The 57671-nt window shown below is 60.1% G+C and carries 49 protein-coding genes and 2 pseudogenes (1 of these 51 running past the window's edge); 21 read left to right on the top strand and 30 right to left on the bottom strand.

Annotated elements, in window-relative coordinates; genetic code table 11:
• Positions 1–443: the 5' portion of a FadR/GntR family transcriptional regulator gene (locus tag BS627_RS14480; RefSeq protein ID WP_077983889.1), read on the bottom strand. Its footprint begins 277 nt before the window's first position; only the first 443 of its 720 coding nucleotides appear in the window; the start codon lies at positions 441–443; its stop codon lies beyond the left edge, outside the window.
• 300 nt (positions 444–743) lie between these two features.
• Here BS627_RS14480 and BS627_RS14475 point away from each other — a divergent pair, with 300 nt between their 5' ends.
• The 12 genes from BS627_RS14475 (at position 744) to BS627_RS14420 (ending at position 16810) form a co-directional block, all read left to right on the top strand.
• Complete coding sequence (locus BS627_RS14475) at positions 744–2693, top strand: ABC transporter substrate-binding protein (RefSeq protein ID WP_077983888.1); 1950 nt, start codon at positions 744–746, stop codon at positions 2691–2693.
• Positions 2694–2814: 121 nt separating this feature from the next.
• The gene (locus BS627_RS14470; protein WP_077983887.1) at positions 2815–3801 is read left to right on the top strand and encodes an ABC transporter permease; all 987 of its coding nucleotides are present in this window, start codon (positions 2815–2817) and stop codon (positions 3799–3801) included.
• A 9-nt stretch (positions 3802–3810) separates the two neighbouring features.
• Positions 3811–4935, top strand: coding sequence for an ABC transporter permease (locus BS627_RS14465; protein WP_077983886.1), 1125 nt, complete (start codon positions 3811–3813; stop codon positions 4933–4935).
• Positions 4936–4943: 8 nt separating this feature from the next.
• Positions 4944–6668: an ABC transporter ATP-binding protein gene (locus BS627_RS14460; RefSeq protein ID WP_165691258.1), complete on the top strand. Its 1725-nt coding sequence runs from the start codon at positions 4944–4946 to the stop codon at positions 6666–6668.
• A gap of 44 nt (positions 6669–6712) precedes the next feature.
• Positions 6713–7900, top strand: coding sequence for a galactarate dehydratase (locus BS627_RS14455; RefSeq protein ID WP_077983884.1), 1188 nt, complete (start codon positions 6713–6715; stop codon positions 7898–7900).
• Entirely contained in the window at positions 7887–8753 is an 867-nt protein-coding gene (locus BS627_RS14450; RefSeq protein ID WP_077983883.1) for an aldose epimerase family protein, read from the top strand. Before BS627_RS14455 ends, BS627_RS14450 begins: the two co-directional genes overlap by 14 nt.
• A 176-nt stretch (positions 8754–8929) precedes the next feature.
• Complete coding sequence (locus BS627_RS14445; protein WP_077983882.1) at positions 8930–9703, top strand: FadR/GntR family transcriptional regulator; 774 nt, start codon at positions 8930–8932, stop codon at positions 9701–9703.
• Between the two features lie 75 nt (positions 9704–9778).
• Positions 9779–11287 carry an ABC transporter substrate-binding protein gene (locus BS627_RS14440; RefSeq protein ID WP_077983881.1) on the top strand — a complete coding sequence of 503 codons (1509 nt, stop codon included), beginning with the start codon at positions 9779–9781 and terminating at the stop codon, positions 11285–11287.
• 68 nt (positions 11288–11355) lie between these two features.
• On the top strand, positions 11356–12303 hold the full coding sequence (locus BS627_RS14435; RefSeq protein WP_077983880.1) for an ABC transporter permease: 948 nt from the start codon (positions 11356–11358) through the stop codon (positions 12301–12303).
• Between the two features lie 12 nt (positions 12304–12315).
• Positions 12316–13188: an ABC transporter permease gene (locus tag BS627_RS14430; protein WP_165691257.1), complete on the top strand. Its 873-nt coding sequence runs from the start codon at positions 12316–12318 to the stop codon at positions 13186–13188.
• Between the two features lie 21 nt (positions 13189–13209).
• The gene (locus BS627_RS14425) at positions 13210–14994 is read left to right on the top strand and encodes a gamma-glutamyltransferase family protein (RefSeq protein WP_077983879.1); all 1785 of its coding nucleotides are present in this window, start codon (positions 13210–13212) and stop codon (positions 14992–14994) included.
• A 4-nt stretch (positions 14995–14998) separates the two neighbouring features.
• Positions 14999–16810 (top strand): ABC transporter ATP-binding protein, encoded by a 1812-nt coding sequence (locus tag BS627_RS14420; protein ID WP_077983878.1) that lies wholly within the window; start codon positions 14999–15001, stop codon positions 16808–16810.
• 37 nt (positions 16811–16847) lie between these two features.
• On the opposite strand, the gene BS627_RS14415 is transcribed toward BS627_RS14420, so the two are convergent.
• Genes BS627_RS14415 through BS627_RS14390 form a run of 6 tightly spaced genes read right to left on the bottom strand, consistent with a single transcriptional unit; the run spans position 16848 to position 22391 of the window.
• Positions 16848–17654 carry an inositol monophosphatase family protein gene (locus tag BS627_RS14415; protein WP_077983877.1) on the bottom strand — a complete coding sequence of 269 codons (807 nt, stop codon included), beginning with the start codon at positions 17652–17654 and terminating at the stop codon, positions 16848–16850.
• The gene (locus BS627_RS14410; RefSeq protein WP_077983876.1) at positions 17651–18487 is read right to left on the bottom strand and encodes a glycerophosphodiester phosphodiesterase; all 837 of its coding nucleotides are present in this window, start codon (positions 18485–18487) and stop codon (positions 17651–17653) included. The genes BS627_RS14415 and BS627_RS14410 overlap by 4 nt, the downstream gene beginning before the upstream one ends.
• Before the next feature lies 1 nt (position 18488).
• Positions 18489–19523 carry an ABC transporter ATP-binding protein gene (locus BS627_RS14405; RefSeq protein WP_077983875.1) on the bottom strand — a complete coding sequence of 345 codons (1035 nt, stop codon included), beginning with the start codon at positions 19521–19523 and terminating at the stop codon, positions 18489–18491.
• Between the two features lie 9 nt (positions 19524–19532).
• On the bottom strand, positions 19533–20357 hold the full coding sequence (locus BS627_RS14400; protein ID WP_077983874.1) for an ABC transporter permease: 825 nt from the start codon (positions 20355–20357) through the stop codon (positions 19533–19535).
• A 1-nt stretch (position 20358) separates the two neighbouring features.
• Complete coding sequence (locus tag BS627_RS14395) at positions 20359–21207, bottom strand: ABC transporter permease (protein ID WP_245307129.1); 849 nt, start codon at positions 21205–21207, stop codon at positions 20359–20361.
• 32 nt (positions 21208–21239) lie between these two features.
• Positions 21240–22391: an extracellular solute-binding protein gene (locus BS627_RS14390; protein WP_077983872.1), complete on the bottom strand. Its 1152-nt coding sequence runs from the start codon at positions 22389–22391 to the stop codon at positions 21240–21242.
• A gap of 280 nt (positions 22392–22671) precedes the next feature.
• Here BS627_RS14390 and BS627_RS14385 point away from each other — a divergent pair, with 280 nt between their 5' ends.
• Positions 22672–22854: a hypothetical protein gene (locus BS627_RS14385; RefSeq protein WP_077983871.1), complete on the top strand. Its 183-nt coding sequence runs from the start codon at positions 22672–22674 to the stop codon at positions 22852–22854.
• A 61-nt stretch (positions 22855–22915) separates the two neighbouring features.
• Here the strand turns inward: BS627_RS14385 and BS627_RS14380 are convergent, their stop codons facing one another.
• Positions 22916–23119, bottom strand: a complete 204-nt coding sequence (locus BS627_RS14380) for a CsbD family protein (protein ID WP_077983870.1) — start codon at positions 23117–23119, stop codon at positions 22916–22918.
• Between the two features lie 182 nt (positions 23120–23301).
• Here BS627_RS14380 and BS627_RS14375 point away from each other — a divergent pair, with 182 nt between their 5' ends.
• From BS627_RS14375 to BS627_RS14360, 4 genes are all read left to right on the top strand, one after another.
• Positions 23302–23619 (top strand): GCG_CRPN prefix-to-repeats domain-containing protein, encoded by a 318-nt coding sequence (locus BS627_RS14375; protein WP_077983869.1) that lies wholly within the window; start codon positions 23302–23304, stop codon positions 23617–23619.
• A 114-nt stretch (positions 23620–23733) separates the two neighbouring features.
• Positions 23734–23967, top strand: a complete 234-nt coding sequence (locus tag BS627_RS14370) for a hypothetical protein (protein WP_077983868.1) — start codon at positions 23734–23736, stop codon at positions 23965–23967.
• A 262-nt stretch (positions 23968–24229) separates the two neighbouring features.
• A complete protein-coding gene (locus BS627_RS14365) occupies positions 24230–26032 on the top strand; it encodes an ABC transporter ATP-binding protein (RefSeq protein ID WP_077983867.1) in 1803 nt (600 codons plus the stop codon).
• A 181-nt stretch (positions 26033–26213) separates the two neighbouring features.
• Positions 26214–27821, top strand: a complete 1608-nt coding sequence (locus BS627_RS14360; RefSeq protein ID WP_077983866.1) for an ABC-F family ATP-binding cassette domain-containing protein — start codon at positions 26214–26216, stop codon at positions 27819–27821.
• Here the strand turns inward: BS627_RS14360 and BS627_RS14355 are convergent.
• Genes BS627_RS14355 through BS627_RS14340 form a run of 4 tightly spaced genes read right to left on the bottom strand, consistent with a single transcriptional unit; the run spans position 27815 to position 32422 of the window.
• Positions 27815–28765, bottom strand: a complete 951-nt coding sequence (locus BS627_RS14355) for a Csu type fimbrial protein (RefSeq protein WP_077983865.1) — start codon at positions 28763–28765, stop codon at positions 27815–27817. The genes BS627_RS14360 and BS627_RS14355 overlap by 7 nt on opposite strands.
• Entirely contained in the window at positions 28762–31212 is a 2451-nt protein-coding gene (locus BS627_RS14350) for a fimbria/pilus outer membrane usher protein (protein WP_077983864.1), read from the bottom strand. Before BS627_RS14350 ends, BS627_RS14355 begins: the two co-directional genes overlap by 4 nt.
• Positions 31184–31903, bottom strand: coding sequence for a fimbrial biogenesis chaperone (locus BS627_RS14345; protein WP_077983863.1), 720 nt, complete (start codon positions 31901–31903; stop codon positions 31184–31186). The genes BS627_RS14350 and BS627_RS14345 overlap by 29 nt, the downstream gene beginning before the upstream one ends.
• Positions 31904–31924: 21 nt before the next feature.
• A complete protein-coding gene (locus tag BS627_RS14340) occupies positions 31925–32422 on the bottom strand; it encodes a Csu type fimbrial protein (RefSeq protein ID WP_077983862.1) in 498 nt (165 codons plus the stop codon).
• 358 nt (positions 32423–32780) lie between these two features.
• Between BS627_RS14340 and BS627_RS14335 the strand changes: the two genes are divergently transcribed.
• Both BS627_RS14335 and catB read left to right on the top strand, forming a co-directional pair.
• Positions 32781–35570, top strand: coding sequence for a bifunctional aconitate hydratase 2/2-methylisocitrate dehydratase (locus tag BS627_RS14335; RefSeq protein WP_077983861.1), 2790 nt, complete (start codon positions 32781–32783; stop codon positions 35568–35570).
• A gap of 323 nt (positions 35571–35893) precedes the next feature.
• On the top strand, positions 35894–36529 hold the full coding sequence (catB, locus tag BS627_RS14330) for a type B chloramphenicol O-acetyltransferase (RefSeq protein ID WP_077983860.1): 636 nt from the start codon (positions 35894–35896) through the stop codon (positions 36527–36529).
• Between the two features lie 45 nt (positions 36530–36574).
• Here the strand turns inward: catB and BS627_RS14325 are convergent, their stop codons facing one another.
• The 4 genes from BS627_RS14325 to BS627_RS14310 all read right to left on the bottom strand — a co-directional run bounded on the left by BS627_RS14325 (position 36575) and on the right by BS627_RS14310 (position 42099).
• The gene (locus tag BS627_RS14325) at positions 36575–38377 is read right to left on the bottom strand and encodes an NAD(P)/FAD-dependent oxidoreductase (protein WP_077983859.1); all 1803 of its coding nucleotides are present in this window, start codon (positions 38375–38377) and stop codon (positions 36575–36577) included.
• A gap of 115 nt (positions 38378–38492) precedes the next feature.
• Complete coding sequence (locus BS627_RS14320; RefSeq protein ID WP_077983858.1) at positions 38493–39566, bottom strand: 2,3-butanediol dehydrogenase; 1074 nt, start codon at positions 39564–39566, stop codon at positions 38493–38495.
• A complete protein-coding gene (locus BS627_RS14315; RefSeq protein ID WP_245307125.1) occupies positions 39523–41610 on the bottom strand; it encodes a sigma-54-dependent Fis family transcriptional regulator in 2088 nt (695 codons plus the stop codon). The genes BS627_RS14320 and BS627_RS14315 overlap by 44 nt, the downstream gene beginning before the upstream one ends.
• Positions 41611–41754: 144 nt before the next feature.
• Positions 41755–42099 (bottom strand): tetratricopeptide repeat protein, encoded by a 345-nt coding sequence (locus tag BS627_RS14310; RefSeq protein WP_077983857.1) that lies wholly within the window; start codon positions 42097–42099, stop codon positions 41755–41757.
• A 256-nt stretch (positions 42100–42355) separates the two neighbouring features.
• Between BS627_RS14310 and BS627_RS14305 the strand changes: the two genes are divergently transcribed.
• Positions 42356–43684 (top strand): putative bifunctional diguanylate cyclase/phosphodiesterase, encoded by a 1329-nt coding sequence (locus BS627_RS14305; RefSeq protein WP_077983856.1) that lies wholly within the window; start codon positions 42356–42358, stop codon positions 43682–43684.
• On the opposite strand, the pseudogene BS627_RS14300 reads toward BS627_RS14305, so the two are convergent.
• From BS627_RS14300 to BS627_RS14245, 12 genes and pseudogenes are all read right to left on the bottom strand, one after another.
• Positions 43681–43920: pseudogene (locus BS627_RS14300) on the bottom strand (LacI family transcriptional regulator); the annotation flags it as partial. The gene BS627_RS14305 and the pseudogene BS627_RS14300 overlap by 4 nt on opposite strands.
• A 77-nt stretch (positions 43921–43997) precedes the next feature.
• Positions 43998–44777: an ectoine/hydroxyectoine ABC transporter ATP-binding protein EhuA gene (gene ehuA / locus BS627_RS14295; protein WP_077983855.1), complete on the bottom strand. Its 780-nt coding sequence runs from the start codon at positions 44775–44777 to the stop codon at positions 43998–44000.
• The gene (ehuD, locus tag BS627_RS14290) at positions 44774–45466 is read right to left on the bottom strand and encodes an ectoine/hydroxyectoine ABC transporter permease subunit EhuD (RefSeq protein WP_077983854.1); all 693 of its coding nucleotides are present in this window, start codon (positions 45464–45466) and stop codon (positions 44774–44776) included. Before ehuD ends, ehuA begins: the two co-directional genes overlap by 4 nt.
• A 12-nt stretch (positions 45467–45478) precedes the next feature.
• Complete coding sequence (gene ehuC / locus BS627_RS14285) at positions 45479–46144, bottom strand: ectoine/hydroxyectoine ABC transporter permease subunit EhuC (protein WP_077983853.1); 666 nt, start codon at positions 46142–46144, stop codon at positions 45479–45481.
• 60 nt (positions 46145–46204) lie between these two features.
• A complete protein-coding gene (gene ehuB, locus BS627_RS14280) occupies positions 46205–47056 on the bottom strand; it encodes an ectoine/hydroxyectoine ABC transporter substrate-binding protein EhuB (protein ID WP_077983852.1) in 852 nt (283 codons plus the stop codon).
• 61 nt (positions 47057–47117) lie between these two features.
• Positions 47118–48131 carry a N(2)-acetyl-L-2,4-diaminobutanoate deacetylase DoeB gene (gene doeB / locus BS627_RS14275; RefSeq protein WP_077983851.1) on the bottom strand — a complete coding sequence of 338 codons (1014 nt, stop codon included), beginning with the start codon at positions 48129–48131 and terminating at the stop codon, positions 47118–47120.
• 4 nt (positions 48132–48135) lie between these two features.
• Positions 48136–49314 carry an ectoine hydrolase DoeA gene (gene doeA, locus BS627_RS14270; protein WP_077983850.1) on the bottom strand — a complete coding sequence of 393 codons (1179 nt, stop codon included), beginning with the start codon at positions 49312–49314 and terminating at the stop codon, positions 48136–48138.
• Entirely contained in the window at positions 49311–50324 is a 1014-nt protein-coding gene (gene eutC, locus BS627_RS14265; RefSeq protein WP_077983849.1) for an ectoine utilization protein EutC, read from the bottom strand. Before eutC ends, doeA begins: the two co-directional genes overlap by 4 nt.
• Positions 50321–51340, bottom strand: coding sequence for a hydroxyectoine utilization dehydratase EutB (gene eutB / locus BS627_RS14260; RefSeq protein ID WP_165691256.1), 1020 nt, complete (start codon positions 51338–51340; stop codon positions 50321–50323). The genes eutC and eutB overlap by 4 nt, the downstream gene beginning before the upstream one ends.
• Before the next feature lie 68 nt (positions 51341–51408).
• Positions 51409–52857 (bottom strand): MocR-like ectoine utilization transcription factor EhuR, encoded by a 1449-nt coding sequence (gene ehuR / locus BS627_RS14255; RefSeq protein WP_077983848.1) that lies wholly within the window; start codon positions 52855–52857, stop codon positions 51409–51411.
• Positions 52858–53016: 159 nt separating this feature from the next.
• Complete coding sequence (locus tag BS627_RS14250) at positions 53017–54420, bottom strand: aspartate aminotransferase family protein (protein WP_077983964.1); 1404 nt, start codon at positions 54418–54420, stop codon at positions 53017–53019.
• 13 nt (positions 54421–54433) lie between these two features.
• On the bottom strand, positions 54434–55912 hold the full coding sequence (locus BS627_RS14245; RefSeq protein WP_077983847.1) for an NAD-dependent succinate-semialdehyde dehydrogenase: 1479 nt from the start codon (positions 55910–55912) through the stop codon (positions 54434–54436).
• Between the two features lie 121 nt (positions 55913–56033).
• Here BS627_RS14245 and BS627_RS14240 point away from each other — a divergent pair, with 121 nt between their 5' ends.
• On the top strand, positions 56034–56501 hold the full coding sequence (locus BS627_RS14240; RefSeq protein ID WP_077983963.1) for an Lrp/AsnC family transcriptional regulator: 468 nt from the start codon (positions 56034–56036) through the stop codon (positions 56499–56501).
• Positions 56502–56524: 23 nt separating this feature from the next.
• Here the strand turns inward: BS627_RS14240 and BS627_RS14235 are convergent, their stop codons facing one another.
• Positions 56525–57334: a cyclase family protein gene (locus tag BS627_RS14235; protein ID WP_089153254.1), complete on the bottom strand. Its 810-nt coding sequence runs from the start codon at positions 57332–57334 to the stop codon at positions 56525–56527.
• A 177-nt stretch (positions 57335–57511) separates the two neighbouring features.
• A pseudogene (locus BS627_RS24225) lies at positions 57512–57671 on the bottom strand (MFS transporter); the annotation flags it as partial.

Below are 57671 nucleotides of genomic sequence, written 5' to 3'. Positions count from 1 at the left end.
TCCGCGCCGAGATCGTTGCGCTCGAGACATTGTTCCAGCGCGGCAATCGCCTGCTCTATGCGGACCTTGTCCGTTGCCTGCCAATTGCGGGCCGCAAGCTCAGCCGCGGAAGCCTCCAATCCGGCCCTGAACTCAAAAAAACGCTGCACATCTGCCAGCGAGCCGACCGGCACCTGCTGCAAGACAGAAGAGTCCGGCTGCTGGCGTACATAGGAGCCGGATCCCTTTTGCGAAACGATAAGCCCGTCGTTCCGAAGCCGCTCCAGCGCTTCCCGCACAACCGGTCGCGACGCGCCAAACAGCGATGCCAGATTCTGTTCCGACGGCAACCGCTCGTTCACGGGAAACCGCCCGTCCGAAATCATGCCCACGATTTTTTCGTAGATGATGTCGCTCAGCCGAGTTTCGCCTCGAGCGGCGGCAGATGCAGTGTGATTGTCCATCAGCAGCCCTTCCGTTGCAAATCGCTGAAGTTAATGGGTTTCCTGCATTTCAATCGCAACAGAAATACCGGGTTTTTGTGAGCGAGGGGGCTGTCCTGACCGATTTTTCTTCAAGCCTGATCCTGTAAACCGGTCTACAAATAAAAAAGATGTAAAAATCTGTCAATACTTGTAATCATCTGAAAACGCCCATATGGTCTGCCCCTGCCGATGGAGGATCGGCGTGCTGGCTGGCCGGGAGGGCCGTCGCGGTTCGGTGAAAACCGTCTCGCTGCCGGTGATTTTTTGGGAGGATTGTCGATGCGCGATGGCGATACATTTTCACTGGGCGTAACGCGCCGAACCTTTTTGGCGGGTGTTGGCGGCGTGGCCGCGCTCTCCGTCATGGGGACCTCGGCGCGGGCTGCTGCCGGCAAGCAGGCGCCGGAACTAGAGGCGCTGGTAAAGGACGGCAAATTGCCGCCTTTGGCCGAACGTCTGCCGAAAAATCCGATGGTGGTGACGCCGCACGAGAAAATCGGCGCCTATGGCGGCACATTGCGTCGTGGCCTGCGCGGTTCATCGGACCATAACGGCATCCTGCGCATGGTCGGCAATCAGGGCCTTGTCCGCTGGAACATGGATTTTACCGAGGTTCTGCCGAACCTTGCGGTGAAATGGGAAGTCAACGACGATGCCTCGCAATTCACCTTCCATTTGCTGGAGGGCGCAAAATGGTCGGATGGCCACCCCTTCACAGCCGATGACGTGGTGTTCGCCATCGAGGACTGCATCAAGAACAAGGAGCTTTACAGCGCCACGCCGGCGCAGCTTTCCGTGGCCGGCAAGGCGGTCGATGTCGAAAAAGTCGATGATTTCACGGTAAAGTTCAAATTCGCAGCGCCGAATGCACTATATCTCGAAAATCTCGCCACGCCGCTCGGCCAGCATCCGACGCTGTTTCCCAAGCACTATTGCAGCAAGTTCCTGCCGAAATACAATACGTCGCTCGATGCCGATGTGAAGGCGGCGGGTGTCTCGAGCTGGACGGAACTGTTCCGGGCCAAATGCGGCGATATCGAAATTCCCTCCCGCTGGTCGAATGTCGACAAGCCGACGCTCGATCCATGGGTGGTGAAGGAGCCCTATTCCGGCGGTGCGACACGGGTGGTCATGACCCGCAACCCTTACTTCTGGCAGGTCGATACCGAAGGCAATCAGTTGCCCTATATCGATGAAATCAATTTCGGCATTTCGCAGGATGTCGAATCGCTGATGCTGAACGTGATTTCCGGCAAGATTGACATTCAGGAGCGCCATATCAGCGTTCTTGCCAACAAGCCGACCCTGTCACAGAACATGAAAAAAGGTGATTACCGGCTGCTGACCCTGGTGCCGTCTGCCGCGCAGCAGTGCCAGATCTATCTCAACATCACCCACAAAGACCCGGCAATGCGCAAGATGTTTGCCGACAAATCGTTCCGTCAGGCATTGTCCATCGCGCTCAACCGGCAAGAAATCATCGACATCGTCTATTTCGGCCAGAGCGAGGGTTATCAGGCCGGGCCGCGCCCGACACATCCCTGGTACAATGAAAAGCTGGCGCGACAATTCACCGAATATGATGCGGACAAGGCGAACGAGCTTCTCGACAAGGCCGGTTATGACAAGAAGAACGGCAACGGCATGCGGTTGCGACCTGACGGCCAGCCGATCTTCTTCTCGATCGATGTCATCCCGACGCTTTATCCCGATCTGGTCGATGCGCTGGAACTGGTGAAGGCGCAATGGGCGCAGATCGGCGTCGACATCAAGGTCAACACCATCGAACGTGCGCTCTATTATACACGCGGTGATGACAACGCCCATGATGCCGCCGTCTGGCCCGGCCCCGGAGGTCTCGATCCGATGCTTGATCCGCGCGATTTCTTCGCTTTCCATCCGCAGGGGTCGCGTTACGCAATCCCGTGGGCGCTCTGGTACACGTCGAATGGCCAGAAGGGCGAAGAGCCGCCGGAAAGCCAGAAGAAGCGCTTCAAGCTTTTCGACGAGGCCCGCTCGACGGCCGACCTTGCCAAACGCGGTCAGAAGATGAAGGAAATCTTCGATATCGCGGCGGAAGAGTTCGAGACGATCGGCCTCTGCCTTGCCGTTGGTGGTTTCGGCATCATCCGCAATAATCTGCGCAATGTGCCGGAAACGGAACCCGACAGCTGGAGCTGGCCCAATCCCGGCCCGGCGCTGCCGCAACAGTTCACCTTCACAAGCTGATACCGCCACATGGGCGTCGCTGCCGTAACGCGGCGACGCCTCTCAGGTTGTTTCGACCACGCGCATACCGTTTCCTTAGTGAAAGGCGGTGCGTATGGCACAATGTGATTGCGAGAGCGATATGCTGCTTTTTATCGTAAAACGCCTGCTGTGGATGATACCGTCCCTGTTTGCCGTCAGTTTCCTTGCCTTTGTCCTGATCCAGCTGCCGCCCGGCGACTATGTGACGACCTATATCGCCACACTGGCCGCCTCCAACGAGGTCATCGACCACAACACGGCGGCGCAGCTTCGCGAGCGCTTCGGCCTCGACGACCCGATGATCGTGCAATATCTCAAATGGATATGGGGCATCATCAGCCGCGGCGATTTCGGTATTTCGTTCGAGTGGCAGCAGCCGGTTTCGGGCCTTATCTGGGAACGCATGGCGCTTACGCTGGTTCTTGCCATCGCAAGCCTTCTTGCAACCTGGGCCATCGCGCTTCCGATCGGCGTCTTTTCCGCCGTGCGCAAATATTCGATTGGCGATTATCTCTTCACTGCCTTTTCTTTCTTCGGCCTCTCCATACCCTCGTTCCTGCTGGCGCTGGTGCTGATGTATGTGGCTGCGGTGGAGTTCGGGGCCGATGTCGGCGGGCTGTTTTCAGCCGAATATGAGACTGCCTCATGGAGCATCGCCAAGATGATAGACCTCATGGCCCATATCTGGCTGCCGGTCGCCATTCTTGCCGTGTCTTCCACCGCAAGCCTCATCCGCGTCATGCGCGCCAATATGCTGGATGAATTGCCCAAGCCATATGTCACCACCGCGCGGGCAAAAGGCTTGTCCGAGTTCAAACTGCTGACGAAATATCCGCTCAGAATTGCGCTTAACCCGTTCATTTCCACCATCGCATGGCTGTTGCCCAATCTTATTTCGGGCTCCGTCGTTGTCGCCATCGTGCTCAATCTGCCGACGGCCGCGCCGCTGCTTCTGCAGTCGCTGATGGCGCAGGACATGTATCTCGCGGGCGCTTTCGTGCTGTTGATCTGTGCGCTGACGCTGATCGGATCGCTGATCAGCGACATCCTGCTTGCGCTGGTCGATCCGCGCATCCGGCTCGAATAGGAGGGCGCCATGAGCGATATCACCATCACCGCCAATGCCCGGCAGGACCGCGCGGCCGTCGCCTCGCAGTGGCAGCTCATCTGGTGGGCCTTCAAGCGCCACAGGCTGGCCATGGCCGCCATGTTCATCACCATCGCCATGTATATCGTTGCGCTGGTACCGGGCTTCTTCGCTATCAACGATCCGGTATTGCAGAATGCCCGCGCCACCTTCCATCCGCCGCAGCGCGTGCATTTCATCGATACGGCCGAGGGTTTCTCGCTCGGGCTGCATTATTATCCGCTGAAGCTGACCCGTGACCCCGAGACACTGGCGGCGGTCTTTGTCGAGGATACGGCGAAGAAAATCCCGGTCCAGTTTTTCGGTCGCGGTTACGAATATTCCGTATTTGGTCTGTTCACCACGGATATCCATCTGCTGGCGTCCGCCGACAAGACGCGGCCGCTCTTCCTTTTCGGCGCGGATCGCCTTGGGCGAGATGTCTTCAGCCGCGTGGTCCAAGGGGCGCAGGTCTCCTTGTCGATCGGTCTTGTCGGCGTGTTCTTCTCGTTGCTGCTCGGCGTCGTTCTCGGCGGCATATCGGGATATTATGGCGGTCGCATTGATTTCACCATGCAGCGCGTGATCGACTTCGTGCTTTCGCTGCCCACCATTCCCATCTGGCTGGCGCTGGCCGCCGCACTGCCGCAGGGCTGGCCCGCCACGCTTCAGTATATGATGATCACCATCATCCTGTCCCTGACCGGCTGGGCGCAGCTTGCCCGCGTCGTGCGCGGACGGTTCCTGTCGCTCAGGACCGAAGAATTCGTGGCCGCAGCGCGGCTGGATGGCGTGCCGGAAGGGCGCATCATCTTCCGCCATATGCTGCCGAGTTTTTCGAGCCATATCATCGCCTCGGTCACGCTTGCGGTTCCGGCGATGATCCTTGCGGAAACCTCGCTGTCCTTCCTCGGCCTTGGCCTTCAGCCGCCCACTATTTCCTGGGGCGTGCTGCTTCGCGAGGCGCAGAACATCCGCTCGATCGCGACTGCGCCCTGGCTGTTCCTGCCCGGTGTGGCGGTCGTCATTGCGGTCATGGCTCTCAATCTGCTCGGTGACGGCCTGCGCGACGCAGCCGACCCCTATAACAAGTGAGGCCCCGGATGAGCGACATTCTCTCTATGAAGCCAGCCAAACCGCTGCTTGAAGTCCGCAATCTGGTCACTGAATTTCCAGTGAGGAACGGCATTTTCCGGGCGGTCAACGACCTGTCTTTTTCCATCGATCCCGGCAAGACGCTTTGCGTCGTCGGCGAAAGCGGCTCGGGCAAATCCGTCACCGCCCGTTCGATCCTGCAGATCATCGACAGCCCCGGCCGCATTGCGTCCGGATCGATCATCCTCAACCGTGCCGACGGCACGTCCCTCGATCTGGCGAAGCTCGATCCGCGCAGCCGGGCCATCCGCTCGGTGCGCGGCGCTGATATCGCGATGATCTTTCAGGAGCCGATGTCGTCGCTTTCACCCGTGCATACGGTCGGGGACCAGATTACGGAGGTCCTGCGTCTGCATCTGAAGATGAGTAAGGCAGAGGCGCGGGCCGAGGCCATAGAGCTGTTGCGGCAAGTGGAGATCCCTAACCCTGAAAAGGCGCTGGATCGTTACGCTTTCCAGTATTCCGGCGGCATGCGCCAGCGCGCGATGATCGCCATGGCGCTGGCCTGCAAGCCGCAGCTTTTGATCGCCGACGAACCGACGACGGCGCTCGATGTGACGACACAGGCCGAGATCCTCGACCTTATATCGCGGCTGCAAAAGGCGCATGGCATGGCGGTGCTGTTCATCACCCACGACATGGGTGTGGTGGCGCAGATTGCCGATGACGTGCTGGTCATGCATCACGGCGTCGCCAAGGAATATGGCACCGTCGATGAGATATTCCATAATCCGCAGGACCCCTATACACGCATGTTGATCGGCTCCGTGCTGAAGCTGGAGCAGAAGGCGGAAATCCGGCTTGCGCGGCCTCCGCTCGACCTTGCAGCTGCTCCCGTGCTCGAAGTGAATGACCTCTCCATGCACTTCGGCGAGATGAAGGCGCTGGATGGCGTCTCGATCAAGCTTCTGCCGGGCGAAACGCTCGGTATTGTCGGCGAAAGCGGTTCGGGGAAAACCACGATGGGCCGCTCCATCATGCGTCTATACGATCCGACCGGCGGCGAAATGCTATATCGCCGAGCGGATGGCACGGTGGTCGATCTGGCCAAAATCGAAGGTTCCGAGCTGAAAGCCGCGCGGCGTGAGTTGCGCATGGTGTTCCAGGATCCTTTCGGTTCGCTCAATCCACGCATGACGGTGGCGCAGGTCATCGGCGAGCCGTTGCTGGTCAACGGCATTGCCAAAGGCAGAGAACTGGATGACCGCGTCTGCGCGCTGATGGAGCAGGTGGGACTGGATCCGGGCGGGCGCGAACGCTATCCGCACGCCTTTTCCGGCGGCCAGCGCCAGCGCATCGGCATCGCCCGCGCCATAACCCTGAAACCGCGCGTCATCGTGGCGGATGAGGCGACGTCGGCGCTAGATGTTTCGGTGCGGTTCCAGGTGCTGGATCTTTTGATGCGGCTGCAGGATGAGCTGGGCCTCGCCTATATCTTCATCAGCCATGACATCGGCGTCATTCGCTATATGTGCGACCGTGTGGGCGTGATGTATCGCGGCAAGCTGGTGGAAGTGGGAGACGCCGAAAAGGTCTGCAACGCGCCGGACCATCCCTACACGCAGGCGCTTCTTTCCGCCATTCCGCGCCCGGATCCGCGCGACCGGGATCGCACGCGCAGATTCCGCTACGTCGAACCATCCGAAGCCAAAAAAGGGGCCGTCGCCCGATAGCGCCGGGCATGCCGCACGCTGCAATTCATGAGGAAGACTGAAGCATGAAAATCGACCGCATGCGGGTATTCGTCACCCGTGACAAGGACCGCCCCCGCGTCATCGTCGCCCTCGATACCGATGACGGTTTGACCGGCTGGGGTGAATGTTACAATCACGGCCCCGATCTCGCCCTACCGCCGGTGCTGGACTACCTCTACGGCTTCCTAGCCGGGCAGGACCCGACGCGGGTGGAGTATCTCTATAACCTCCTGCTTCAGCAGAACCGCTTTCCGCCCGGAGCGCTCGGTCTGTCGGCCATCTCGGCGCTCGATCATTGCCTGTGGGACCTCGCAGCCAAGGCGGCGGGCGTACCAGTCTACAAGCTGCTGGGCGGCGAAGTACGCGACCGTATCAAGGTCTATGCCGGTGTCTACACGGCCCCGGATGCGCCAGCGGCAAGGGAGGAATTCGACCGTCTTAACGAGGATTGGGGCTTCACGGCCTTCAAGCTCAGCCCGTGGCGTGTCGATATCCATGCCCATCGCTGGGGCGAGGTGGTGCGCAGTTCCGCTGAATATTTCCGCTCCCTTCGCGAAACCGTGCGCCCTGACTACGACATCGCCTTCGACGCCCATGCCAAGATTTTCGAGCCCGCGGCCGCCCGCCAACTTGGCAACGCGCTTGCCCCTTACGATCCGCTGTTCTTCGAAGAGCCGCTGCGTCCCGAAAACATCGAGATGTGGGGAGACCTCAAACAGGGGCTGAACTGCACGCTGGCAACGGGTGAAAGTCTATATAATCGCAATGAGTTCCTTCGCCTTCTTCAAGTAAAAGGTGCGGATATCATCCAGCCCGATATCTGCGTCGTCGGCGGCATTTCGGAGATGCGCCGCATCGCGACGCTTGCGGAAGCCCATTTTGTCAGCATCGCGCCGCATAACCCTATGGGACCGCTCGCCACCGCCGTCAATGTGCACTTCTCCGCTGCCCAGCAGAATTTCCGAATTCTCGAATATCGCCTGCCGAAAGGGCAATGCTACGTCTATGGCGGCACCGATCTCGAAAAACGCGAGGATGAAACCCGTTATGTCGTCGACCCCTACCTGCCGAAGGACGGATATCTGGAACTGAGGCCGGACCGTCCCGGCTGGGGTGTCGAGATGGATGAAAAAGCCATGCAGGAGGATGGCTATGTTCATTGGCAAAGACGGGTGCCGAAACGGCCTGACGGCTCCTATGCCTTTGCCTGAAACGGTTGCGATTGCCTGCGGGCGGCTCTCCGCCCGCCTGCGCCCCGCCTGGGGTGGCAGAATGACCCATCTGCGGCACTTTGACTACGGCGATATTCTGGTGCCGACAATGGAGCAGGAATTCGAGCCGTTCAACTGGCCAAGGGCTGGCGCATACCCCTTGTTTCCCTATCACAACCGGCTCTATGGCGGGTCCTTCATCCATGCCGGTATCCGCCATGACCTGCTGCCGCATCCGGCGCTTGCGCCTGATGCCATGCATGGCCCGGCTCACCGCCGGCCGTGGGCGATTTCAGATCTGTCTTCGGATCGGGTTTCACTGATGTTGGACTACGAGGCCGACGGGGAGTGGCCTTTTTCTTTTCGCGCCGAGCAGTCTTTCCTGCTGGAAGACGAAAGCCTCGCCGTGGAACTGTCGATAACCAATCTCGCGGATGTGCCAGCACCGATGGCGCTAGGCTGGCACCCCTATCTGGCGGCAGGGTTCGGTCGCAATGCCCGGACGGACGCCAAGCTGCAATATCCGCTGGATGCGCAAAACGTGCCAACCGGCCAGCCGGCGGCGCCTCGCCCGAAACCTGCCATTCCCGCCGCAACGGGATACACACTGCATTTCACCGATTGGTCAAGCGCGCAGGTCGACTTCGACCGGTTTTCACTGCGGCTCGAGGCCGATCCCGTTTTCGGCCATCTCGCCGTGCACCGCATGCAGCGCTACCTCTGTCTTGAGCCGGTTTCCATGGCCGCCGGAGCGCTTGGTTTGTCGCAGGCGCAGCGGGAAGGGCAGGGTCTCGGGACGGTTGCCCCCGGCGAGCGCCTGTCGGGGCGCATCAGGCTCTCCATCGATCTTTAGGAGGAGCGGGTGCGCCTGTGACGCCCAAACGCCCTCCGCCGAACGCCAAACTTCAAAAAACCGCCAAATGCCCATATTTTGAGCGTCAGTAATTATCGCTCAAAAATAGGCTTGACGTCGGCGAAAATTTCGAACCAAATGAACCAATGTGAGATTGGTTCAGTAAATGGTGCGACGTGACGGTGAACCCCAACGACAACTCCAACTATGCGCTAGGAAAATTGCGCGCGTATATTCAGGCGCAGGATCTTGCGAAAGACCGTCGCCTGCCGACGGAGCGGGCGTTTGCGGAAACCTTCAATGTCGGCCGACGTGCGGTCCGTCGCGCTCTTGAGGTTCTCGAAGCCGAAGGTCTGATCTGGAGACGGCAGGGGGCGGGAACCTTTGTGGGCGAAAAGCCCGACGATTGGTCCGCCCAGGTGACGGAACTGGTGGCCGGCACGGATATCATGGAAATCATGGAAGTGCGTCTTCGCATCGAGCCGCAACTGGCGCAGCTTGCGGCCATGCGCGCCAAGCCGGCCGAGGTGGAGCGCATGCGCGCCCTCGTCCACAAGACCGGCCAGAGCACGGATGCCGACGCCAAGGAGTTGTGGGATGGTTCGCTTCACCGCCAGATCGCCCAGAGCGCCGGCAACAAATTGTTCCTGTCCATCTTTGATGTCATCAACCGCATTCGCCAGGACGATGCATGGCAGTCGATACGGGAGCTGGCGCGCCGCAGCGGCACGAACGGCAAGGCTTCCTTCGAACAGCACATAGCGATCGTCGACGCCATCGCCGATCGCGACCCCGCAAGAGCTGGCGAAGCGATGCGCCAGCACCTGCTCATGCATCAGGAAAGGTTGATCCGCGCCACCTCGCTCGGCTTTCTGGAGGAGAAAACCGGACAAGAGATTGCCGCCCGCAGCACGGGCGATGCCGATAATCCGCTCACGCCGACCTCATAGGCGGCAGAGCAGACCCGCCGGACTTTCAGACCCGGCCAATGAAAAAACAAAGATAACCAGACCAGAGGATAGAACATGAAGAAGATCAAGACATTGACCGCCGCCCTGTTGGCCGGTGCATTCCTGTCCGCGCCGGCAATCTCGTCCGAACTGCGTATCGGCCTTAATGACGACGCCGACGTGTTAGACCCCGCGCAATCGCGCACCTTCGTCGGGCGTATCGTTTATACCGCCATGTGCGACAAGCTCGTCGATATCTCGCAGGACATGAAGATCGTTCCCCAGCTTGCCACCGAATGGGCCTGGTCCGACGGCGGCAAGGTGTTGACGATGAAAATCCGCGACGGCGTGAAATTCCATGACGGCGAGACGCTGGATGCGGCGGCTGTCGTGGCCACCATCGAGCGCAACATGACCTTGCCGGAATCCCGCCGCAAGAGTGAGCTTTCCTCGATCGAAAAGGTTGAGGCCACCGCGCCGCTTGAAGTGAAATTCACCCTGAAGACGCCGGATGTCACCCTGCTGGCGCAGCTTTCCGACCGCGCCGGTATGATCGTCGCACCGAAGGCGGCCAAGGAACTGGGCGCCAATTTCGGTTCGAAGCCGGTCTGCGCCGGACCGTTCAAATTCGTCGAGCGCATCCAGCAGGACCGCATCGTGCTCAAGAAATTCGCCGATTATTGGGACAAGGACAAAATTCTGGTCGACAGGGTCGTTTATCTGCCGATCCCGGATACGACCGTGAAGCTTGCCAATCTTCGCTCGGGAGACCTCGATATCGCCGAACGCATCGCGGCCTCCGATGCCGAGTCCGTCAAGAACGACGCCAATCTGACCTATGCGGATGTCATCGGTCCGGGCTACATGGCCATGTATGTCAACATCAACAACGGCCCCCGCGCGGATAATCCGCTCGGCAAGGACAAGCGCCTGCGTCAGGCCTTTTCTTATGCGATTGACCGGGAAGCGATTGGCCAGATCGTCTTCGAGGGTACGTCAAAAGCAGGCAATCAGGCATTTCCGCCCACAAGCCCATGGTTCAACCAGAACCTTCCTGTGCCGGCGCGCGATATCGACAAGGCCAAGCAACTGATGAAGGAGGCGGGTTACGAAAAACTCGACGTCGAGCTTCAGCACGCTAACAACACGACGCAGACGCAGATGATGCAGGTCATCCAGTCAATGGTCGCGGAAGCCGGCTTCAACGTCACCCTGAAGGCCACGGAATTTGCCACGCTTCTTTCCGAGCAGACCGCCGGCAATTATCAGCTCAGCCGTTCCGACTGGTCGGGACGCATCGATCCGGATGGCAACCTGCATCAGTTCGTCACCTGCAAGGGCGGCATCAACGATGTGAAATATTGCAATCCTGAGGTCGACAAGCTGCTCAACGAGGCCCGCGCCTCGACCGAAGATGCAGTGCGCAAGGAAAAATACGATGCCGCCAGCGTCATCCTCAACGATGACATGCCGATCATCTATCTCGGTCACCAGCCCTATGCCTACGCCATTTCCAACAAGGTCAAGGGCTGGGCGCCATCGCCGGACGGTATGATCCGCCTTCTCGGCGTCTCCAAGGACTGAACACGTCGCATGCGCCGCACGGCCCTGCCGTGCGGCCCTCACGAATTGGCACGAACGAGGGCCACGCCATGCCTGTTTATATCGGCAAGCGACTACTGGTCGCTATCCCGACGCTACTGATCATCTCCATTTTCGTCTTCTCGCTGCAAAAACTGCTGCCGGGAGATCCGGTTCTCGCCATGGCTGGCGAAGAGCGCGATCCGGCGACGATTGAATTCCTGCGTGAGAAATATCGCCTGAACGACCCGGTTCCGCTGCAATATGTCAACTGGCTGGGCGGCGTCGTGACGGGCGATTTCGGAATTTCGCTGCGCACAAACCAGCCAGTGCTGGAACTCATCGGTCAGAAGCTGCCGGTCACCATCCAGCTTGCGGTGATGGCGATGTTCTTTGCGATGGTCATCGGCATTCCGATCGGTATTCTCGCCGCCGTCAAGAAGAACACCTGGATCGATTACGCGGCCAATATTGTTGCGCTTTCCGGCCTCTCTATCCCGAATTTCTGGCTCGGCATCATGCTGATCCTGCTGGTGTCGGTCAAACTCGGGTGGTTGCCGGCATCCGGTTATGAATCGATCTTTGTCGATCCCGTGCGCTCCATCGAAACCATGATCATGCCCGCCTTCGTGCTGGGCAACGCGCTTGCGGCAACGCTGATGCGCCATACCCGGTCGGCGATGGTGGCGGTGCTCAGTTCCGACTATATCCGCACTGCCCGAGCCAAGGGTCTTTCGCCGCGCGAGATCATCCTGTCGCATAGTTTCCGCAATGCGCTTCTGCCCGTTATCACGCTTCTGGCGCTGCTCTTCGGCGAATTGCTGGCCGGGGCGGTGCTGACGGAGCAGATTTTCACCATTCCCGGCTTCGGCAAGATGACGGTCGACGCGGTGTTCACCCGCGACTATGCCGTCGTGCAGGGCATCGTTCTTTGCACCGCCGTCGGCTTCATCCTCATGAACCTTCTGGCCGACATTGCCTATGTCCTGCTCAACCCCCGCCTCAGGGCGACGATCTGAGGCACCGATATCATGACCGTTCTCGATCAAAACCTCTCCGTAGCGGTAACGCGGCAGGAAAGCCGCGCCTGGAAAAAGATGAAGCGCAACAAATCGGCGCTTGCCGGCATGGCTATCGTGCTGTTTTTCGCCGTTCTTGCCATTGCCGCGCCGATCCTTCCGATTGCCGATCCGGTGGCGACCAGCTGGTCGGCCATCCGCAAGGCCCCCTCGGCCGCCCATTGGCTCGGCACCGACGATCTCGGCCGAGACATCCTTTCCCGCATGATCTATGGCGCGCGCGCCTCGCTGATGGCGGGCGTGGTCTCGGTGATGATCGCCGTGGTCATCGGCGTGCCCTTTGGCCTGATTTCAGGTTATTTCGGCGGCTGGGTGGATATGGTCATATCCCGCATCACCGAAGCGTTGCTGGCCATGCCGTTCCTCATCGTGGCAATCGCGCTTGCTGCCTTCCTTGGCCCGAGCCTTACCAATGCGATGATCGCCATCGGTCTTTCCGCCATGCCGATTTTCGTGCGCCTGACGCGCGGGCAGGTGCTGGCGGTCAAAACCGAAGACTATGTCGAAGGCGCAAGGTCCATCGGCCTCAACCACATCGACATCATGACGCGTTACATCCTGCCGAATGTTTTTGCCCCTATCATCGTGCAGGCGACCCTGACCGTTGCGACCGCCATTATCGCTGAGGCGAGCCTCTCTTTTCTCGGGCTTGGCCAGCAGGCGCCTGCGCCCTCCTGGGGCTCGATGCTGAATACTGCAAAGAATTTCCTCAGCCAGGCGCCGTGGATGACGATGTGGCCCGGCATCGCCATCTTCCTCGTCGTCATCGGCTTCAATCTTCTGGGCGACGGCCTGCGTGATGCACTCGATCCGCGCGAAGCATGATTTTTTACAAGGAATATCGGAATGAATGAATTCACCACACGCCCTGAAATCCTTGGAACCTTCGGCGTCGTCACCTCAACCCACTGGATCGCGTCGGCCGTCGGCATGGCGATCCTCGAAAAAGGCGGCAATGCTTTCGACGCGGCCGTCGCCACCGGTTTTGTCCTCCAGATCGTCGAGCCGCATCTTTGCGGTCCGGGCGGAGATATGCCCGCTGTGTTTTATTCGAAAAAGAAGGACAAGGTGGAAGTCATCTGCGCACAGGGCCCGGCCCCGAGCGGTGCGACGATCGAACACTACACGTCGGAAGGACTGAAGCTGATCCCCGGCGATGGGCTGCTGGCCACCGTTATTCCCGGTGCCTTCGACGGCTGGATGCTGATGCTGCGCGATTATGGCACCATGAGCGTGCGCGACGTGCTGGAACCCGCCATCTATTATGCCGAGCAGGGGCATCCGACATTGCCGCGTGTCTCCGCCACCATCAAGGGGCTGGCCGATTTCTTCGAGAAGGAATGGCCGACCTCCCATGAGACGTGGTTGCCGGGTGGTGCCGCACCCGAGCCTCACGCCAATTTCCGCAATCCGGTTCTGGCTGCGACCTATCAGCGGATTATCACCGAAGCCGAAGCGCGTTCCGGCCGCGAAAACCAGATCGAGGCGGCGCGCGACGCCTTCTATCGGGGTTTCGTTGCGGAAGCTATCGACCGTTACGTGAGGACTGCGGAAGTCATGGACGCCAGCGGCGCGCGGCACAAGGGCGTGTTAACGGCGCAGGATATGGCGGACTGGAGCGCGACCGTCGAAGCGCCCCAGACGCTCGACTATCAAGATTGGACGATTGCCAAGACGCCGGCCTGGGGACAGGGTCCGGTTCTGCTGCAATCGCTTGCGCTTCTGAAAGGCTTCGACATTGCGGCCATGGACCCGTCCGGTCCCGATTTCATCCACACCATAGTCGAAGCCATGAAGCTCGCTTATGCCGACCGCGAAGTCTATTACGGCGATCCGGAATTCGGGCAGATCCCGACGGAATATCTCCTGTCGGAAGGCTACAATGCCGGACGCCGTGCGCTGATAAGCGGCGAGGCCTCGCTGGAGCTGCGCCCCGGCACTGTGCCGGGTTACGAAAAGCAGGTGGACGCCACGATGGCCATGCTGGCCGAGATGAGCGGCGCCGGCACGGTCTACGAGCCGACCATGTCGCATCTGACGGAGAAGCGCGGCGATACGGTGCATATCGATGTCATTGACCGCTGGGGCAACATGGTCTCCACCACGCCGTCGGGCGGCTGGCTGCAATCCTCGCCCATCGTGCCCGGTCTCGGTTTCGCGCTCAATTCCCGCGCTCAGATGTTCTGGCTGAAGGAAGGTCTGCCGACCTCGCTTGCACCGGGCAAACGCCCCCGCACCACGCTGACGCCTTCGCTTGCGCTTCATCAGGGGCGTCCCTCCATGGTGTTCGGCACGCCGGGCGGCGATCAGCAGGACCAGTGGCAATTGCCCTTCTTCCTGCGTTATGCCCATCACGGCAAGAACCTGCAGGCCGCCATCGACATGCCGCTGTTCCACACCGCGCATTTTCCGGGGTCGTTTTATCCGCGCACCCGTTCGCCGGGCGAAATCACCGTGGAAAGCACCGTGGGCGAGGCGACCTTGCAGGAGCTTCGCCGTCGAGGGCACCGCGTCACGGTTGCCGATGCATGGTCGGTCGGGCGGCTCACCGCCGCGCGCCGCGATGCGGACGGCCTGCTGCGCGCCGCCGCGACACCGCGGCTGATGCAGGCCTATGCGGTAGGGCGGTGACACCATGGAGACAAGACCCGTCCTTTCCGTCCGTAACCTCACCACCTCCTTCCTCGTGGATGGCGCGTGGAAGAGCGTCGTGCGCAACGTGTCCTTCGATGTCGCGCCTGGCGAAACCGTCGCGATTGTCGGGGAATCCGGCTCCGGCAAATCGGTGACGTCGCTGTCTCTCATGCGCCTGCTCGCCCCGGCCTCCAGCCGGATCGAGGGGGAGGTGCTGCTCAACGGGCGCGATCTTCTTGCGCTTTCCGAAAGGGAAATGCGCGGTGTGCGCGGCAACGATATCTCGATGATCTTCCAGGAGCCGATGACCTCGCTCAATCCGATCTTCACCATCGGCCGCCAGATTTCTGAAGTACTCATCCGGCACAAGGGGCTTTCGAAGCAGGAGGCGCGGGCGGAGACGGTGCGGCTTCTGGAAAAGGTTCGCATTCCAAACGCCTCCGGTCGTTTCGATGAATATCCTCACCAGTTTTCCGGCGGCATGCGCCAGCGGGTGATGATCGCCATGGCGCTTGCCTCACGGCCGAAACTGCTGATCGCCGACGAGCCGACGACGGCGCTCGACGTCACCATTCAGGGGCAGATCCTCGATCTGATCAAGTTGCTGCAGGAAGAGGAGGGCATGTCGGTCCTTTTCATCACCCATGACATGGGCGTGGTGGCCGAAATCGCCGACCGGACGATCGTGATGTATCGTGGCGATGAGGTCGAGACCGGACCGACGGAAGACATCTTCCGGTGCGGTAAGCACCCCTATACACGGGCGCTGCTTTCGGCGGTGCCGAAGCTCGGCTCGATGCGCGACCGGCAATGGCCGACACGGTTTCCGGTGCTCGACATGAAAACCGGCCTTTCGAGCGAGCCGCAGGAAGTGGCCGGGACAGTTGCGAGCGGGCAGACGCCGGTTCTGTCGGTCAAGAACCTGGTGACGCGTTTTGCCATCCGCTCCGGCCTACTGGCGCGCCAGACGGGCGCGGTCCATGCGGTGGAAAACGTGTCCTTCGATCTGTTTCAGGGGGAAACGCTGTCGCTGGTTGGGGAATCCGGCTGCGGAAAATCAACCACCGGTCGCTCGATCATGCGGCTTGTGGAGCCGACGGCTGGCGACGTGTCGCTCGACGGTTACGACGTGATGCGGCTCGATACGGTTGGCCTGCGCAATATGCGCAAATCCGTGCAGATGATCTTTCAGGACCCGTTCTCGTCGCTCAATCCGCGCATGACGGTGGGCACGGCGATTTCCGAGCCCTTTATCAAGCACAAACTGGGCAACACCAGACAGGCGAAGGAAAAGACTGCCGATCTTCTCGAAAAGGTGGGTCTGTCCGCCGATATGGCCAGCCGCTACCCTCATGAGTTTTCCGGCGGCCAGCGCCAGCGCATCGCTATTGCCCGTGCGCTGGCGCTCGATCCCAAGGTCATCGTTGCCGATGAAAGCGTCTCGGCGCTCGATGTTTCGATCAAGGCGCAGGTCTGCAACCTGCTGCTCGACCTGCAACAGAGCCTCAACCTCGCTTTCCTGTTCATTTCGCATGACATGGCGGTGGTGGAGCGCGTCAGCCATCGTGTGGCGGTGATGTATCTCGGGGAGATCGTGGAGATCGGGCCGCGTGCGGCGGTTTTCGACAATCCGCAGCATCCCTATACGAAAAAGCTCATGGCCGCCGTGCCCGTGCCTGATCCGGCAAGGCGCGGGATAAGGCGCGGCATATCCAATGACGAGCTGAAAAGCCCGATACGGGCAGTGGGATATGAAACACCGGTGCGGAACTACAGGACCGTTTCGCCCGGCCATCTGGTGCAGGTGGCCTGAGAAGAGGCACTGAACGCTTCGAAAAAGAATTCGTTCGTCAGGGGTTCTTGGGCGGAACGCCGCGCAGGTGCTCCATGAGATAGGCATGGGTCGCGGCATTGGCGACGATTAGCGTACCGGTCTTTTCATAGAACGCCGGTCCGCGGCCCCACCAGTCGGTCACGATGCCGCCGGCCTCCTGCACCAGCAGAATGCCGGCTGCCGTGTCCACGAAGCCCGTTTCCTCGTAATAGCCGGTCAGCCGGCCGCATGCGACGTAAGCGCAGGAATTTGCGGCGCTGCCGACCACGCGGACCGCGCCGATAGGCGCACGAATGGCGTCGAGGCGCTGATAGGCGCCGGGGTAAAGCTGGAGATTGGGCGTGGGCAGGCCGGTGCCGACGCACATCAGGGCGACATCGGTGCTGGCATTGACCTGCAGGCGCTCGCCGTTGAGATAGGCGCCGTCTCCCTTGATCGCGGTGAACATCTCGTCGGAAACTGGATTATAGACTAGCCCGCAGATCGTTTCACTACCGCGGCGAAGCGCGATGGTGATGGTGTAGTGGTGGCCGAAGAGGAAATTGGTGGTGCCGTCGATCGGGTCGACCAGCCAGCGGTGATCCTGATCCGCCCCTTCGACGGGTGCGAATTCCTCACCGGTCAGTCCCCAGGGATATTGGCCGAGCAGGCGCTCGCGGATCAACGTTTCGGAATCCCGGTCCGCATCGGAAACGAAATCCCCCGGTCCCTTGACGCCGATTTCGATGTCGCGGAAGCGCCTGAAATGGTCGAGCGTCAATGCGCCGGCCTCGCGGGCGGTTGCGACCATATGGTCGAGGATGGTGGTATAATTGACTATCATCGGTTGAAAACCTCGGCGAGCCCTTCCGGATCATCGGTGGTGATCTGGTCCACCTTAAGCCGCAAAAGGCGTTTCACCTGTTCTATGGATTGCGGTGTGACGCTGTTGATCGTCCAGGCGTCGACCCGGCGGCCGGCGGCATGTATGGGGGCGATGATATCGACACCGGCATCCTCGGCAGCAAGCACGATCTCGTAGTCGAGATAGATCATCCCGGCATTGGGCGCCGTGGCAAGGGCGTCTTCGATGAAGCCTGGATAGTTTCCGCTTGCCTTCAGTGCAGCTAGCGTGCCGCGGTGGCAGGGATCGTATCCGGTGCGAAGTCCCGGCGCTGAACCGGCCAGCATGGCGATGGCGTCGAAATCGCCGCCCGACAGGATCACCGAGCTTGCTATGGGCGAAACGCTCGCCCCGAAACCGGCGACCACCTGCGGGGTGAGCGCCTGCCGGTCTTCCTTGAAATCGAGCTGGAGCAGGGCGTCGGGATGAACGGCGCCCTCGGCAAGCAGGGCGCAAAGGTCTTCGAGCAGCATGACCTTCGCATCGATGGGGTGGCCGTCATTGTCGCGCAGGTGGAGCTGGCGCAGGGCGGCGGCGGATATATCGCGCACCCGGCCGGTGCCGGTGGTTTCCCGCTCCAGCGTCCGGTCATGCAAAACGGCGCAGCCGTGATCGGCATGGATGACGAGATCGACCTCGATGCTTGCGCCAAGCCGCATCGCCTCGATGATACGCTCGCCGGTGAAGACCGGATCTTCGGCACGACGCCGGGCGCGATGCCACTTGAGCCATGTTCTGTGGCCGTCGCGGTCGATAAGGATCGGCTGGTTCATATCAGCTCCGGTAGATTGGGCGGTTGTCGCGATAGGCCGTGACGGCACGGGGCGAAATCTGCACGCCCTGTCCCGTCTGGAACATATCCGGGTGGGCGACCATGGATTTGATCCTTGTACCATCGGCGAGATCAAGGTCGACAAGCCCGTGGGTGCCGTAATCGGTCACCCGGTGCACACTTGCTTGCCGCGTTTCGGAGATCGTCAGATCGATGGCTTCCGGGCGAACGGCGAGAGTGGCCGGTCCGTCGGAGACGGGAAGCGGCAAGCTGAAATCGGCCCGCATGAAATTTCCGTCTGAAACTGCGCCTTCTATCAGGTTCATGGTGCCGATGAAGCCGGCGACGAACGGGGTCTGCGGTTCGCGGTAGATCACATTCGGCCGGTCGATCTGTTCGGTCTTGCCGTTCGCCATCACGACGATGCGGTCGGCCATGGAAAGGGCCTCATCCTGACCGTGGGTGACGAACAGCGTGGTGATACCGAGGCGCTGCTGGATATCGCGCACTTCCTCCCGTAACCGCTCGCGCAGATGCTGGTCGAGGCTGGCGAAGGGTTCGTCGAGCAGGAGTATTTTCGGTTCGAGAACCAGCGAGCGGGCAAGCGCCACCCGCTGCTGTTGGCCGCCGGAAAGCTGGCCGGTGGCGCGCTCGCCAAAACCGGAAAGCCCGACGAGTTCGAGCACCGCCTCCACTTTCTCTCTGATAACGGCAGCCGGCATGCGGCGCAGCTTGAGGCCGAAAGCGAGGTTCTTGAAGACATTCATGTGGCTCCAGAGCGCGTGGCTCTGAAACACCATACCGGTCGGCCGTCGCTCCGGCGGCAGATGCGTGACATCTTCGCCATCGATGGAGATCTGTCCGCCCGTCGGCTGCTCGAAACCGCCGACCATGCGCAGCAGCGTCGATTTGCCCGAACCGGAGGGGCCGAGAAGGCATACGAGTTCACCATCGGCGACATCGAGCGAAAAACTGTCGACGGCATTGGTCTCGCCGGAATAGGTTTTCGTAACCTGGCGGATGTGAAGTACGGACATGATGATTTCCTAACCGCCGAAACCGCGGGCGAATGCGCCGCCACCGATGACGCGGCGGGCGAACATGAGGGCAATGAAGGACGGCGCCCACAGCAGGACGGACAGGACCGCGCCATACTGGATGACCATCTGGTTGTTGATGTAACTGATCATCAGCACCGGCATCGTTCGAATGCCCGGTGCACCGATCAGCCACGCGCCTTCCGTCTCGTAAAAAGTGCCAACGAAGCTCAGCAGCACGGCGGCAGCGATGGTCGGTCCCGCCTGCGGCAGCGTAATCGACCAGAAGACCCTGAGCGGACTGGCGCCGACATCGCGGGCCGCCTCTTCCATGCGCCGGTCGACGGCCTGAAATGCCGCCACCGGAATCCAGATCATGAACATCAGCGTGCCGACGAGCTGGATGAGAACGACGCCCCAGAAGGTGCCGATGAGGTCGAGCTGGAGGAAAATGGCGGCAATCGCCACAAGAAGCCCGAATTTCGGGAAGGCGTGGCCGGCAAGAAAGGAGAAAAACAGCAGGTTGCGGCCGGGAAAACTCATGCGCGCAAAGGCATAGGCGGCGGGAAGGCAGATCACCGCTGAAAGCAGCGTTACCACCGTTGTCAGCCGCAGGCTCAGCATCAACGCGTTCCACACATCGGCGCGGCCCAGCGTCTGGCCCCAGAAGCGGAAACCGAATTGCTGGGGAATGACGTTGGGAAAACGCCAGACCTCGGTGAATGCCCAGGTGCCCACCACAAGCAGCGGCCCGACGATGGCGACGGTTAGAAGGGTGGCGAAAAATATGCCGGGCCAATCCATGCGCGTTCGCGCCGGTGAAAGGGTCGTCATGTTATTTCCCCTGGTTGCGTGCGACCGAACGCACGTAGAACAGGCCGAAGGCAATGCAGAAACCGAAAGCGATGACGGCCTGGGTCATGGCGCCGATGGGATCCTGCACTTCGCGCAGCGTGCGCTGCATGAAGGGGCCGAGCATTTCGGGAGAAGCCGGTCCGAGAAGATAGGGCAGGGTGAAGGAGGAAAAAATACCGAGCACTGAAAAGGAAAGCGCCACGAGAATGGAATTGGAAATGCGGGGCAGGATGATGTGCCAAAAGACCTGAAGCGCGTTTGCGCCCACATCCCGCGCCGCCTCCACCGACTGGTTGGCGACGCTGCCGAGTCCCGCGAGCAGGATAAGAACGGTCAGCGGAATATTATCCCAGACAAGACCGATGACCGGCCCCCACGGAGTGAGATAGGGCGTGCGGATTTTCGGCAGGTCGACCGCATTGAGCAATATGTCCACCATGCCGTTAGGCCCGAGGACGCGGATGAAGGCGAAGGCGAGGATGATAGAAGGCACGAACATGGGGAAGATGGCGAGCGCCTGCACATAAGCCGAAAGGCGGCCTTGCGAAAAGCGCAGGTAAAGCGCGATCGGCAGGCAGATCATCAGCAGGAGGATCGCGCAGACCATTGTCGTCCACAGCGTCACGGCAAGATTATCGAGGCTGTAGCGGTCCGAGAAGAAGAAGATGTAGCTCGAAAGGTCGAAACCCGTCTCGCCGCTCGCTCCGGTGCGCCAGACGGTGCGGCCGATGGCGTTGAGGGCAGGCCAGATGACCAGCCAGACGATCAGGAAGACGGGGATGGCGACGAGCAGGAGGCCGATTGGCCTCCTGCCTGCCGTATTGTCTATGAGCGGGCGAACCGCTCCTTCCGCAACCTTGGTCACGACTTGCGGTCGACGTTGGGAGCGACGTTGCGATACCAGCCGTCATTGATGGCGGTTTCCCATTTGCCGGCCGGGAAGGTCGGGATGGTCTGCGGGATGATGTCGGCGAAGCGCTTGCGCAGTTCGGCCGGCACATAGTCCCAGGAAACGCCGGGGAAACCGCCGAGTTCGGTAAGGATCGCGCCCTGAATTTCTTCCGACAGCACGAAATTGGCGAGCTTTAGGGCAGCGTCGCGATTGGCGCCGTTTGCAAGCACCACGGCGCGCGAGAAATCACCGCAAAGCGCCAAGTCCTGAAGCTGGACGAGGCCCGTTTTTTGCGGCAGAACGCCCTGATCGATGGCCTTCAGCACCTGATCGGACCAGACGGGGGTCATGGTGACGACGCCCTGCGAAAGAAGCTGCAGCGACTGCGTGTTGCCGGAGGAGTATGCACCTTTGTCATAGAGCGACGGGGCGATATCGTTCAGCAGCGCCCATGCCTTGCCGAGAGCCTTGTCGCCGGCTTCCTGGGTGTAATTGTCGACCGTGAAGGCCTTGGGGTCGAGGCCGTTGGCCTGGTGGATGGCGCGGCGGACGAAGTTGCCGCCGGAGCCGCCCTTGTCGGGACGGTTATAGACGAACTGGCCGGGATTGGCCTTGATCCATTTGACGAGCTCATCCCAGGTCTTCGGCGCGTCCGTCGGCTTCAGTTTGCTGGTGTCATAGGCGAGCAGCACCTGGCTGCCGCGATAGGGCAGGCTGTATTCGCTGCGGATGGCAAGCGGATTGACGCGCGAATAGTTGGAGAGGTCGGCTTTCGCCATGTTCACATAGATGCCGGCCTCGATGGCGCCGGTGGGAAGCAGCGGATCGGCCGTTTCGAAATAATCGGCCTGCGGATCGGTGCCCGTTTGCTTTGCGGCGATGGCGCGCTCACCGATGGCGATAATGCCGGCGCTGTCGCCTGCATCGACGAGATTGAGCTTCATGCCGGGATTGGCGGCTTCAAAGGCGGGCTTGATTGTATTGGACCAGAAATCGAGGATATTGGTATCCGAACTGGTGTACCAGTCGATCGTGCCCGGAGCGGCGAAGCTCATGCGCGGTGCAAGGGCGAGACCGGCGGCGGCGCCTGCGGCGGACATCATAAAGGTGCGGCGTTTCATCTATGTCTCCGATGTTTTCGGCGCGAGTGGACTGCTGAGCGCTAACTCCGCAAAGATGGGGAAGGCTCTGGCCGGTCATTGCACAGCCGTGCATTTTTTGAACGGGCCGGCGGCGTTTCTAAAGTCTTTACATAACGCTTTCGTGACGGTTGCCGCCGACAGACACCTTAACCCTTCGCGAAACGCATTCTCCGGGTGGTCGTTCAAAAGCGCGCGGGCTCTACCAGAGGCGTTGCCGGGCAGGTAGGATGACCGCGGTAGCATTGGAGGGAGGGAAGTTGTGATCGCAACCTATATCGATGAATTCATGATGTTTAGCGCCGGCCTGCGGATGACGTGTGTCGGCTTCGGCTATCTGCCGCTGTCAATAAACACAGCCGCTCAGCCGCCAGTTGTTCGTCACTTCAGATGGATGGGGCCTCTGCTGCTCGTCATCGCCGCCGTCTTGGCTGTTGCCGGCTGACAGGTAAATTCCGCGCAAAGAAAAACCCCGCCGAAGCGGGGTGCCGAAGCGGGGTTTGATCTTACCAGCGCTGACTACCATACCAGTCGTCGATATCTTTCCGGGCCTGGTCTTTTTCGTAGCCGTAGCGCTCCTGAATCTTGCCTTCCAACTGCTCGCGCTTGCCGTCGATGACGTCAAGATCGTCGTCGGTGAGTTTGCCCCACTGCTCCTTGACCTTGCCCTTCATCTGCTTCCAGTTGCCTTCAACGCGATTCCAATCCATCGGTGCTCTCCCATTTTGTTTGGCTTGCACCTGTAAATGTCCGAGCGTGTGCAGGGTTCCGTCCAGCGGTCGTTATGTTCGGCGCAACTGTGGCCTGCTGCCACGAAAAGATCACGATTCATTCAGCGGCAGTTCACGCGGCGGGGCGCTAAATCCTCTCATCCCACAAGGAGGGAGATAAGATGCGCAAGATGATTTTAACCGCCGGACTGATTTTGGGCGCCCTGTTTGGCACCGGCGCGAACGCCATGCCTGTCGGTCAACCGTCTGCACCTTCGGCGACCTACATTCAAAAGGTGGACTATGCCTGCGGACGCGGTTTCCATTTGACCCCGCGCGGCTATTGTCGTCCGAACGGGCAGCGTTATGAGCGCGGCTGGGACAGGCGCGACCGCTGGGAAGCCCGCCGTGAATGGCGCGAGCGTCAGGCCAGACGGGAATGGCGCGAGTGGCGCGGCCGCAGGGATTATCGCGACCGACGCGACTATTATCGATACTGATCGGGCAAGGCCCTCCCCACCTCGGGAGGGCCTTTCTCATAGGGCCCGGTGAGGTCCTTACGATCCGGAAAAGAATCCCACACCGATTTCGCCGCTCCGGCGGTTGTCGCGCGCATGGCGTATTTTCAGCGCCAGGATCGTCGTCCTTCGCTGGATGAGCTGAAGGCCCACCTTGCGGTGGAAATCGCCAAGTGGGGACCGGTGGTCAAGGACACGAATGCGCAGATGGAACGACCGGTAATGGCCGATACCATCTCGACTTTCCGCTTGCGCATCCAGCTGGTGTGGTGTTTCCGCATCACTCACCAGTCGGTTGCAAAAACCCGCTTGGCAAGCTCCGGCCGTTGAGTTACAAGTCTCGCCACCGCGTCAGATCGAACAAAGGGAGGCGTTGCATGACACCGGCATTCTTCGAAACCCTCCCGCAGGGAATGACCCGACACTAGGTCATATCCATTCGCGGCCCGCCGATTGCGCGCCCGACATGCGGTTTTATTTCCCCCATAGCCCGATTGATCTGACGGGATCACTTCGTCTCCCGCGCGGGCTGTGCCATCCAACTTCCGTTTTGAGGACCGGTCGCCGATTATAGGGCGCTGGGCTGGTAAAAATGACTCGCAAGAAGCTCGATTTCCGCGCCGATGCCTATCGACATGTGCTCGGCTTTGTTTTCAACCATTGGCGTCATCGGCCGGCGTTGGTGGGTTTCATCATCGTTCTGGTGATTGCCAGCACGCTGGCTGAAGTGATGGTGCCGGTCTTTTCCGGCCAGATCGTCGATGCCATTGCCGGTGGAGACGAGGCCGGCAACGGGGCAGATAAGGCGCTGCGCGCCTTTGTCATCGTGGTGTCTCTGGGGCTGGTGAGCGTTGTGCTGCGCTGGTTCATCTTCAACGGCATCATCCGGCTGACGCTGAAAATCATGGCGGATGTCGCCAATAACGGCTTCCACAAGGTGCAGCGTTTCTCCACCGACTGGCATGCCAACAGCTTCGCCGGCTCCACGGTGCGCAAGATCACGCGCGGCATGTGGGCGCTGGATTCGCTCAACGACCTTCTGCTGGTCGCACTTCTGCCTTCCATCGTCATGCTGGTGGGCGCCACCATTGTGCTCGGCAGCTACTGGCCGGTCATGGGCCTGATCGTCGGTCTCGGATCGCTGATCTATATCGGCGTGACCGTGGGGCTTTCGATGGGCTATGTTTCGCCGGCGGCAAGGCTTGCCAATGCCTGGGATACCAGACTTGGCGGCGCGCTGGCGGACGCCATCAGCTGCAATTCAGTGGTCAAGGCCTTTGGCGCCGAGGCCCGCGAGGAAACGCGCCTGGGCCATGTGCTGGTGAAATGGGATCACCGCACACGCAGGACATGGAAGCGCGGCACGCTGAACGGCACGATCCAGAGCTTCATGATGGTCTCCATGCAGGCCGGCATTCTGGGTACGGGCCTCATCATGTGGCGACAGGGGCTGGCGACGCCGGGCGACATTACCTTCGTGCTGGCGATGTTCTTCGTGTTGCAGGGTTATCTGCGCGATGTGGGGCAGGATATCCGCAACCTGCAACGCGCCGTCAACGACATGGAAGAGCTGGTGCTGCTGGACAAGATGCCGCTCGGCATCGAGGACAGGCCGGACGCCGGACCGATCAGGATCGGAAAGGGCGAGATCGTCTTCGATCACGTCACCTTCCAGTATGGCGCGCATCCCACGCCGCTTTACGATGACTTTTCGGTCACCATCAAGGCGGGTGAACGGGTGGGCCTGGTCGGCCATTCCGGTTCGGGCAAGACAACCTTCGTCAAGCTCATCCAGCGGCTTTACGACATCAAGTCGGGCGAAATCCGCATCGACGACCAGAATGTCGCCGGGGTTACGCAGTCCAGCCTGCGCGGCCAGATCGCCATCGTGCAGCAGGAGCCCATCCTGTTCCACCGCACGCTGGCGGAAAACATCGCCTATGGCCGGCCGGACGCCACGCGGCGTCAGATCGAGCAGGCGGCGAAACAGGCGAGCGCCCATGATTTCATCATGTCCCTTCCCAAGGGATATGAGACGATGGTGGGTGAGCGCGGCGTCAAGCTGTCGGGCGGCGAGCGTCAGCGTGTCGCCATCGCCCGTGCTTTCCTTGCGGATGCGCCGGTGTTGATACTGGACGAGGCCACTTCCAGCCTCGACAGCGAAAGCGAAGTGCAGATCCAGCAGGCGATGGAACGGCTAATGGTCGGCCGCACCACGCTGGTCATCGCCCATCGGCTGTCCACGGTCAGGGCGCTGGACCGGCTGCTCGTCTTCGACAAGGGCAGGATTGTCGAAGAGGGTGACCACCAGGCGCTGATCCGCCTCCATGACGGCATCTACCGCAGGCTGTTCGAACGACAGGCGCTGGAGCTGACCAAGGGCCTGGTGGCCTGAAAAAAAGAAACGCCGGGGGGTGTTCCCCCGGCGTTCACTACCCGAACATTGAACCCACGCCATCAGCGCGCCGCTTTTTTGCGTAAGGGCGTGTTTCGCGCAACACCAACAGGACGGTGAACCATGGATTTCCACCCGATCGCAAAGCCACAACGCCTTGTCATCAGGGGAACCCATATCCATGTCGCATTCCATCACGCTTTCAGACCTCTCGTGGTCCACACCTGACGGTCATCCGCTCTTTTCCGACATCAACCTTCACTTCGGACCCGAACGCACCGGCCTTGTCGGGCGCAACGGCGTCGGCAAGACGACGCTTCTGAAACTGATCGCCGGCGAGTTGTCGCCGTCGGCGGGCACGGTTTCCGTTTCGGGCTGCGTCAATCTCCTGCGCCAGAGCGTACAGGTTGTGTCCGACGAGACTGTCGCCGACCTGTTTGGTGCGCGCGAGGCGCTGGACGCGCTCGCCCGTGCGCAGTCGGGAACGGCCACTGTCGATGAGCTTGAGGACATTGACTGGATGCTGGAGGAGGAAATTGCCAAGGCGCTCGCGCAGGTCGGGCTGGACGCCTTGCCCTCCACGCCGCTTTCGGCGCTTTCCGGCGGGCAGCGCACGCGGGCCGCACTTGCGGCGCAAATCCACGCCGCGCCGGATTTCCTGATCCTTGACGAACCGACCAATAATCTCGACCGGGAGGGGCGCATTTTCGTTGCCGATTTTCTGGCGGCCTGGCGCGGCGGAGCGATCGTCGTCAGCCACGATCGGGAGCTTCTCGAAACCCTCGATGCCATCGTCGAAATGACCACGCTCGGTGTTACCCGTTACGGCGGCAACTGGAGCCACTACCGCGCACAAAAGGCGCTGGAGCTGGCCGCCGCCGAACAGGACTTCGCGAATGCGGAAAAGCGTCTGTCCGAGGTCAGGCGCCGTTCACAGGAGGCGCTGGAGCGCAAGGCCCGCCGTGACAGCAGGGGTGCCGCAAAAGCGGCGAGGGGAGACATGCCCCGTATCCTTGTTGGTGCGATGAAGAGGCGTGCCGAAAAGACGAGCGGCGACAACGCCAATCTGGCCAGCCGCCTGACGGCCGAGGCGACGGAATATCTGAAGACGGCGCGGGAACGGATCGAAATCCTGCAGGGCGTCAGTGTTACATTGCCGCCCAGCGGCCTGCACACGACAAAAACCGTGCTCAGCCTGCAGAACCTGACTGCGGGGTATCGGGCCGAACACCCCGTGCTTCGCGACCTGTCCTTCGAAATTACCGGGCCGCAACGCGTTGCCGTAACCGGCCCGAACGGATCGGGAAAAACGACGCTGCTTTCGGTGATCACGGGGGACTTGCCGCCGTCTGAGGGGGTGGTACATGTCGGGGTGAAGTCCGTGTTTCTCGATCAGCAGGTCAGCCTGCTCGACGCGAGCCTGTCCATCCGCGACAACTTCCTTCGGCTTAATCCGAAGGCGGGGGACAATGCCTGCCGCGCCGCCCTTGCGCGCTTCATGTTTCGTGCCGATGCCGCCTTGCAGATCGTTGCAACACTCTCGGGCGGGCAGATGCTCAGGGCAGGTCTCGCCTGTGTTCTGGGAGGCCCGCAGCCTCCGCAATTGCTGATCCTTGATGAGCCGACCAACCATCTGGATATTGATTCCATCGCCGCCGTGGAGGTTGGCGTTCGGGCCTATGACGGCGCCTTGCTGGTCGTCAGCCATGATGAGGCGTTTCTCGCCGGCATCGGCATCGATCGGCGGCTGGAACTTGGAAAGTCAGAGGTGCGTTCCGGCCCTCAGTAGTTCACCGTCACGACGACCGTATCGGAGTAGTTCCCCGGCGCCGGCGTGGTCTGCGCGGGGACGCGGCCATAGACGGTCAGTGTTTGCAAGCCGCCTGTTCCGGTGCCGGTGGCTATCTCGCCTGCCGCACTTCCCCAGACATTCGTGCGGTTTGCGTCGCGGTAGAGACCATAGATTATAGATGCGCCTCCCTGCACCATCTGGCGCGCGGCCGGCGGGCTGTTGCTCAGGCCGCCATTGAGCGCGACACTATAGTTCAGATTGGTGGTGCAGGTCAGATTGATCGCTCCGGTCGCATTGACTGCCGTGTTCAAGACGCCATGACTGCCAAAATCGATGTTCTGGGCCGAGATGATGCATGTGGGCGCCACCGCGGCCGACACGTTGAACGGCACTTGCGTGGGGTTCTGGGTCACGGAAGAGCAACTTGGTGCAAGCAGGGTAAAGGTCGTATAGGTGAAGCTCGTTTCCGCGCCGGCAAAGCTGGAGAGGTATAGGCCGCGCGCTGCCGAGGCCTGACCGGCGTTGATCCGGCCATAGACCGTGCGGCTCGTGGTGTTGATCAGGAGCGGCAACGCCATATCGATTGGCGGAGGCGAACCGAGTGCGGGCTGCGTGACCGATCCCCAGGAGGTCGTTCGTGCCGAGTTCTGGTAAAGCTGGTAGTTGAGGATGTTGCTGCCCTGAAGCATGCGACGGATGCCGCCCGACTGTCCGCCGCTTCCGGCATTGATGTTGGGGCATATGCGGATGGAAAGCCCCAGCGACAACGGGTTGGAACAGGTGACCGACAATGTCGCCGTCGTGTCCACGGCGCTGCCGCTTGCGAGATTGACGAAACCGAAATTCATGTCCGACATGCTGAAGGTGCAGCTTTGCGCCAGGACCGGTGAAGCCGAGAGGAAGGCTGCGATGGCAAGGGCGGCACGGGTCAGGGCCTTCATTGGATGCTCCTGCATAGGGCTTCGAAAGTTGCGCGCGTCTCGCCGGCAGAGGGGTCGGCAGAGGGCACGGTGATCTGTGCTTCGCAAGCGCCCTTCGTCGGCTGATTGATGCGGAGCCGATGCGTTTCGCTGATATTGTCGAGATAGGCCTGTCCGTCATAACCGACGATAAAATCGCGCTTGCCGTCAATTTTGCCGGTCGATCCGGTTTCGATGAACTCGCCGCTCTCGCCTTTCAGCGTCACCAGCGCCACCTGTCCCTCGGTTTCCACCTTGAAATTGACCACGGCCCCCGCGCGGTCGGTCGGCGTCACGGTCTGTTTCGTGCGGTCTATGCGGGCGTCGACCGGAAGATTACTGGGGTCGAGCGTGATGTTATTGACGTCGTAGGAACGAAGGTTCGGAAGCAATATCTTGCCGCGGCGGTTGGTCTGCCCGATGGGGCGGTTTTCCAAAAGGATATCGACGCCGGGCGCGCCCGCATCCACCACGGCGAAAGCGTCATCGATCCGGTTGCCGACAAAGACATCGCCGCCGGCGAGCGCTATCGATCCTTCGATCTGCGCATAGGCCTGTGTCGTGCGGTTGAATTGATCGACGCCGGCCGAAACGCGGGCGGTGCTGCCGCGGTAACTGCCGGAAACGGAGGCGATATCGTTGCCGCCGGTCGAGCCGCGCAGGCGCCAGCCATAACTTTCCTCGGCCTGTTCTTCGGATTTTCCGACCTCTGCTGTCAGCGAATAGCCATCCGCATCCGACGACATGCCGGCCGAGCCGGAGACGCCACCGCCGAACGACCAGGACAGGCCCGCGAAGACGCCGTAGGATTGGCTGTCCTCAAGGTCCTTATAGGCGGTGATGAAGATATTGCCGTTCTCGCCGAACGGCCGCGTGGCAGAAAGGCCGAGCAACCGGGATTTTCTTTCATCGAAGGTTTCCACCTGCGTATAGGAAAAGTTCAGGCTCGTTTCATCGAAAGCAAGCTGTGTGGAAACGGAAATCTGATCCACGGCACGCGGCGGCCGCGCGCTCAGCAGGCCGGAGATCGTCCTGAGTGTCGAGCTATCGGCGGAGACCGACGCCATGTCGTGATAATCGCCGAATGCCCGTTGCGACCGGGCGTGAAATTTGAGCCCGAGCAATTCGGCTTCGACGCTTGCGGAGAGCTGGTGGCCGCTTTCCTCGCCAAAGCGGCTGGATGCACCGGAAATCGCCGCCAGCCCATGGGCTCCAAGCGTGAAGACGCCGCCAAAGCCGATATTATAGAAATCCTCGCCGCCTTCCGCATGGCCCTCAAGCGTCAGGCCATCAGACAGGCCGTAACGAACCGTCGCCGATCCGAGCAATTTTTCGTCGTAATCGAAGGAAGAGGCTCCGTAATTGCGCCGGGCAAAACCGAGCTCCGCTGAAAAATCGACGAGACCCTCCGCCAGCAGGTCCGGCGACGTATAAAAGGGCGTTTCGGATACGGTTTCGCGGCCCAGCGCATCCCGCACCACCAGCCTCGCATTGCCTGCGCCGCTGATAACGGGAAGATTGGTGATGGAAAACGGCCCTTCGGGAACATCCTGCGACAGACGGCGGATGTTGTTGACATAGACGTCGACAGTGGAGGGCACGGCCGCTGAACCTGCAAATTCCGGCATCGGCATGGTGACGATATCCGGCCGCAGGTCGAAATTGCGGCGGATCTGCAGGCCGCCGAGCCGCGTTGGGCGTGTCCAGCTCAGCCCGCCGGTAATGAGATCGCCGGCCCGGTAGCTCGTCAGCGTTTCTTCGTCTGAATAGCTCCAGGTGGTATCGAGGCGCTGGGTATCGAACTCCGACAGGCGCGATGTGCTCAAAACCTGCGATGAGGAGAGCACGCCGAGCGGACCGAAGGCCCTGCTTTCCAAAAGGGCCGAGACACCGTTGAAATCGGCGATGTCAGACCATTTGTTGCCGCCGGAGGAACCGTAGATCGTGTAATTCACCAGACCTCCAAAATCGCTCGTGGCCTTTTCCCGGGTCTCTTCGTGTTCTTCCTGCGCAATCTTGCCGGAGGCGTCTATCACCCTGTTTGCCCGCGCCGCCATCGGCAGGGTGAAATGCATGGACTGGCTGCCTTCATCGTAACGCGCCACCACATCCGGCAGCCGGGAAATATCGATCCAGCCATCATCGCCGGTAGCGCTTTCAACCGGAGAAATCCCGATATTGTTCAGCTGTTCCGGTTCGATCAGAAACGATCCGGCGTCGTTTTGACGAAATGTGGCGATCAGTTCTGTCGAAACATCGTTGATGTAGACTTCGAGCTGCAACTGTCCCGCTTCTTTTGCGGTAAAAGAGGCCGGTTGCGCCGCAGGAGGTATATCCTGCGCCACGGAAAATTTGCCCGATGAAATGACCGTCAGAGCGGCAATCGTCAAAACGGCGAGATCAGCCGCCCGAGACGCGCGCCGTCGCATTGACGGGGCCGCCTTCGCTGTCTGCCGAAATCTTCAGCGTGCCGCCGCCTCTCTTGCCGCCCGTTGCCGGAACCACAAAGCTTGCGGCGGATCCGCCAAGCACGTATCCCACCAGCCCCTGCTGCCGGGCAATCGCCTGTCCGTTGCCGCCGGAAAGCATCAGGTTGGCGATCCTTATCCGCCTCTCGCCCGTATTGGACACCGACACCCGGTAGCCATTGCCCTGCGGCGTTATTTTCCAGGCCGGTTCCGCATCACCTGTGGAACCGGGCGAGAAGAAAACGGGTATGGAGTGGCGCACCACCAGATTAACCGTGCCGGATTGCGGTCTTCCCGCCGGCGGCAACTCATCGACGATGACGCGGTAGCTCTCTTCGGCGCGCAGCGGGGCCTTGGAAAGCCGGACGATGCGGATAAGGTTCTCCGCACCGCCCTTCAGCTGCGTCATCGGCGGGCTGGCGACGACGTCCTGCGCCGCCGTATAGACGTCCTGCCCATTTTTCTGGGTCCAGCGGAATATTCTGACCTGAACGTTGATCGGGGTTTTCGCATCGTTCCAGATGCGGAGGCTGGAGGCCGCCGTGGGCGCTTTAAGATCCAGAAGTACGGGGGCGACCCGCAGCGATGCAGCCTGTGAAGATGAAACAGTCAAACCGGCAAAAAACGCAGCCGCTAAGGTAAAAACACGCATGCGCGATCCTCCCTGTGGCGATCAGTAGTTGAGCGTGGCCGTCACCGTATCGGTATAGACGCCGACCGCAGGTGTCGTCTGGGCAGGAACGCGCCCATAGACAGTGAATGTCTGCGGCGCTCCGGTTCCCGTTCCCGTTTGCCGGTCCGTTCCCACAGTGTTGCCCCACACCGTGCTATGCGCCGCACTTGTATAAAGGGAGTAGGAAATGGTCGCGCCGCCAGGCGATGTCATCAGACGGTTGGCGACCGTTGCGCCCGAGCCAGCGCCGGCGCTAAGGCCGAGACTGAAAGGGGTACTGGCTGTGCATTGCACGACAATGTCGCTGGTCGCATCGATATTGCTGCCGATCACACCATTCGTGCCGAAGTCAAGGTTGCCGGCGGAATTGATCTGGCATGCGGCCTGAATGGTGATCTGGACGTTGAAATTCGTCGTGGCGACCTGGGCGAGGCCGGATGCCGGGGTGAGAACCAGCGCCGCAAATGATAACAAATAGCCTGATGCTGCAAACTTCATGCTGCCTCCCCAAGCTGCTGCGCTGCCGGTTTTTCGATGCGCAACATGCAATTACGCCAATAACGGGTAATTAGAATAATCTAATACTCGTCCTGATTTGGTTAATAAATCCTTAAAGCTGACGTCTGAAAAACCACTGGCTGAAATGCGGCGGCTGCCACAATCAAAAGTGCCGCGGCGTGATCGCAAAGCACACGATCGGCGCTAAAACCCGTCTACGGCTTTTTTACTGAAATGCGACATCTTGTCAGCCGGCGCCGGTTGGCGTACTCGAAATCGACAGAAACCCGGGCCGATCAACAGTACCGTTCGGTGAGGCTGTGTTCGGCTCCATAGACACCATGACGTTGGGATTGCGATGAACCTTTACCTGGATTACCTGGCTGAAATCAAAAGCAGAGAAACACTGGGTCTCGCACCCAAACCCATTGATGACGGCGCGCTGACGGCCGAAATCATCGAGCTCATCAAGGATGCCGGCAGCGAATACCGCGCCGATGCGCTGAAGTTCTTCATCTACAACACCCTGCCCGGCACCACGAGTGCCGCCGGCGTCAAGGCCGCCTTCCTGAAGCAGATCATCCTCGGCGAAGCGATCGTGCCGGAGATCACGCCTTCCTTTGCGCTGGAGCTGCTGTCGCACATGAAGGGCGGCCCATCGATCAAGGTGCTGCTCGATATCGCGCTCGGTAACAACGCTGCGATTGCCGCCCAAGCCGGTGAAGTGCTGAAGACCCAGGTCTTCCTTTACGATGCCGACATGTTCCGCCTGCGTGACGCCTACAAGGCCGGCAACGCCATCGCCAGGGACGTTCTGGAAAGCTACGCCAAGGCAGAATTTTTCACCAAGCTTCCCGATGTCGAAGACGAGATCAAGATCGTTACTTTCATCGCCGCCGAAGGCGATATTTCGACCGACCTTCTGTCTCCCGGCAACCAGGCGCATTCGCGCTCGGACCGCCAGCTGCACGGCCAGTGTATGATCTCGCCGGAAGCGCAGGCGGAAATCGTCGCGTTGCAGCAGCAGCATCCGGACAAGCGGGTGATGATGATCGCCGAAAAGGGTACGATGGGTGTTGGCTCGTCGCGCATGTCCGGCGTCAACAACGTGGCGCTGTGGACTGGCAAGCAGGCCAGCCCCTATGTGCCCTTCGTCAATTACGCTCCCATCGTCGCCGGCACCAACGGCATCTCGCCGATTTTCGCCACCACCGTCGATGTGACCGGCGGCATCGGCATCAACCTGAAAAACTGGGTGAAGAAGCTCGGCGAAGACGGCAAGCCGATCCTCAACAATGACGGCAACCCGATCCTCGAACAGAAATATTCGGTCGAAACCGGGACCGTGTTGAAGATCGATACCAAAAACTACAAGCTTCGTGACGAGAACGGCACGGAACTGGTGGACCTCGCCTCTTCCTTCACGCCCCAGAAGATGGAGTTCATGAAAGCCGGCAGCTCCTATGCTATCGTCTTCGGCAAGAAGCTCCAGACATTCGCGGCTGAAACGCTTGGTGTCGAGGCCACTCCGGTCTTCGCGCCCAACAAGGAAATTTCCATCGAAGGCCAGGGCCTCACTGCGGTTGAGAAGATTTTCAACCGCAACGCCGTCGGCGTCACACCCGGCAAGGTGCTGCATGCCGGCTCCGACGTTCGCGTCAAGGTCAACATCGTCGGCTCGCAGGATACGACCGGCCTGATGACCGCGCAGGAACTGGAAGCAATGGCGGCCACCGTCATTTCGCCGCTGGTGGACGGCGCCTACCAGTCGGGCTGCCACACGGCCTCCGTCTGGGACAAGAAGGCGCAGGCCAACACGCCGAAGCTCATGGCCTTCATGCACAATTTCGGCGTCATCACGGGTCGTGACCCGAAGGGCGTCTATCATTCCATGACGGATGTGATCCACAAGGTGCTGAACGACATCACCGTGGATGACCGGGCAATCATCATCGGCGGCGACAGCCACACCCGCATGTCGAAGGGCGTCGCCTTCGGTGCCGACTCCGGTACCGTCGCACTGGCGCTTGCAACCGGTGAAGCGACCATGCCGATCCCGCAATCGGTCAAGGTTACCTTCAAGGGCACGATGCAGCCCTATATGGACTTCCGCGACGTGGTGCACGCCACGCAGGCGCAGATGCTTCAGCAGCACGGCGACAACGTCTTCCAGGGCCGTATCATTGAAGTCCATCTCGGAACGCTGCTTGCCGACCAGGCCTTCACCTTCACTGACTGGACGGCCGAAATGAAGGCCAAGGCGTCGATCTGCATTTCCGAAGACGAGACGCTGATCGAGTCGCTGGAAATAGCCAAGTCGCGCATCCAGATCATGATCGACAAGGGCATGGACAATTCCGCACAGACCCTGAAAGGTCTGATTGCTAAGGCAGATCAACGTATTGCCGAAATCCGTTCAGGTGAAGTGCCAGCCTTGAAGCCGGACGCGAATGCGAAATATTTCGCGGAAGTCGTGGTAGATCTCGATGTCATCAACGAGCCGATGATCGCAGACCCTGACGTCAACAATAACGACGTTTCCAGACGCTACACGCATGACACAATCCGCCCGGTTTCCTATTACGGCGCGACAAAGAAAGTCGATCTCGGCTTTGTCGGCTCGTGCATGGTACATAAGGGTGACGTGAAGATCGTTGCGCAGATGCTGCGGAACCTCGAAAAGGCCGAAGGCAAGGTCGAGTTCAAGGCGCCGCTCGTCGTCGCTGCACCGACCTACAACATTATCGATGAGTTGAAGGCGGAAGGAGATTGGGAAATCCTCCAAAAATATTCCGGCTTCGAATTCGATGATATCAATCCGAAGACCACGAACCGCACCGAATACGAAAACATCCTTTATCTCGAGCGTCCGGGCTGCAACCTTTGCATGGGCAACCAGGAAAAGGCGGCAAAGGGCGATACGGTTCTTGCAACGTCGACTCGCCTCTTCCAGGGCCGCGTGGTTGAAGACAGCGCCGAAAAGAAGGGTGAGTCGCTCCTGGCCTCCACCCCGGTCGTCGTGCTTTCTGCCATCCTCGGCCGCACGCCGAGCATCGAGGAGTATCGTTCTGCTGTCGATGGGATCGACCTGACGAAGTTCGCTCCGCCGAAGGTAACGCCGATCGATTCCCAGTCGGTGCACTACTAAGATTGTGAGCGTCGCGGCGCGCGGCTGTAAGACGCCCGCGCTGGCGCTGCATCAACCAACGAGAAGAGCGGGGAGAAATCCCCGCTGTTTTTATGGGCCGGTGGTGTTGCGATGTAAGCGACGCGAGACCAAAAACGTTTCACGGCTTGGCCGTCGCGGATTTTTGCGTTAACTAGGCTCGATGATAAAAACTTCGAGTATCACCTGCATCTAGCTCCCGCCGTTGCGTGAGGAGCATCGAGCGAAAAGCCGACAGGCTTGGCGCTTGGCGTCGGTTTGCCTTGAGGCAAGCCAGTGCGAACATATGCAGTGAGATTACCCCAATGGAAAACTACTTCGAAAGCCCGTTCCGGGGCGTCACGCTTGACAAGCAGGTCAAGAACCCAAACCTCGTGGTCGGGAAATACAGCTATTACTCCGGTTATTATCACGGCCACAGCTTTGATGACTGCGCCCGTTATCTGTTGTCGGATGAAGGCGCGGACAGGCTGATAATCGGGAGCTTCTGTTCGATCGGTTCGGGCGCCGCCTTCATCATGGCGGGCAATCAGGGTCATCGCAACGAGTGGATCAGTACCTTCCCATTTTTCTTCATGCCCGAAGTGCCGGAGTTTGAAAACGCCGGCAACGGTTATCTGCCGGCGGGCGATACCGTCATCGGTAACGATGTCTGGATAGGCTCGGAAGCGATCATCATGCCCGGCATTACGGTTGGTGATGGTGCAGTGATCGGAACGCGGGCGCTGGTGACGAAGAATGTCGAACCTTACGCCATCGTTGGCGGCAATCCCGCAAAGACGATCCGCAAGCGGTTCGATGACCACAGTATCGCCATGCTGATCGAGATGAAATGGTGGGATTGGCCGGCTGAGCAGTTGCAGGCTGCAATGCCGCTCATGACCAGCGGCAATGTCGCGGAGCTTTATCGGTTCTGGCAATCCGATAAGTCCCAGTCGTAAAATCCCCGGCCCGCCTCATCGAGACGGGCCGGAACTCGCTTCGGGTCAGGACAGATGATGCGGCTTCTGAAGGCCGTAAACAGGTGTTTTCAGGCCCACCTGTCTCGCCTTGAGCTGGAGCGAGAGATATTGCGAATAGTGCCGCGATTGATGCAGGTTGCCACCGTGGAACCACAGTGCCTGCTGTTGTGTAGGCTTCCACATGTTGCGCTGCTCGCCTTCCCATGGTCCGGGATCCTTGGTGGTGTCAGAACCGAGGCCCCAGCATTTGCCCACCTTGTCGGCCACCTCACGCGAAATGAGATCGGCCGCCCAGCCGTTCATCGAACCATAGCCGGTCGCATATACCACCAGATCGGCAGGCAGTTCCGTGCCGTCCTTCAGCACCACGGCATTCTCCGTCAGGTGCAAGACATCCACCCCGGATTTCAGCTTGATCGAGCCGTCGATCACGAGGTCACAGGCCCCGACGTCGATGTAATAACCCGATCCACGCCGCAGATATTTCATGAACAGGCCGGATTCGTCATCGCCGAAGTCGAGCATGAAGCCCGCTTTCTCCAGTGCCGTATAAAAATCGGCGTCCTGTTCGCGAATGCGATCGTAAACGGGAACCTGGAATTCATGCATGATCCTGTAGGGCAGGGAGGCGAAGACAAGGTCGGCCTTGCGCGTGGTCATGCCGTTTGCCACCGCCCGCTCGGAATAGAGGTCGCCAAGACCGATATCCATCAGCGAGTCGGATTTGACGATATGGGTGGATGACCGCTGCAGCATGGTGACGTCAGCGCCCGCTTCCCAGAGCGCTGCGCAGATATCATGCGCTGAGTTGTTGGAGCCGATCACCACGACCTTCCTGCCGGCATAGGCGTCAGGACCCGGATGCTGCGAGGAGTGCTGCTGCTCGCCCTTGAAGACATCCTGCCCGGGGAATTTCGGTATATTCGCCTTGCCGGACATGCCTGTCGCCAGCACCAGCTGTTTCGGACGCAGCACGACCTCCTTGCCGGCGCGGTCGACAACCACGGTCCATTCGCCCGTCGCCTCGTCGTATTGGGCGGACTTGCAGGTGGTGGAGCCCCAATAATTCAGCTCCATGACTTTTGTGTACATCTCCAGCCAGTCACCCACCTTGTCCTTCGGTGTAAAGACGGGCCAGTTTTCCGGGAACGGAATGTAGGGCAGGTGGTCGTACCAGACGGGGTCATGCAGGCAGAGCGATTTGTAGCGCTTGCGCCAGCTGTCGCCGGGCCGTTCATTCTTCTCGATGATGATCGTAGGCACACCGAGCTGGCGAAGCCGCGCGCCAAGCGCAATGCCGCCCTGTCCGCCGCCGATAATTACGACATAGGGCTGCTCCGAATAGCCGAGTTCGGCGGCCTCAGTCTCACGTTTTTCTTTCCATGTCCGGCGGTTGCGGTCGTGGCCGTGCTCCGCGCCCATCGGACGGCGGATGCCCTTCGGCTCTTCGTGGCCCTTCAGTTCGCTCATGGTGGTGAGCAATGTCCAGATCATCCCGTCCTTCAGGCGGATATGGCCGTAACCACGGGCAACCCCGGTCTCGAACTCGAACCAGCCTTCGGTGATGCCATTGCCTTCCGAGGCCTGCTCCTTCACATCCTGCACCAAGCCCGAGGGTTTGATTGCGGAAAGCTGGTTTGTCAGCATATCGCGGATCTGCTCACGTCCTTCCAGCGTTTTCAGGTTCCAGGTGAAGGTTACGAGGTCGCGCCAGTAACAATCGGCCTGAAACAGGTTGACGGCCGCGGCGATGTCTCCATTTTCCAACGCATTGCCGAGCTTGGAAAGAACCGTGTCGATTTTGGTGGCGGGACTGACATCAAGCATTATTCATCTCCTCCATGTTGCTTGGTCTGATGGTGGAGCGGCGAAATCGCCGCCCCCGAAAGCCTGTGCCCTCGGCATATCGGGCTCCTCTCCCGGCATGCCGAGGGAGGCAGGCCTATTTCGAAAGATCGATCAGGATCTTCAGATGGGTGCCGGCGGGGTCGAGCAGGGCATCGAAGCCCTCAGAGACGGCCGTATCGAGCGTAATGCGCTTGGTAACGATCTTCGTGGCTGGCAGCAGGCCGGAGGCGATGAGCCGGATAACCCGTGGCCAGTAATGGGTCGGATAGGCCCATGAGCCCTTGATCTCCAGGTCGCGGAATGTCACCTGGAACCAGTCGATCGGGTTTTCGTGCGGATGCAGCCCGGTCTGGACAACAACGCCCTGTTTGCGCACGGCATCGACGCAGGCCTTGAGCGCATGTTCATTGCCCACGCATTCGATCGCGACATCGCAGCCGACCTTGCCTTCTGTCGCTGCGCGCACGACATCGCCGACGTTATCGCGCTTCGGATTGATGGTAATGACGTCGGTGATTACGTTGCGGGCAAGCTCAAGGCGGGCATCATTGAGATCGGATACGAAAAGCTGCGCGGCGCCGGCAGCACGCGCGGCGAGAAGTGTGAGCATGCCGATCGGGCCGGCGCCCGTGACCAGAACGCTGTTGCCGGCGGTGACGCCGCCGCGGTCGCAGGCATAAACGGCAACGGCCGAGGGTTCCACGAGTGCGGCCTCTTCATCGGTCATCGCGTCGGGAATCTTCTGGACGTTATATTCGTTGACGAGTGCTGCCTGCGCCATGCCGCCGCCTTCCCAGCTGAGACCGACCAGCGCCAGCTGCGTGCTCAGATGAAAGAGGCCACGGTCGGCGAAATAGTCACCGGTTCGCGGCATGACGAGCGGCTGGATCGATATGCGGTCACCGACGCCAACCGAGGTGACGCCTTCGCCGATGGCCTCCACGACACCGCCGAATTCGTGACCGAGAATTTGCGGGCCGTGAGCGCCTGTAAAGGGGTGCGGTTCGGTGGGGATGAAGATCGGACCGTAACTATATTCATGCAGATCGGTTCCGCAGATACCGACGAATCGATTGCGGACAAGAACCTGTCCCGGCCCCGGCCGTTTCGGCTCGGGAATGTCTTCAACCCGCAAGTCCCTGGCTGCATGAAATCTGAGCGCGCGCATGTTTTCTCCTCGATGGCTCCTGATGCCAGAGAAGGTGCAATGCCCGTGCCAGCGCGGTTTGAGGTGCCGGAAGCCCGAAATTGCGGGATTTCACCAGAGTGCCGGTTTTATATGACGCCACAGCTGTGGCGCGACAGCCGTGGCGCGTGCCGCACCTTTTCTTGTGAGGTTTTCCGATACCGAGGCGTCTCATTCGCCGGTGCATCGTCGTGCGATCGATGCCGAGCCGGCGGGCGGCCTCCGAAACATTGCCGTTGCAGGCGGCCAGAAGCGCGCCGAGATCGGCCCCGCGACTGTCGATCATCGGGGCTGACGTTGCGGAGGCAAGATGATCGGGAAGGTCTTCCGCCTTAATCACCCCGTCATCGCAAAGGGCGGCGGCAAAGGCTATGGCATTGTCCAGCTCGCGGATGTTGCCGGGCCAGCAATGGCCAAGGATCAACATCCGCGCGGCGTTGGAGAGCGTCAGAGGACGACCCGGCAGCCCATGTTTTTCCAGAAGCTTATCGAGAAGCCAGGGAAAGTCATCGCGTTCGCTAAGTGCGGGCAAGGTCAACACAGCCGCATTCAGGCGATAATAGAGGTCTTCGCGGAAATCACCTGTCCGCACCATGTCGCTCAACGGGCGGTGCGAGGCAGAAATCACCCTGAAATCCACCTTCTGGGGGGTGGAGCCACCAACGGGCAGGATCTCACCTTCGGCCAATACGCGCAACAGCCGGCTTTGCGCCGCAAACGGCATGTCGCCGATCTCGTCGAGGAACATCGTTCCACCCTGCGCCTCCTCCACCAGCCCCTTGCGTCCTTTCGCCAGCGCCCCTGTGAAGGCTCCCGGCAGATAACCGAACAATTCGCTTTCGATCAGCTGTTCGGGAATGGCGGCGCAATTGACGGCGACGAACCGGCCGGAAACGCCGCTTGTGTTGTGAATGATGCGGGCGAGATGTTCCTTGCCGGTTCCGGTCTGGCCCTGCAGCAGGATCGGCAATTTTGCAGGCGCCAGTTTTTCCACCTTGCGCTTGAGGTTTCGAACCGCCGGCCCATCGCCGCCGATCTCTTCCATAACCGGCTGGGATTTCAGACGAGCAAGCGGCACCGTCGACCGGCGCTGCTGCGGTTCGATCGCGTGCGCATAAAGCACGGTGCCGTCCTTCACGACGATGCGCCTCTCCTGCGGCAGGCTTGATCGGGTGAGGGAGGCGAGTTCATCGAAGCCGGCCTCGAAAAACTCCTCCACGCGCTCTCCGAGGAGGCGTTCCGGCATGCGCCAGTCAAGCTCGCGCGATGCGGCGAGAAGGCGTGCGGCGGCGTGCGTCATGCCCGTGATCCGGCCGGAGCCATCGACGGAGACAGCGGCTTCGGGGTCGACATCCAGAAATTCGGGCGCACCCGCAAAGCGCAGCACCAGATCATGGCGGCTGCTGGCCATCAAATTTGCCAGCTCGATCCTTCGCACGGTCGATGAAACCAGGTGACGCGCCATGTTCTGGCTCGTCTTGAGGATGGGGGAACTCAGGAGCGAAATATCGAGTACCGCCGTCAATGCCCCCTGCGTATCGTAGATCGGGGCTGCGGTGCAGGAAAGCGGCGTATGCGTCACATCAAAATGATCGGTCTGGTGGATCGTCAGTGCTTCGCCGGTGGCGATGCAGGCGCCGACGGCGCAGGTGCCGGCACGCGGTTCCGACCATTCCGAGCCGAGGTAAAGCCCGGCCTTGCGCAGATTGTTATTGAATGACGGGTCGCCCAGAAACTCGACCGTCACTCCCTGTTGATCCGACAGAAGAAGAACGTAATTCTGCTCAGCCACCTGCCGATACAGCCGTTCCAGGCCGGAACGGGCGATGTGGACGAGGTCTTCTGCCCGCTGACGATGCTCGCGCAGGCATGTCTCGGAAACGATGACGGCTTCTCGCGCCTTGGCCGGATCAAGCTGATAGGTATCTAGACAACGTCGCCAAGATTCTAGCACCACCTCGTCGCGGCCGGTATTTCTGCCCTGTCCGACGTGCTCTATTTCCTGGATGTGATCGGAAATACCCATAAATCACCGGCCCTCGACGGCCGCCTCCCGTGATTTTTCTGGTGATCATAACCGGTTTTATGAAGCCTGGCTAATCTCCGGCGAATTTTTGACGGGCTGGATCTGTTGCGACGATGTTCGCCTGACGGCGCAATGTGAGATGTATCACGATGAGCTTGGCCCATTACAGGACCCTTTCGGCAGTTGCGACCTCATCCGTCGCAGCCTCACTTCCAGCTGCCGTCTGACCTGCGCGTCGCCCTGGGCCGTGGCAACGGTGATGCCTTTTAGCCAAGCCGCCGTGGCCCCTTCATTGTCGCCCAATCGCAACAGGTTGAGGCCAAGCTCCGCCCAGGCGGCGGAATAATCCGGTTTTTGCCGGACCGCTTCCTGAAGATGCCGCACAGCTTCCGGCAATTCCCCGGAGGCTGCAAAGGACTTGGCTAGCGAAAAGCGCAGAAGCGCGCTGTCTCGGCCGCTGTTCAGAATGTTCGTTAGCTGCTGTTTCATCAAATTATCCAGGACCATTTGTCGGGTTGGGTTTGGGAGAGCAGTCGTGCCCCCCGCATCAGTCGAGGTTACGGGATACGGCCTCGAGAGTGGTTGAGGTCAACAGATATCGTTGATGAAAACTTGTCGCGTCGTATTTGGCTTTGTTTAACCGCGTCGTTTGAAAAGCCCAACCTCCGGTTTTGTAGGCCTAGCTTCCTCATGGCTTTTCCAGCAAGGAGCGAGTTCGCCGTTCTTAATCGCAAGCAAGGCCAGCATGCCCCTCCAAAAAAACAAAGACCGAGAGGAATACTCACAGCATCTGCTTCTTCTGTGCCGCATCGCAGCATGGCTTGGCCTTGCGCTTGGGGCGGGTTGGTTCGTGTTCTTTGCTCTGACGGGACGGTGGAATATCGCAATCAGCCTTCTTGTGCTCGGTGCAGCGGTCATTCCTTGCTGGCTGATTTGCCTGAAGGGCCATTTTTCATGCGGTCTTATCCTCGCCCAGATCGCTTGCACCCTGTTTGTGTGCTGGTATTCGGTCTCGATCGATGTGCAGGACGCGGCAGTGCCCAGAACGACACACCTTTACCTGCTCGTCATCGTCTTCGTTGGCTATATGAATTTTCAACGCCGGCGCTCGATCCCCCAGTTCATGGTCATTTCGTCCGGTCTCATAGCTTTCATTTTTCTGTGTGCCTCCGCTGCGAGCTTCCCTTTCCATATCTCGATCTCGCAGGAAGTGAGAAGCGTCAGCGCATGGTTCAACGGTATTTTCGCGACGAGTATGTTGTGCGGAGGCGTCGCGGCGATGCAGGCTCAATTTCGAAGCCAGACAAAAAACGCATTGGAGTTGCGGACTGCGCTTTCCAACGGGCAATTCGAACTTTTTTATCAGGCGCAGGTGCGTGCGGACGGCTCGGTGAGCGGAGCAGAAGCGCTTTTGCGCTGGAACCATCCCAAACGGGGCAAAATATCACCGGCGGAATTCATTCCACTTGCCCAACGCACGGGCTTTATGCCGACAATCGGCGAATGGGTGATTGTTGAAGCTTGCAAGACCCTGGCACGATGGCAGGAAAACGCTTCGACCCGTCACTTGACGCTTTCGATCAACATCACTGCGGATCATTTCGTGGATACGGGATTTGCCGCTCAGCTTCTCGAAGCCGTTTCGTCTAATGCCATTGACGCACGGTTACTCAAGCTGGAGTTGACCGAAAGCGTTTTTCTTTCTGATATAGACGCGGCCATCGCCAAGATGAAGCTCCTGCATCGCGCGGGGTTTGCGATCGCGCTTGATGATTTTGGAACCGGCTATTCGTCTCTCAGTTATCTTCGTCAATTGCCGTTGAAACAGCTCAAGATTGATCGCAGCTTTGTAAAGGGCGTGAGCGAAAACGGGCGTCTTTCCGCAATTACCAAAAACATTGTCAGAATGGGACACGACCTCTCTCTGGAGGTCCTTGCCGAAGGCGTGGAAACAGAGGCCGAATTGCGCATGATGTTGTCATACGGCTGCGAGTTTTTCCAGGGCTACTTTTTCGCAAGGCCCATACCACTGGAGGAGTTTGAGCAATATGCGGCTCGCGCTCGAGCGCATTGACCACCTTTATCCATGGGCGACGGGCCGCGTTTGCGCGCCTGGCCCTCGAACGTCTGCGCCATAGAGGACAAGAACCGGTTGTCATAAACTGGAACCAGACACCCGATGAGGCCGGATTTCGAACTCCTCAAGCCGCGGGCTCGCAGGTTGGTGGTGTAACGTTGCGCCTTGGCAAGCGAGAGAATCTTGCCGGCAGTCAATTCCGAAATCCGCCGCTTGCGCCACGATCCGTTCAACACGGCGCTGACCCTCGAGGCTGATGCGCGAACGGAAAGGTTCTATCTACCCGTGCTGACCGACTTCACCATGAAATTCACTGTAAGACGGAAGCGAGAAATTCGCGTGTGCGGTCTTCTTTCGGCTGGCCGAAAATCTCGTCCGGTTTCCCCTGTTCGCAGATGCGGCCCTTGTCGAAGAAACAGACGCGGTCCGAGACTTCCCGGGCAAAGCGCATTTCGTGGGTGACGAGAAGCATCGTCAGGTCATGCTCATGGGCCAGGTCGCGGATGACGGACAGCACTTCGCCAACCAGTTGCGGGTCCAGTGCCGAGGTCGGCTCATCGAAAAGCAGGACACGCGGACGCATGGCAAGCGAGCGGGCAATGGCGACGCGCTGCTGTTGCCCGCCAGAAAGCTGCACTGGATAATGATCCTTCTTATCCACAAGCCCGACCATCTTCAGCAATTCGATTGCGCGCGCCTCCGCCTCTGCGCGGCTGATGCCCAGAACCCGCACCGGCGCCTCCACGATATTGCGAAGGACGGTCATATGGGGAAAGAGATTGAAGCTCTGGAACACCATGCCGACGTGATTGCGGATCTGGCGGAGATGCTTTTCGGAGGCTTTGAAAGGTCCTTTGCCGCCCGGCTCCTGGTAGGACATGTCCGCAAGCCTCAGTCTTCCCTCCTGGAACGGCTCCAGCGTCATGAGAATGCGGAGGACCGTTGATTTGCCGGAGCCGGATGGACCGATGAGGGTGACTTTTTCGCCCTTCGCGACGCTGAAATTGAACCGGTCGAGGACTGTCAGAATGCCGAAGCGTTTCGTGACATCGGAAAATTCGATCAGTGGCTGGTTGGTGGTGTTGGTCATCGCAAGGGAATTCCTGCTTTTGGAAGCGCTCTTTGCAGGCGGCTGAGGCCTGCTGAGCAGATTATGGTCAGGACAAGGAAGATCAGGCCCACAAGCGTCAGCGGCACCAGATATTCGAAGGTGCGCTCGCCGATCATATTGGCAAGCCCCATCATTTCTAGAACCGTGACGACGGATAGCACCGGCGTTTCCTTGATCATGGCGACAAGATAATTGCCCATGGCCGGGACGATGCGCGGAATGGCCTGCGGGATGATGATGTCCCTATAGGTCTGCATGTGCGTGAGATTAAGCGCCGTCGCCGCTTCCCATTGGCCGTGATGCACCGCCTCGATACCGCCGCGATAGACTTCGGACGTATAGGCGGCATATTGCAGGCCGAGCGCCAGTGCGCCAGTGAGAAATGCCGGCAGGACAATGCCGAAATCCGGAAGCACGTAATAGAGAAAGAATAGCTGCACAAGAAGCGGCGTATCGCGCAGGAATTCGACAATCAGCGCGGTTGGCCAGGAGATCATCCTGACGCGGCTGCGGCGTAGCAGTGCAAAGACGAGCCCCAGAACCAGCGCAATGGCAAAGCCGGCGGCGGCGGCCTTCAGCGTCACCGTGAGCCCGATCAGAATGATGGGCAGGATGGAGGTCGTGTAGGTGAGCCAGGTGGTCGTATCCCATTCGTAACCATACATCATGAGCAGATATCCTTACGAATGGCGCGTGCGCGGGAAGACGTTGCCGCGCCGCACGAAGCGTTCGATCACCCGGATGACGACCATCAAGATGAGCGACATCGCGAAATAACAAAGCAGCGTAATCGAATAGATGCTGGCGCTATCGAGCGTCAGGTTGCGGATCGACTGCGCCGCAAAAGTGAGATCGGCAATCGAGATCAACGACACGAGCGATGAAAGCTTCAGCGTTTCGATGGCGAGATTGCCGAAGGCCGGCATCATCTCGACAACGGCCTGCGGCAGCAAGATGCGAAACAGCGTCTGCATCCGCGTGAAGTTCAGCGCGCGTGCGGCCTCCAGCTGCTGCACCGAGACGGAGGACAGCGCGCCGCGAACAATTTCCGCGCCGTAGCCTCCGGCATGGGCGGCAAGCACCAGCACCCCCGTCGTGATCGGATCGAAGCTCAACCCGACCAGCGGCAGGGCGTAGTAGAACCAGAAAAGCTGCACCAGCAGCGAGGTGCCGCGGAACACTTCCGTATAACAGAGCGCGATTGCCGACAGGATCGGTCCACCCTCGACGCGCAGGATGCCAAAGAAAAAGGCGAGCACCGTGCCGACGGCAAGGGCTGCGAGCGTAATCGTCATCGTGACGACCGCGCCTTGCCATAACATCGGCAGATATGCAGTCATGTCCATCTGGAGATTTCCCGAATTCCCGAGGAACGGCGCCCGGTTATGCCCGGGCGCCGGCTGGCATTATTTGCCGGCGCAGAGATCGGCGACCTTCTTTTCGGCCGCTGCCGCAATACTCTGTTCGGACAGGCCGTATTTGGTGAGGATTTTTTTGTAGTCGTCCGTCTTGCGGAATTCCACGAGCGCCGCGTTGAAGGCGTCACGCAGCTCCTTGTCTTCCGGGCGGAAAGCGAAACCGCCGTAATTGCGCACCGGCGCATCCTTCACGACCGGATCGGTGAAAGGCGTCACCTGCTCGACGTTCGCCTGACCCTTGGCGAGTTCCGAAACCGTCAGTTCGGTGGCCGCATAGGCGTCGACTCGGCTCTGCACGGTGGGAATAGCGTCGGCATTGGCAGGGATGAACACGATCTGCTCTTCCTTGACACCGACTGCGCGCAGGAAATCGACGTTGTTTGCGCCGGAAACAACGGCGACCTTCAATGAGGGGTCCTTGGCGATATCGGCGTAGGTGGTAAGCTTTTTCGGATTGCCTTTCTTCACCAGTAGTCCTTCGCCATAGGACGAGTTCGGTTCGGTGAAGGCGACCTGCTTGCAGCGCTCCGGCGAGATGTTCTGTTCGGCGGCCGCAAAATCGAAGCGACGGGCTTTGAGGCCGGGGATCAGCGTGCCGAAGGGCGTCACCGTCCAGTTGACCTCTTCGATACCCATCGATTTCAGAACCGCATTGGCCACATCCGGGCCGATGCCGGCGGAGGTGCCGTCTGGCTGCATGTAGGAATAGGGCACTTCATTGGCCGTGGCGGCGCGGATATAGCCTTGGCTTTTGACTTCTTCGACGGTGAGCGCGCTGGCTGACGTCACGCCGATGGTGAGAGCGAGGGCGGAAAGCCCGGCTAGTCTGATCATACGCATGTTCTTACTCCTCTGGTTGGGTTGCGTGGTCCGTTTTCGGATCTCACGATGTTTCTAGTGACTAGGTATTCTCCGTGACCGTGGCGATGACGGAAAGGCAGTCTCCGGCCTTGATGAGGCCGGGAACGTGGCGTGCGGCAAGCACGCCACTGAGGGAGGCGCGATAATCGACCGGTGCAAGGCCGGTTTTGCCGATCGGATAAACCCGGGCGATTGTCTCACCCGCCGTGACCGCGTCTCCCAGATCGCAGACGAAGACAACGAGTCCGTCGTCTTCAGCAAAGGTGAAGCAGTCGCTGGAGGGCATATCCAGCCAACGGCTTTTTGCGAGAACGGGTGAACCGGCCAAAATGCCCGTGTGGCGCAGCAGATTGACGATGCCTTTCCGCGCGATATCGATCGATTTCGCGCTTGCCGTGCCCGCGCCGCCCAGCTCCGTTGTGACAAAGACCTTGCCCAACTCCTCGACGGTCGTGTCCAGCATGCCAACGGCGTCGATTTCGAGCATCCTCATTGAATAGGGGGCGGCAAAAGCCGCCACCGCTTCAAAACACCGGCCCTCCTGCGTCTTGTCGGGCAATTCGTGAGCCGCCGCGTATGGCAGGAAATCAAGTGTCCTGCCGCCGGAATGGAAATCGAGAACGATATCCGCAAGCGGTATCAGATGGCGGGTCACGTAATCGGCGATCTTCTCCGTCACCGTGCCGTCAGGGCGGCCGGGAAAACTGCGATTGAGGTTTCCCCGGTCGATGGGGGAGGTGCGTGTGCCTGCGCGGAAAGCCGGGTAGTTGAGCGCCGGCACGATGATGATACGGCCCTTCACTTCGGCCGGATCGAGCGTGTGGGCGAGTTCGAAGAGTGCTGCCGGTCCCTCATATTCGTCGCCATGGTTTGCGCCGGTCAGAAGCGCCGTTGGCCCTTCGCCATTGGCGATGACGCAGATCGGGATCATCACCGAGCCCCACGCGCTGTCATCGCGGCTGTATGGCAGCCGCAGATGACCGTGTTGCACGCCCTTGGCGTCAAAATCGACGGAGGGCGTGATCGGTGAGGGGCGAAGCGCGGTGCTCAACATCGTCTCAGCCTTTCACGAAGAGTTGCCGCGGCACATTGGAAAGGCATTCGATACCGGTTTCGGTGATCGCAATGCTTTCGGTGATTTCGAGCCCCATGTCTTCAAGCCAGAGGCCGGTCATAAAGTGGAATGTCATGCCGGCCTTCAACTCCGTGCGGTCGCCGGGTCGAAGGCTCATGGTGCGCTCGCCCCAGTCCGGCGGATAGGAAAGCCCGATCGGATAGCCGGTGCGGTTGTCCTTGATGATCCCGTATTTTTTCAGCACGGCGAAAAAGGCATTGGCGATGTCCTCGCAGGTGTTGCCGGGCTTGGCTGCGGAAAGGCCGGCCTCCATGCCCTCAAGCGTTGCTTTTTCCGCATCGAGGAATGCCTGTGTCGGCTTGCCGAGAAAGACCGTGCGTGACAGCGGGCAATGATAACGGCGGTAAGCGCCTGCGATTTCGAAGAAGGTGCCTTCGCCTGATCGCATCGGCTTGTCGTCCCATGTCAAATGCGGGGCGGAGGCGTCGGCACCCGAAGGGAGGAGCGGTACGATGGCTGGATAGTCGCCGCCGAACTCGGCGGTGCCACGAATGCCGGCATCGTATATTTCGGCCACCAGATCGCATTTGCGCATGCCCGGCTCAACGACGTCGACAATACGCTTGTGCATCAGTTCGACGATCTTCCCAGCCTTGCGCATATAGTCGAGTTCGGCCGGGCTTTTCACCGCGCGCTGCCAGTTCACGAGACCAGCGGCGTCCTTGAAACGGGCGTTCGGCAGATGTGTCTGCAGCGATGCAAATGCGGCTGCCGAGAAATAATAATTGTCCATCTCGACGCCGACCGTCAGGCCGGACCAGCCGCGCTCCTCGATGATCTCAGACAACAGATCCATCGGGTGCCGTTCGGTCGATTGAACGTAGTGATCGGGGTAGCCGATGATATTGTCGTGGGCGAGATAGGCCGTGCGCTTTGCACCGTTGGCATCCTGCTTGCGGCCATACCAGATCGGCTCGCCCTCCGGCGGCACCAGCACGCATTGGTGGACGTAGAAGGACCAGCCGTCATAACCGGTCAGCCAATGCATGTTGGACGGGTCAGTGACGACCAGAAGATCGATCCCGGCTTTCTCCATAGCCTTGCGGGTTTTGGACAGGCGCGCGGCATATTCCTCGCGCGTAAAGTTCAGCGTTACGCTCACGCTGCATCTCCCATTTTTATGGTGTTTTCGATTGTTTGACCGCTCTTGGCTTCCTTTGCGCGGGCAAAGGCCAGATTGGCGATAGCCGTGTCCTGTACGCCGGCGCCGGTCAGATCGGCAAAGGTTATGTCCTTGCCCGATACGCGGCCCTGCACTTTGCCGGCAATGACGTCGCCAAGTTCCGCGAAGTGCTGATCCGACGCGGTGCGCCCGGCGGCGATGGCGTGATGCAACTCACCGAGAATACGGGTCTGCGAGATGCGGTCCGCGACATAGCGCGCTCTGATGAACACGGCCGGATCTATCTCGTTCTTGTGTTCGGCATCCGATCCCATGGCTGTCAGATGCTGGCCTTCTTCCAGCCAGTCGGCAAAGAGGATCGGGCTTTCGGCGGGCGTCGTTGTTACAATGATATCGGCACGCCGCGCGGCAGCCTGCGGATCGGCCACAGCTGCGATCTCAATGCCGTGTTCGCTGGCGAAATCGCCCGCAAGTCTCTCGGCCTTCTGGTGGTCCCGCGCCCATATCCGCGCCGATCTGATCGGGCGCACGAGCATCAGGGCTTCGAGCTGCAAACGTGCCTGCATGCCCGCCCCGAAGATCGCGGCGACGGACGCGTCTTTGCGGGCCAGGTGCCGCGCCGCGACAGCACCTGCCGCGGCGGTCCGCACATCGGTAAGATAGCCGTTGTCGAGGAGAAGGGCCTCCACCAGCCCGGTCCTTGCGCTGAAAAGGATCATGAGACCGTTGAGGCTCGGCAGACCGAGTTTCGGATTGTCGAAGAAACCGGGGCTGACCTTGATGGCGAAACCATCAAAGCCCGGCACATAGGCCGTCTTCACATCCACTTCGCCGCGGAACTCCGGGATATCGAGCCGCATGATCGGCGGCATGGAGACGGTCTGCGTTGCGAGCGCCGCAAAGGCCCGCTCCACGCAGTCGACCGCCGAGAGATCGAGCTTGATGACGCCGCGCAGGTCTTTCTCGGTCAGAATGGTGATGCGGCTCATGCGGCTCCCCCGTCGATGATGGTCTTATGGACCGCCGGGTCGATATTTCCGCCCGATACGATGATGGCGGTCGGACCGCTAATGTCGATCTTGCCGGACAGGATTGCAGCGAAACCAACGGCGCCCGCGCCCTCGACCGTCAAATCTTCTTCGCGTGCCGCATGGCGGATGCCGGCTGCAATCTCGTCTTCGGAAACCAGCACGATCTCATCAAGGAGTTCCCGGCAAAGTGCGAATGTCACGCGGTTCTTCAGTCCAATTCCGCCGCCCAGCGAATCCGCCAGCGTTTCTTCCTCCCGTATTGCGACGGGCCGGCCGGCTGCAACCGACGCATGCATGGCCGCGCCCCGCTCCATGGAAATGCCGATGACCCGTGCCCGTGGCTTCAGCGCCTTGACCGCAACGGCGATGCCGCCTGCAAGGCCGCCGCCGGAAAGAGGAACGAGCACCGTCGCCAGCTCAGGCATGTCTTCGACGACCTCGAGACCTATCGTGCCCTGGCCGGCCACAACGTCAGCATCATCGAATGGCGGGATTGCGGTAAGACCATGGCTTGCAGTCAGGCGCTCCACCTCCTCTTGCGCGTCATCCTGTGACATGCCGACGATCCGGATTTCCGCACCGAGCGCGCGGATCGCGTCAACCTTGTTCGCCGGTACGAGTGCCGACATGCAGATCGTGGCGGGAATTCCGAGCTTGCTGGCCGCATAGGCCACAGCGCGGCCATGATTGCCGGTCGAGGCGGTGACAAGGCCTCGCCTGCGTGCGTCGTCGTCAAGCGACAGTATGGCGTTCATCGCGCCGCGCAGCTTGAAGGCGCCGATGGGCTGAAGGGTTTCAAGCTTGAGATGAACGGGGTGGCCGCAGCGTTCGGACAGGAGGTCCGAGCGGACCAAAGGTGTGCGCTCCACCTGTCCGGCAAGCCGCAATGCTGCCTGCTCTATCGCGGCCAGCGAGACCGGAAGCGGATTTTTATCTGCGGATATGGACAGGTTTGCGCTCTTCATGATTGTCATGTTGTGAGCGAAGTAAAATCATGTCAATTATTATATTGTAATGATTCAATGATTTTCGAGCGACTGCCTCAGCCGATTGAACCGATATCGTAGACCGGCGGCAGTTGCTCGAAGGTCTGCCGCACGGTGGTCAAGGCTTTGACGAGGCTTGGGTGATTGAGCCGTCCACCGAGACATATGCGGATGCCGCCGCCATGGCCGGGACCGGCAATGAACGGCTCAGACGGCGTGACCGCGACGTTCTGGTTTGTGAGCGCGCGCACCAGCCCGTCCTCCGTCCAGCGCGGTGGAACCTTCAGCCAGGCGCAGAAGGAGAGGGGGTGGGTCGAGGCGATATGGTCGCCCAATATGTCCGTGGCAATCTTTTGCCGCGCACGCACTTCGGCGCGCTGGACATCCAGCAGCCGCCGTGCGGTGCCGTTTTCGACCCAGCGCGTGGCGATTTCGGCCGTGAGATAGGTTCCGCTCCAGCTCGATACACGCAGGATAGAGGCGGCGCGGATGGAATAGGCAGGCGGCACGACGAGATAGCCGACGCGCAACCCCGTCAGCACCGTCTTGGTAAAGCTGGTGACGAAAAAACCAAGATCAGGCAGCATTTCGGTGATGGATGGCAGATCATCCTCGATGATCGGGCGATAGACTTCGTCCTCAATAACAAAGACGCCGTACCTTTCGGCAATCGCGGCGATCGCCTGTCTGCGTGCAACGCCGGAAACATGTCCCGTGGGATTGTTGAGAGTGGGAATGAGCACCAGCGCCTTGACGCCCCCGGCTGCGCAGGCGGCCTCCAGCGCGTCCGGCACTATACCTTCTTTGTCGGTCGGCAAGCCCTTGAGGCTGAAGCCCAGAATGTTCGACAGGCCGATGATGCCGTGGTCGGTGAGGTTTTCGCACAGAACCACGTCGTTCGAGCGAATGATGCAGCTCAAGGCGAGAAATATGCCATGCGCAGCGCCATTGGTGACGAGAATACGTTCCGCGCCGGCGGTGACACCCATCATTCCAAGCCAGATCCGGGCGGTTTCGCGATGGCTGTCGAGGCCCGCGACCGGACGGCAGGGGCGCATGAAGTCCGAATTGTCACTATCGGCCAGTTCGCGAAGGACGGTGCGCGAGGCGTTTTCATGGTCGTCGAGATAAACGCCGCGGATAATGGAGAGGTCGAGCACCTCGGTCGGGCTGTGATCGAGCATCATGCGTCCAGCACGGTCCGTCACCCGTGTTTTCACGAAGGTGCCGCGGCCGATTTCGCCGCTGAGATAGCCCAGCCGTTCAGCCTCCTTGTAGGAGAGGCTGACGGTCTGGACCGATAGGCCGAGTTCGCGGGCGAGATCGCGGTGGGTCGGCATGCGGTCCATCGGCTTCAGGACGCCGGCGTCGATATCGGCGATGATTCGTTCCGTCAGCGCGGAATGTTTCGTTTCGCCCTTCTGTTTGGCCAGGATCGGCCGCCATGCCGCCGGTCTGGTTGCGGACACCGGATCGGGGTTTGACGAATTGGCTTGACGACGCATGAAATTGTCTCGTTTTTGACGATATTGATTTCATGACATTATGCATGGTTCCGCGAAAAGATGAAGCCTTATGCAACGCCGACGGCAACTGCGCCGCAGAGAGGCGCAGTTGCCGTCGAAATGAGCAGTATTTGCGATCGTTGAACGCCGTGCTGACGATCAGATTTTTTCGCCGGCCCGCACCAGATCATCCATGACGCTGCGGACTGCGGTTTCGGCGATGGCGATGATCTCGTCCACCTCCGCCTTCGTTGTGACGAGCGGCGGTGCAAAGCCCAGGATATCGCCATGCGGCATGGCGCGCGCAATAAGGCCGCCATTGCGTGCCGCCTTCGAAACGCGTGCGCCGACTGTGAGACCGGGGGCAAACCGCGTTTTCTTTTCACGATCCGCCACGAATTCGATGGCGCCCATGAGGCCCACACCGCGCACTTCGCCGACGATTGGAAGCTGGGCGAACTTCGCCTTCAATTGCTCCTGAAAATAGCTGCCGACAGCCCGGGCATTGCCGGGCAGGTCTTCCTTTTCCACGATGTCGAGCACGGCATTTGCCGCCGCCGCGCCGATTGGATGGCCGGAATAGGTGTAGCCGTGGGAGAAGGCGCCGACGCGGTCAGCGCCTTCCTCCATGACCTTGTAGACTTTTTCCCCAACGATGGCGCCGGAAAGCGGGAAATAGGCCGATGTCAGACCCTTGGCGACGGTGATGAGGTCCGGCTCGATGCCGTAATGTTGCGAGCCGAACATGGAGCCCGTGCGGCCGAAGCCGGTAATCACCTCATCGGCAATCAAAAGGACATCGTATTTTTTGAGAACATCCTGTATCGCCGGCCAGTAGCCTTCCGGCGGCGGCGTAATGCCGCCGGTGCCGAGCACCGGCTCGGCAATGAAGGCGCCTATCGTGTCGGGGCCTTCGCGCAGAATGAGTGCTTCCAGTTCGTCGGCGCGGCGTTTTGAGAATTCCAGCTCGGTTTCACCGGCTTCTGCGCCCCAGTAATGGTGCGGAGCGCCGGTGTGCAAAATGCCGGCGCGCGGCAGGTCCATGTGGTCGTGATAAAAGCTCATGCCGGTCATGGAGCCGGAAACTACGCTGCAGCCGTGATATCCCCTTTCGCGGGAGATGATTTTCTTCTTCTCCGGTTTGCCGCGCAGGTTGTTGTAATACCAGACGAGCTTAGCCTGGGTCTCGTTGGCGTCCGAGCCAGACATGCCGTAGAACACCTTGCTCATCTTGCCGGGTGCCATCTTCACCAGCCGGTCGGAAAGGATCGCCAGTTCGTCCGTCGTGTGGGCGGCATAGGAATGGTAATAGGCAAGCCGATAGGCCTGACGGGAAATCGCTTCCGCCACCTCGGTGCGGCCATAGCCGACATTGACGCAATAAAGACCGGCAAAGCCATCGATCAACTGCTTGCCGTGGGCGTCCTGAATGCGGATGCCCTTGCCGGTTTCAACTATGGTCGGTTCGCCGAGCTTGCCACTGGCGAAGTCCTTCAGCTGGGTGAATGGGTGCAGAACGGCGTTGCGATCCATTTGCGCGATGTTTTTAATGTCGATGGTCATAGGCGCGTTCCTTTCAGGCAGCCAGATTGCCGAAGCAGACATATTTGGGTTCGAGATATTCCATGAGACCGTGACGCGAACCCTCGCGACCGAGGCCGGATTGTTTCCAGCCGCCGAAGGGTATGGGCGCGCCGGTGAACTTCGGTGTATTGACGGCGACCATGCCGTATTCCAGCTGGTCCGTCAGGCGCATCGCCCGGCCGAGATCGTTGGTGTAGACATAGGCCGCAAGCCCCATCTCCGTGGCATTGGCGCGTCGCACGACCTCCCGCTCGTCATCGAAGGGCAGGATGGCGGCCACCGGCCCGAATGTTTCTTCGCGCGCGATCAGCATGTCGTCGCTCACATCGGCGAGCACGGTGGGGGTGACGAAATTGCCGCCGAGCGGGCTGTCCTGTCCGCCGCAGACGAGACGTGCACCGGCAGAAAGCGCCTGCGCGATCTGCTGACGGCACTTTTCGGCGACGGTCGGCCGGGTCATTGGCCCAATGTCGATGCCCGGTTCAAGGCCGTGGCCAACGGTCAGTCTGGAGGTCGCCTCGGCGAACCGCTCAATAAAACGGTCATAAAGCTCGCGCTGAACATAGATGCGGTTTGCCGCAAGGCAGTCCTGTCCGGATGTGGCGAATTTGGCGGCGAGGCAACCTTTCACGGTCTGGGAAAGGTCCGCATCGGCAAAGGCAATAAAGGGGGCATGGCCGCCAAGTTCAAGCGAGGCTTTTTTGATGGTCGCCGCCGATTGCGTGAGGAGTAGCCGTCCCACCTCGGTCGAACCGGTAAAGGAAAACGCCCGAACCTCAGCATGTTCCAGCAGGCGGCGCGCAAGCGGCGCGGCTTCCCCCGGCAAAACCTGCAACACACCGGCCGGCATGCCCGCCTCCTGTGCCAGTTTTGCCAGGGCCAGTGCCGAAAGCGGTGTTTCAGGCGCCGGTTTGACGATCATCGTGCAGCCGGCGCCAAGGGCGGCGCCCGCCTTGCGGGCGATCATGGCTGATGGGAAATTCCAGGGTGTGATGGCAGCCGTGACCCCTATCGGCTGCATCCGTACGGAGAGGTTGCCGCCTTTGATATGGCTTGGAATTGTCTCCCCGTAGGATCTTTCGCCTTCGCTTGCAAACCAGTCGAGAAAGGCTGCTGCATAGGAAATTTCACCGAGCGATTCCGAAAGCGGCTTTCCCTGTTCGGCGCTGATGATAACAGCGAGATCGCGGGCATTGTCACGCATCAGCCGGCCCCATGTCCGAAGGATGTCGCCGCGTTCAACGGGCAGCATGTCCCGCCACCCGAGGAATGCTCTGCCTGCGGTTTCGACCGCCGCGTCCACGTCGTTCAGGGAGCAGGAAGAGACATCGAGCAGATGATCTCCGCTTGCCGGATCGACAACGCCCAGCGTCTCCTTACGCGCCACCCATTGCCCATCCAGAAAGGCACGATGCTCGACCAGCTCCGGTCGGTGAAGGTTTTTAAGCGCTGCGCTGGCGATAGCTTCCATCGGCAAGATCCCTTTTCATTTGCCAGAAGCTTAACTGCGCTGCATGATTGATTGACGGCGTTTAAGCGTGCCTTTACGCAGAAATTATGCTTAGTTTATTATTCAGATGCAGGAATTCCGCATGACCCAGATAGATCGAGCCGACCGGGCGCTGCTTGACGCCGTGCAGAAGAACAATCGCCTGACCTCGGAAGAGCTGGCCAAAATCGTCAATCTGTCGCCAACTGCGTGCCAGCGCCGGTTGAAGCGTCTGCGTGATGAGGGGGTGATCGAAGCCGATGTGGCTGTCGTTTCGCCCAAAGCCGTCGGGCGCGGCATTACCATGATCGTTCTCGTCTCGCTGGAGCGAGAAAGGGCCGATATTGTCGACCGTTTCAAAGCCGCCATTCGCGCCACGCGGGAGGTGATGATCGGTTATTATGTGACGGGCGATGCCGATTTCATCCTGGTAATCACGGCAAAGGACATGGAGGACTACGAGGCCTTCACCCGCCGTTTTTTTTACGAAAACCACGATATCAAAGGGTTCAAGACGATGGTCGTCATGGACCGCGTCAAGGCCGGCTTCGCCTTTCCAATCGACCCATGACTGAACGGAAGGGGCTCCCGGTGTCAGACCAGGGCCAGAATACGGGCTGGGCCGCCCGTTCCGCCGCGGTGTGCCGGCGCGCCGACGATTATGGTCGCTCCCTTGACCGGCAGAGCCTCGAGGTTGTTCAGCCCTTCGATACCGTAGCGCCCTGCTGGCAGCCAGGAATTGTGAACCGCGAAATCTGCGGAGTTGCCCGGATCCAGAGAAAGTGTGTCGACGCCAATGGCGACCGTGTCGAGCTTGAGCAGAAGGTCGGTCGCCGATTTGCCGAAACCGGGGAAAGCGAATTTTCCGGCGTCGTCATTGCGGAATGAGGGGCTCTTCACTTTGGTTGCCCATCCGGAGCGTAAAGCCACAATTGCACCTGTCGGGATGTCGCCATTCGCAGATATCCAGCGTTCGATGTCTTCGGCTTCAATGGTGGAATTGGCATCCTCTTTTGCGCGGTCGGTGATGTCGACGATGACAAGCGGCGAGACAAGTTTCTGCGGCTCCAGCTGGTCGACGCTCGCGCCATTCGCGCTGAAGTGGAAAGGCGCATCGATATGGGTGCCGGTATGTTCGTAGATGGTGAGTTTGTGGAGCTGATAGCCATCCTTGGCGATCTCCGCTGCCCACTCGTATTCTATGCCCGGTTTGCCATCGAATGTAGGAAATGTGGAATCATAGGTATGGGTGAGATCAACGACCTGCCGGGGCGATTGCGCCAGCACCGGCGCCGCCAGACTGCCCGCCGTCATGGCCGTCAAACCGGCCGCGGCGCCCTTGAACAGCAGGCGCCGTGACAGCATGTTCTTTTTTACGTCCTCGATCACGCAGTTGTTGCACATGCCTCAGTCCCTCCATTGAGAAATCCCTGTTCCCAAGCGTAGCGCAAAGGTGGGGTGACGCAAGGCGGGACATCCCCTGATTTTTGACCCGTGCTCACGTGGCGGTTTCGGCAAGCCGCCGGCCGTCAGGTGGCCGCAGGCAAACGCGTTGCCTGCGGCCCCGAAAAGTCAGAGGGATCAATCACGACGTTGCAGCAAGGCCAGAGCGACCGTGGATGCGGCCAGTATCGCGGTCAGCGCCAGCGGCGCAGTGGCGCCGTAGGAATCGACGATATAGCCGCCGAAGACCGCACCGATACTGATGGCCACCTGAAAGGAAACGACCATCAGGCTGCCT

The sequence above is a fragment of the Agrobacterium salinitolerans genome (genome assembly GCF_002008225.1).
Taxonomy (GTDB): Bacteria; Pseudomonadota; Alphaproteobacteria; order Rhizobiales; family Rhizobiaceae; genus Agrobacterium; species Agrobacterium salinitolerans.
The sequence above is the reverse complement of the archived record's forward strand: the minus strand, read 5'-3'. Positions and strand labels throughout refer to the sequence as shown.

Bases quoted from the DNA above. Each gene is read 5' to 3' on its own strand.
- BS627_RS14450 (WP_077983883.1), top strand. From the start codon at position 7,887: ATGCCTTTGCCTGAAACGGTTGCGATTGCCTGCGGGCGGCTCTCCGCC.
- BS627_RS14340 (WP_077983862.1), bottom strand. From the start codon at position 32,422: ATGAAGTTTGCAGCATCAGGCTATTTGTTATCATTTGCGGCGCTGGTT.
- BS627_RS14390 (WP_077983872.1), bottom strand. From the start codon at position 22,391: ATGAAACGCCGCACCTTTATGATGTCCGCCGCAGGCGCCGCCGCCGGT.
- BS627_RS14465 (WP_077983886.1), top strand. From the start codon at position 3,811: ATGAGCGATATCACCATCACCGCCAATGCCCGGCAGGACCGCGCGGCC.
- ehuB (WP_077983852.1), bottom strand. From the start codon at position 47,056: ATGCGTATGATCAGACTAGCCGGGCTTTCCGCCCTCGCTCTCACCATC.
- ehuC (WP_077983853.1), bottom strand. From the start codon at position 46,144: ATGGACATGACTGCATATCTGCCGATGTTATGGCAAGGCGCGGTCGTC.
- BS627_RS14355 (WP_077983865.1), bottom strand. From the start codon at position 28,765: ATGAAGGCCCTGACCCGTGCCGCCCTTGCCATCGCAGCCTTCCTCTCG.
- BS627_RS14250 (WP_077983964.1), bottom strand. From the start codon at position 54,420: ATGACCATCGACATTAAAAACATCGCGCAAATGGATCGCAACGCCGTT.
- BS627_RS14440 (WP_077983881.1), top strand. From the start codon at position 9,779: ATGAAGAAGATCAAGACATTGACCGCCGCCCTGTTGGCCGGTGCATTC.
- BS627_RS14455 (WP_077983884.1), top strand. From the start codon at position 6,713: ATGAAAATCGACCGCATGCGGGTATTCGTCACCCGTGACAAGGACCGC.
- ehuR (WP_077983848.1), bottom strand. From the start codon at position 52,857: ATGCGTCGTCAAGCCAATTCGTCAAACCCCGATCCGGTGTCCGCAACC.
- BS627_RS14325 (WP_077983859.1), bottom strand. From the start codon at position 38,377: ATGCTTGATGTCAGTCCCGCCACCAAAATCGACACGGTTCTTTCCAAG.
- BS627_RS14365 (WP_077983867.1), top strand. From the start codon at position 24,230: ATGACTCGCAAGAAGCTCGATTTCCGCGCCGATGCCTATCGACATGTG.
- BS627_RS14405 (WP_077983875.1), bottom strand. From the start codon at position 19,523: ATGTCCGTACTTCACATCCGCCAGGTTACGAAAACCTATTCCGGCGAG.
- ehuD (WP_077983854.1), bottom strand. From the start codon at position 45,466: ATGATGTATGGTTACGAATGGGATACGACCACCTGGCTCACCTACACG.
- BS627_RS14460 (WP_165691258.1), top strand. From the start codon at position 4,944: ATGAGCGACATTCTCTCTATGAAGCCAGCCAAACCGCTGCTTGAAGTC.
- BS627_RS14430 (WP_165691257.1), top strand. From the start codon at position 12,316: ATGACCGTTCTCGATCAAAACCTCTCCGTAGCGGTAACGCGGCAGGAA.
- eutB (WP_165691256.1), bottom strand. From the start codon at position 51,340: ATGACAATCATGAAGAGCGCAAACCTGTCCATATCCGCAGATAAAAAT.
- BS627_RS14320 (WP_077983858.1), bottom strand. From the start codon at position 39,566: ATGCGCGCGCTCAGATTTCATGCAGCCAGGGACTTGCGGGTTGAAGAC.
- BS627_RS14415 (WP_077983877.1), bottom strand. From the start codon at position 17,654: ATGATAGTCAATTATACCACCATCCTCGACCATATGGTCGCAACCGCC.
- eutC (WP_077983849.1), bottom strand. From the start codon at position 50,324: ATGAGCCGCATCACCATTCTGACCGAGAAAGACCTGCGCGGCGTCATC.
- BS627_RS14435 (WP_077983880.1), top strand. From the start codon at position 11,356: ATGCCTGTTTATATCGGCAAGCGACTACTGGTCGCTATCCCGACGCTA.
- BS627_RS14240 (WP_077983963.1), top strand. From the start codon at position 56,034: ATGACCCAGATAGATCGAGCCGACCGGGCGCTGCTTGACGCCGTGCAG.
- BS627_RS14470 (WP_077983887.1), top strand. From the start codon at position 2,815: ATGCTGCTTTTTATCGTAAAACGCCTGCTGTGGATGATACCGTCCCTG.
- BS627_RS14425 (WP_077983879.1), top strand. From the start codon at position 13,210: ATGAATGAATTCACCACACGCCCTGAAATCCTTGGAACCTTCGGCGTC.
- BS627_RS14305 (WP_077983856.1), top strand. From the start codon at position 42,356: ATGCCCCTCCAAAAAAACAAAGACCGAGAGGAATACTCACAGCATCTG.
- doeB (WP_077983851.1), bottom strand. From the start codon at position 48,131: ATGTTGAGCACCGCGCTTCGCCCCTCACCGATCACGCCCTCCGTCGAT.
- BS627_RS14315 (WP_245307125.1), bottom strand. From the start codon at position 41,610: ATGGGTATTTCCGATCACATCCAGGAAATAGAGCACGTCGGACAGGGC.
- BS627_RS14235 (WP_089153254.1), bottom strand. From the start codon at position 57,334: ATGTGCAACAACTGCGTGATCGAGGACGTAAAAAAGAACATGCTGTCA.
- BS627_RS14245 (WP_077983847.1), bottom strand. From the start codon at position 55,912: ATGGAAGCTATCGCCAGCGCAGCGCTTAAAAACCTTCACCGACCGGAG.
- BS627_RS14335 (WP_077983861.1), top strand. From the start codon at position 32,781: ATGAACCTTTACCTGGATTACCTGGCTGAAATCAAAAGCAGAGAAACA.
- BS627_RS14360 (WP_077983866.1), top strand. From the start codon at position 26,214: ATGTCGCATTCCATCACGCTTTCAGACCTCTCGTGGTCCACACCTGAC.
- BS627_RS14380 (WP_077983870.1), bottom strand. From the start codon at position 23,119: ATGGATTGGAATCGCGTTGAAGGCAACTGGAAGCAGATGAAGGGCAAG.
- BS627_RS14370 (WP_077983868.1), top strand. From the start codon at position 23,734: ATGGCGTATTTTCAGCGCCAGGATCGTCGTCCTTCGCTGGATGAGCTG.
- catB (WP_077983860.1), top strand. From the start codon at position 35,894: ATGGAAAACTACTTCGAAAGCCCGTTCCGGGGCGTCACGCTTGACAAG.
- BS627_RS14350 (WP_077983864.1), bottom strand. From the start codon at position 31,212: ATGCGACGGCGCGCGTCTCGGGCGGCTGATCTCGCCGTTTTGACGATT.
- ehuA (WP_077983855.1), bottom strand. From the start codon at position 44,777: ATGACCAACACCACCAACCAGCCACTGATCGAATTTTCCGATGTCACG.
- BS627_RS14410 (WP_077983876.1), bottom strand. From the start codon at position 18,487: ATGAACCAGCCGATCCTTATCGACCGCGACGGCCACAGAACATGGCTC.
- BS627_RS14400 (WP_077983874.1), bottom strand. From the start codon at position 20,357: ATGACGACCCTTTCACCGGCGCGAACGCGCATGGATTGGCCCGGCATA.
- BS627_RS14475 (WP_077983888.1), top strand. From the start codon at position 744: ATGCGCGATGGCGATACATTTTCACTGGGCGTAACGCGCCGAACCTTT.
- BS627_RS14420 (WP_077983878.1), top strand. From the start codon at position 14,999: ATGGAGACAAGACCCGTCCTTTCCGTCCGTAACCTCACCACCTCCTTC.
- BS627_RS14310 (WP_077983857.1), bottom strand. From the start codon at position 42,099: ATGAAACAGCAGCTAACGAACATTCTGAACAGCGGCCGAGACAGCGCG.
- BS627_RS14345 (WP_077983863.1), bottom strand. From the start codon at position 31,903: ATGCGTGTTTTTACCTTAGCGGCTGCGTTTTTTGCCGGTTTGACTGTT.
- BS627_RS14375 (WP_077983869.1), top strand. From the start codon at position 23,302: ATGCGCAAGATGATTTTAACCGCCGGACTGATTTTGGGCGCCCTGTTT.